The sequence below is a fragment of the Psychrobacter sp. NG27 genome (assembly GCF_016106655.1).
In the GTDB taxonomy this organism is placed as follows: domain Bacteria; phylum Pseudomonadota; class Gammaproteobacteria; order Pseudomonadales; family Moraxellaceae; genus Psychrobacter.
Map to the genome: position 1 here is coordinate 519,045 of NZ_JADGIN010000001.1, position 57,671 is coordinate 576,715.

Consider the following 57,671-nt stretch of genomic DNA (forward strand, 5'->3'; position numbering starts at 1 on the left):
ATCATAAGCTGGTGCGTTTTCGTAATAGATCCTGTTAGGATTGGCAAAATTCAGCAAATTAGCTGTCGCTATATAAAATTGCTTGCTACTACCAGTATGATTACTCATAGATCACCTATTACCTTTAGTATTATAATACATAATATTCATTTATATGTATACAAAGTAAATATTATAACCCAAAAAACCTCCAAGGTTTTACCTTGAAGGTTCTGAGATAATGTAAGTATTTTGCATTGAAGCAACCCGCTAACAGCGTTCACTTGATGATAATAAACAATGATAAAGCGTTACGATATACGGTTCCATGCATCGCGTGATGCTTGGCGCGCTTCGTTCCATTCCATGCGTGACTCGCCTTTTACTTCGTGCCATGAACGCTCTAAATCTGCTTCATGATCTTCAAAGCGGGCATCTGCTGGATAACGAGCGCGGTTGGCATACCCTACTGCATAGGCTGGATGTAGATCACGCTCAAAGTCATGAGCCTCTGTATAATAATCAGCGTTTGCATGCTCTGCACGCCAATAGGCTTCCTCGTGTGTCGGATCAATCGCTTCAGCTGCGGCATGCCCTGCACCGCCACCAACGATAGCACCAATAGCGCCACCAATTAACGTTCCTAATGGGCCTGCCATCGTACCGATAGCTGCACCTGCTGCTGCACCGCCTACGCCACCTATACCTGTACCAACTGGATGCGAGCCTGGCTCACCGGTGATGATGTCTGCGTTCAGATCTTCTTTTGCCTCTTTTGACATATGTTTTACTGCACTGCGATCGATAGCGTCATGATCCTCTATAATATTGTCTTCTTCATGTCTAATGACTCTATTATCTACCGTATGATCGCTACCAGTTAATCTACGTTCATTATCGTCAATGATTCGCTCTCTATCACCTACTTCAAGATAATCTTCATCAACTACACGATTATTAGGATCTGTAATGCGGCCGTCGTTGTTCATAGTATTATCCTTAATTATTTATTATTTATTGAATTATTTTATGACTAAAAATTTATATCGTTGAATCCAAATAGAGTATAAGAATTTATGAGCAGATACAGATAGTCTACTAATGTAAACTCTGTCCATATTGCGATTATTTTGCGTTACAGCCTGTATCTTTATTCGTTACTTGTATAAGGGTGTTATACATTGGGTAACCATTGGTGTACAGCGTTATTTCTCTAGACATAACAGTGAATACATATACTGTTTCTAGATGGGCATCAACGATCTTGCGATAGCACGTTGCCATTTATCAAGATGCTGCTCACGGACATCGGCCGACATACTTGGCTCAAAAACACGATCTACTTGCCATGAGGACTGCATTGTTGAGTCATCGTACAGTCCCGTTTTTAAACCAGCGAGCAATGCTGCACCCTTAGCAGTGATTTCTGTGTCTTTTGGACGCAGCACAGGAACGTCCAATAAATCCGCTTGAAACTGCATAAGCAAATCATTATTTGCAGCACCACCATCTACTCTGAGTTCCGTCAAAGGATGAGGGCTGTCTTTTTGCATGGCAATGAGCACATCATACGTCTGATAAGCAACGGCCTCCAACGCGGCACGGGCAATATGGGCTTTAGTAGTGCCGCGGCTCATTCCCGTGATGCTCGCACTGATGTCAGAGCGCCAATAAGGTGCGCCAAGTCCCGTAAACGCAGGGAGCAGCACCACATCTTCACTACTGTCCACTTGCCGTGCTAAGTCCTCGACCTCACCGCTTTGTTGAATCATGCCTAGATTATCCCGCAGCCATTGGACGATAGCACCTGCCATAAACACACTGCCTTCTAAAGCATAAGTCACTTCTTTTTTGGGTGGTTGCAGCATTCGTTTGCCTGACTGCACAATTTGATCAAACGATAAATTGTCTGGACGCGTTGGCGAGGTTTTCCGTTGCCATGCGATGGTGGTTAGCAGCTTATGCTCACTCAGTTTTGGCTGCTGACCGATATTCATGAGCATAAAACAGCCTGTACCATAGGTATTTTTGGCCATGCCAGCTTTTAGACAACCTTGTCCGAACAGCGCTGCTTGCTGGTCCCCCAATACGGCCTGAATGGGTATTTGTTTTGCAAACAAGCCTTTTTTGGTTTTGCCAAAATCTCCGTCAGATGGTAGTACTTTGGGCAATATATTCATGGGTATAGTAAAGCGGTCACATAGGGTCTCTGACCATGCCAGCTTATGAATATCGAACAGCAATGTACGAGAGGCATTGGTCACATCAATGACGTGTTCCCCGCCCGTGAGCTTATATATCAGCCAACTGTCAATCGTACCAACGGCTATCTCACCCTTACTGGCACGCACTCTAAGTGTGGGATTGTTTTCGAGCAACCACGCAATCTTGCTGGCACTAAAATAGGGATCCAATCGTAACCCTGTGATGCGCTGAACGTCTTGTGCCATATTGGTTTGATTATCCTCTACGCTCGCGCTGTTACGAGGATGTTCGCTGAAATCTTTACCATTTCCTTTGACGTGTTGATTGGCCATTGTTTTACAATAACTGGCCGTTCGCCTATCCTGCCAAATAATGGCTGGTGCCAACGGCTTACCGGTGTTCCTATCCCACATCACGATAGATTCGCGCTGATTAGTAATCGCAATACTACTGACATCGGTAGCGAGCAAACCTGCCCGATTGATCACATCGTGAGCACAGCTGATCTGTGTTTGCCATATCTGCTGCGCGTCTTGCTCCACAAACCCTGCACTTGGGGTTTGCAGCGTCGTTGGCTGCTGCACCATTTTTATCGGGCGCGCATGGTCATCGTATAATATTGCTCGACTCGATGTGGTTCCTTGGTCCAACGCCAAAATATATCCTGCCATGACACGCATCCTTTACTAAAATTGTTTATTCTATTTGATGACAAACCAGTGATGATTTATTATTTGCTTACGCACTATAAGCTTATAAATAATGATTGATGGACAAAGTGCCGCAATTTGCGATAAAAATATTTGAACAAAAACAGCTTTATCTAAACCCATAAGACATGATAATCAATATCTTAAGGCATGATAAATAGTCACTATCATATTACTTATAAACAAGTATTTATAAAACTAATCGAATCTCTATCATAGCGTGGCTAAAGACACAATAGAAAACGTGAGAATACTAAGCATTGACCCGTCACCATTGTGGCTCTACAGTGTACCCTTTATTATCCATGAACTGCTCTTAGCGCGTAAATGACAATGAAACCTGTCAGCTAGCGACTATGAAATGACCTATAATTATTAAACAGCTTGTAATAGCAAAAATTTCGCTATAGTGGATTCAGTTTAAAAGAGAGTCAAGGCAACCGAGTGCAGATGTATATGTGATACTTCAAGCGAGGTTAACGCTGTAGCTCTTTTATAAAGGATTGACTATATTATGAGCGCTGACATTGATTGATGTTATACCTTATTTCATCATACCTGATATTCTAATTAACGGCTTATACGACTTATGAAATTCACTTTATCCGTGCTGCCTACTGCTATGATGACCGCTGCGCTTATCAGTGTGCCTCTAGCGACTTATGCCAATACTGAGGCTAGTACTGATGCAGACCGCCCTGGGTTGCAGGATAAAGTGACACCAATGGCTGTCACACAGATTGTGGATGTGGACAATCAAGTCAATGATGGCGCAATGGTGGCAGCCAATCAAGCAGCCAACGGCTACGAGACGACCGAAAAACAAACCTTAGATACTCTGATCGACCCTATCACCCACAAAGCGGTCGATAATAGCTATCCATTAGAGGTTTCGAGCTTTCTAAGCTTAGAACAAGCGCAAAAGATTTTAGTCCAAGTCTCACCCAAAATGGCAGCCAATCAAGCAGCCATCGCTGCCAGCGAATATCAAACGGATGCACTCAGAACCATCGATAACCCGCTCGTCTTCGCTCGTGTATCAGCCAGCGCCTACCATTTAGACGAAGATATAGATCTATCTTCTCTTAGAAATGGGGTTGTTAATGGGGTCAATAATACCGTCGACAGTATTACCCCTGCTATTCCAGACTTACCAAATTTTGGTGAGCTGGTCGGTGAGCGGATACCTGATTCTTATAACATCAAACGTTCAGGGTCAACGACAGGTGCCGGTATTGGCGTGGCGTGGCCCATTTATACTGCTGGGCGGGCAGAGGCCTTGACTGGTGCCTCAGATGCACGTACCCAAGAAGCAGTGGCCGATAGCATACTCGATACAAACACGCTTTATAATACGTTAATCGAACGCTACTTTAAGGCGCAATTGGCCATTATTGCCGCTTATCTGCGCGAAGATGCTTATGACACCTTGCAGCAGACTGACCATATGGCAGAGCGCCTGTTTGAAGAAGGTTTTATCTCACGTGTTGATAGATTGGAGGCGCAATCTGCACTTGCTGATGCCAAAAGCGAATCGGTCAATGCCAATAATGACGCGCGTCTAGCGATGATTGCGCTACAACGACTGCTACGTACCGACTACCGTATTAAACCGACCACGCCTTTGTTTGTCTCTAGTCGCCCTCTACCAGATGTCAGCTACTTTCAAGACTTGGCACTCAATAATCATCCGGGTCTACAAAAGGTCGCCGCCAAACGCACCCAAGCTCAGCAGTTGCACGCGCTATCAGATACAGGTTATAAGCCGACGGTACTGCTATATGGTTATGGTCAGCTTGAAAAAGACCCGAGCTGGGTCGCTGGTATCTCTGCCAGTTGGAAGCTGTGGGGCGGGCTCGACAAAACCGCATCATTGGCATCAAGCAATGCTCAGATACGCCAAGCAGATCTGTCTGAGATAGAAGTCAGTGACAACTTGCTACTACTGGTAGAAAAAAACTGGCACGATGTCAATAATGCCCAGTCACGCTATCAAGCATTACAAAGCAATGTTGATTTGGCAGCAGAAGTACTACGCTTGCGCCGCTTAGGACTACAAGAAGGGATAAATACCACCGTCGATGTGGTACAAGCCCAGACGCAATCGCTTAAAGCACGGACTGAGCAAGCGCAAGCGGCCAATAGCTATGTACAGTCATTGGCCGCTCTGATGCAAAGCTGCGGTACACCGCTCGCTTTTAATGCGTACCTCAATGCCGCTGACATTCAGCTGCCAACTTTATATACTGAATAATAATTTGTTATAAATATCGTTACTCTTACCTATCCTATTGTGAATACCTGTGTTATGAAAAAACTGACCCCTACATCAATGCCTAAGTTAACACCGCAATTAATAGGCAGTTGGCTAAAGACTGTACTCGAGACGTGGCGTATCGCAAACAATTCTAACGTTTGGGCACATTGCGCAAGCGTCGGTTTTTTTGGTTTTTTATCCATTTTTCCAGTGATGGCGGTGTTTGTGCTGATTTATGGTCTCGTGTTTTCACCCGCTGAGATGCAAGCACAAATTGCTATTTTGCAGCCATTCATACCTGACACTGTCTATGACGTTCTCAATTCGCGCCTAACAGACTTGGTCTCTAGTACCGCATCTGCGCTTACTTTTAGTCTGATTTTATCGACTTTTCTTGCTCTTTATGCGGGCTCAAAAGGCATCAAATCGTTGATTATCCTTATCAATCTTGCCTTTCATATCACTCAAGAACGCAGCTTTATACAAGGTACTATTCGAGCAGTGAGTTTGACCTTTGGGGCAGTGGTAGTATTGATTATAGCGGTCTCCTCTATCGCCATCATTCCTCTGGGGGCAGCCTATTTTCCCTTCCCCCAAATAGCCAAGAGCATTGCGCTTTGGAGCAGATGGCCCATATTGGCGGCTATCATATTTTTCAGCTTTTTGAGCCTTTATCGCCTAGCGCCAAACCGTGACGGCGTGGCACTAAAACAACTGGCGCCAGGTGCTGCTCTGGCGACTGTTTTTTGGACTGTCTTGTCCATACTATTTTCGTTTTATGTACAGAACTTCAATAATTATAGTGCTGAGTTTGGTGCGCTTTCAGCAGCGGTTGTCATTATGCTGTGGCTATACTATTCAGCATTTATCGTCGCTTTTGGGGCAATTTTGAATTCTGAAGCCCTAGAAAACACCAAACCTCATGCTGTTCGAGTGTACTAGGGCGTGTCTTCAATTCAAAAATGGTGATAAAAATGAGATAAATTGCCGTAAAACAAGGAAAATAGCTGGTTAATATCGGGATATTAACCAGCTATTTGACGATGTTTGGCAAGACTTAGCCATTTTTAGCCCATTGAGATGACTATCGAGTGAATTGAAGACACACCCTAGTCACCAACCCCTTATTCTCAACTTTGCTGCTTTAGGAATATCACTGTCATGACTGAATTTCCACATGAATCAGACGACTTAAAAAAACCTGCTGATTCAACCGAGTCAGTGACCTCTCAAGAGGCTCAGGCCTCAGTCGATCCTGTAGAGGACGCGTCTGCTGCTGAACCAGAGCAGCCTACGCCTACTTATAATCGCGGCAATTCTAAAGCTGATAAGTCTGCCCGTATAAAAAAGGCGTTACTTGCCCTATTTATATTGATGGTCCTTGGAGCAATTGCGTATGGCCTATACAAAAGCAGTCAGCACAACGAGACAGAAGTCATTACGCTTCAAGGGCAGATGCAAATGCAGCAAACATCCATCGCAGCAAAAGTGCCCGGACGTATTGCTCAGATCATGGTAACAGAAGGTGATACTGTAACGGCAGGTCAACAATTGATTGAGATGGACTCGCCTGAGATCAACGCTAAGATCAATCAGGCACAGGCTGGTAAGCAAATAGCGCAAAGTCAATTGGACAAAGCAGAAAACGGGGCGCGCCCGCAAGAAATAGCTCAAGCGAAAGCCGCTTGGCAAGCTAATAAGGCCGCATCCGACTTGGCAGAAAACACTTATCAACGCGTCAATCGTCTGTATGAAGAAGGCTTGATGGCTCGGCAAAAGCGTGATGAAGCTTATGCCCAATACCTGGCGACGCAAGATCAAACAGAAGCGGCACGCTTACAGTATGATTTGGCATTAGAAGGCGCACGCAGTGAAGACAAGTCAGCGGCCACCGCACAAGTGGCACAAGTGGATGCCCAGCTAGATGAAGCAATGGCTGCCAAAAAAGAGGCCAATCTAAAAAGCCCTATCGCTGGTGTTGTTGATAATGTTATTGTCAGCGCTGGAGAAGTCATTGGTCAAGGGGTGCCACTTTTAACGTTGGTGGATACCAATGACCAATGGGTGGTGCTCAACGTCACTGAGTCTTATCTAAATCAGTTCGCGATTGGTCAAACGTTTACGGGCACTATCCCTGCATTATCGTCAGCAGACAAGCCTTATAGCAAACTGTTCACTGTCTATGCGACCTCGACCTTATCTGACTTTGCTACTTGGCGCCCAACCAATAACGACGATGGTTTTGATGTACGTACGTTTGAGGTAAAAGCGCGACCGACCATGCCTGATGCCCGTATTCGCTCAGGAATGAGTGTGGTGGTACGCATCAATGCCACGCCTATCAATCAGAACCAAGAGTAAGCCATGCATTTAGGTCAATTGGGTCAGGCTTTTGTACGCAGTGCAGCCTACGAGCGGCGCTTTCTGACCAAAAATCATTGGGACTTTAGCATGGTGGTATGGATACCACTAGCAACGGTGCTTCTGGTTTGGTGGATATTTTCACAGACTCAGATTACTGATCTGCCTATTGGAGTCATTGATCAGGACAACAGCGCGGTGGCCAATACGGCTGTACGCTATCTCGAAGCCAGCCCTACACTGACAGTTAGGCAGCTTTACTATTCGCAAGCGGAAGCAGAGGCGGCCATCTTGCAACGTGATATTTATGCAGTTGTGATTATTCCTGAGGATTTTTCGCGTAATATTTTATCCAATAAGCCTGCCCCCTTAATATTGCAAGTAAACGCGCAATACGGTACGCACTCTGGCATTATTCAAGCGGGTGTCCAAGCGGTCGCCAGCACAATATCGGCAGGGGTTGAGATAAAACGATTGGTCAAGCAAGGGGTTGCCCCATCGCAAGCCATGACTGCTTACGCGCCCATCAGTATTCAACGTATCAGTCTGTTCAATGCGGCCACCAATTATCAGCAGTTTCTAGCATCCACCGTGATACCTGCCCTGCTACATATATTGGCAATGGTCGTGGGAGCAACCACCATCGGTCGCGAGCTACGTGATAAGAATATTGGTCGCTGGTATCACTTTATCAGTACAGCCACTCCTGACTTGACCTCGTCTAATCCTGCTGCGACAACCTCGTCTAGGACAACATCAGTGCTGAAAATCAAGCAAGGTGGTGAAGGCCTTACTGCCTTATCAGCACGCTCCGCAGCGCCTGATTCTGTCAGCATCTCGGTGCTACTATTTGGTCTGTTGGGAAAATACTGTTGGCCCATATTGGCTTATAGCTTGTGGTCAGCGCTGATACTATGGCTTGCAAACCCGAATCAAACCACGAGCATTATGTCGCTCATCGCAGTCTATATCGGCCTGTTATGTCTAATAACCCTGTCGTTCTGGCTGGGTGCTATTTTTACTCTGAACTCTTTTTCACTGCGTATGGGTCTATCGACTACCGGTTTTATTTCAGCGCCTTCTTATGCCTTTGCTGGCGTGACTTTTCCTTATATTGCGATCAGTGACAGCGCACAATACTGGTCAAACGTCCTGCCACTAACGCATTATCTTAAGCTCCACATTGCACAGTTGCAGATGCAAGCGCCTATTGCCGTATCATTACCCATCGTCTACGGACTAGGATTTGCCACCATAACGGCGCTACTGCTTGCCACATTATTGACCAAACGCGCATTGACACATCCTGAACGCTGGGGGGCACGCTAATGTCTGAACCATCAAACACTCAGCATCGAACAACCAAGCCGACCATTCCGCCAGCATCACAATCGTTTTGGACAAGCTTTATCCAAACGTTTAAAGATGTTTTTGGGGACAAAGGTGTACTCTTGATGTTGATTATTGCCCCTATTATTTACGGTTTTTTCTACCCTTGGCCTTACTCGAGTGAAATAGTCAACCATGTGCCAGTAGGCATCATTGACCAAGACAACAGTAACCTATCACGCACTATTATTCGGTATGCAAGCGCCAGTCCCTATCTAGATACTAAGCAGCTGATTAACGAGCAAGCTGCCAAAGAAGCCCTATGGTCCGATCAAATCGCAGGCTATATGATTATCCCAGCGGGCTTAGAGCAGCAAGTACTGTCAGGAGAACAGGCGCATGTCAGCGTGCTTGGCAATGGCGGCTATTTTATCTTAAACAAGAACCTACAGTTGGGATTCTCTAAAGCAGTTGGCACCGTTTCGGCAGGCATTAAAGTCAAGAAAAGTATCGCTAAGGGGGCTTATGCACCCACCGCAGCACAGAACACTCAAGCTGTGCCATTACAGATTATGCCACTGTATAATCAAACCGAAGGTTATGGCGCTTATGTGGTGCCAGCTGTCTCGGTTATTATTTTACAACAGACACTTTTGATGGCAACAGCAATGCTGATTGGCACATGGTATGAGCAGCGCCGTCATGCTGCGAGTATACGTGGTTGGCTCGGACGTATCGGAGCGCTGAGCTCCTTGAGCTTTATCGTTGGTTGCTTTTATTATGGCTGGGCATTTGAGCTACACCATTATCCCCGTGGACAAAACCTACTCGGTACACTGCTGTTTTTAGCCCTTTTTTGTCCGACGGTGGCAACCCTTGGCTGCGTGCTGGGGCTATGGTTCAGACAGCGTGAGCGCAGCATGCAGATCTTAATATTTGTCTCACTGCCGATATTTTTCTTGAGTGGCTACCCGTGGCCAGCTGAGCAATTGCCTCAAGTGCTGCAAGTGGTCCGCTGGATCTTTCCAACCACACCTGCGATCAACACCTCGGTACAGCTCAATCAAATGGGTGCCAGTATCTCTCAAGTCACCATTGGATTTTATGCACTCGCTGGTTTATGGCTATTTTACTTTATTCTCCTATTGTTTTTACGCGAGCGGATACCGCAAAAAAGAGCGGTTTTTAGCGCTCAAAAAAATTCCGCTTAGTAGCCCCACAAAAAAGCGCCTACTAATAATAGCAGGCGCTTTTTTATTGAGATGATCGTATAAGTCTAAATGTTCAATCATCTTTACGGTTTAAAACACTCGATTCAAACCATTGAGGGCCGCCACACGATAGGCTTCTGCCATCGTTGGATAGTTAAAGGTCGTATTGACGAAATACTCAAGCGTGTTGTTACACTTCATGACCGCCTGTCCAATATGGATAATCTCTGAGGCGTGATTACCATAGCAGTGAATCCCTAGAATCTCTAGCGTCTCACGATGGAATAGGATTTTGAGTACGCCCGTACGCTCACCAATGATTTGTGCGCGTGCCAAATGCTTAAAGAATGCTTGTCCGACTTCATAAGGGACTTTTTCGTCCGTCAGCTCTTGCTCGGTTTTGCCGATACAAGAGATTTCAGGAATCGTATAGATACCAGTCGGTACGCTAGATACGGGTTCAGCATCGCTATCACCAACCATAAAGGCAGCTGCACAGCGTCCTTGGTCATAAGCCGCTGATGCTAATGATGGCCAACCGATCACATCCCCTGCTGCATAGATGTTATCGACGTCCGTACGATAAGTGTCATCAACTTTTAGCTGACCACGGCTGTTCGCTTTGAGCCCAATGGCTTCTAGGTTTAGACCTTCGGTATTACCTGAGCGTCCGTTTGACCACAGAATTGCATCTGATTTGATTTTTTTACCACTTTTGAGATGCAGGATGACACAGTCGTCATGCGTTTCAAGATGATCAATCTCTTCATTACTGCGGATAAGCACACCAAATTGTCTAAAATCGTGTGCAATCGCATCACTAATCTCACTATCAAGATAGTTGAGCAGCTGATCTTGGTTGTTAATTAAATCAACCTTATAACCAAGACCCGTAAAGATAGAAGCATACTCACAGCCAATCACGCCAGCACCATAAATGATGATTTTTTTAACGATATAATCCATTTGTAGAATTTTATCAGAATCAAAAACGCGTGGATGGTTGAAGTCTAAAATGTCTGGGCGATACGGACGACTACCCACTGTTACGATAGCTTTGTTAAAGGTGATGGTCTCAAACACATTGTCGTCGGTTTCAATACGCAGGGTGTGTTTATCGACAAAACTGCCCCAACCTTGGATCACTTCAATACGGTTACGCTCATAAAACCCCGTGTGAGTGTTGACTTGCCGACGTATCACTTGACGCGCATTGGCAAGCACTCTATTAAGCGGCACTTGTTTATATTCCATCGCCTTAGTGAACATTGGATCACGGCGAAAGTTAATCAAGTTAAAGACCGATTGGCGCAGCGCTTTACTAGGAATAGTTCCTACGTGCGTCGAGTTTCCGCCCACCTGATCACGCGGATCAACGACGACGACTCGCTTGCCAGACTTGGTGAGTTTCATAGCAGCCGCTTCACCAGCAGGCCCTGCTCCCAATATCACTACATCATACTCATACTTATGATCATCGCTCTTTAGACGACGAGAGTCTTTGGCAAAACCAGATTTGATATCAATGCGGGTGTCATCAAGCGGATTGATAAGGTCAGGATGGTGCATGACGTCATCTGTGACTTGCTCATGAGTTTGTTCAATTCTTTGTTTTTTGTCTTTGCCTTCGGTATGCTCAGGGTTAGGCGTGCGGCCGTTTTCTTTATTGGATACTTCGGTATGAACGTCTTTACCCGTATCATTGGTCGCGTCGCTTGCACTTTTACTTACCATGATGCCCTCTTTGTATTTATTAGATAGATATTGAGACAAATAAATGAATCTATGTAGATGTGAATCAGACTCACTATACTAAATCGTGCCTACCATACGTTGTGACAGTATGTTTTGCAATGTCCAATGGCCAGTAGCGCTTTGCTGTCCTTCATCGATTTGCGGGCGGGCGCTGATCACATATTCTGTACCAAGGCTGGGGGCAAAGTCATCAATCCAGTCATAAGGGATTTGGAACACGCTGCCATCTCTCGATTTGGCAAGCAGGCACTGCATCGGTAATGCGGATTCGCACGCCACACGGTTTGGCATGATGGTCAACGTCTGCGCCTCTCCCAACACCACACTTGGTATATAACGCGGCTCAGGTACTGGATCCTTTGCAAATGGTGACGTTTGACAAGCACTCAATAAAGCGGTCGCACTCAACAAGCCTGCCAATAATAACGGTGCCTTGCTAGACTGATAAAATGAAATCATAAGATTCTCTGCATAATGATGTTGTGTTAAGTAGCATATCTTCGTTACTGTTTTTATTGATACTCAATTAACCAATACGGCGTTTGAGACCGGTTTTCTGTAAGATACGTGTGGCGATCTCTTCAACAGACATCTCAGACACATCCAAGCTTGGAATACCGTGCGTAATATAGATGCCCTGTATCGCGCGCTGCTCTTGTTGGCACTGCTGATAGCTAGAGTAACGGCTGCCTGCACGGCGCTCTTGACGGATTTTTACTAAGCGATCGGTATCGATCAGTAAGCCAAACAGTTTGTCTTTGTGCTCACGCAAGGCTTTTGGTAGCTGGTTGTCATACAGATCATCTTCGGTCAAAGGATAGTTGGCCGCTCGAATACCGAACTGTAATGCTAAATATAGTGATGTTGGCGTTTTGCCAGAGCGTGATACCCCAACCAAAATAATATCTGCAGCATTATAATGACGCGTACGCGCACCATCATCATTGTCCAAAGCGAAATGAACCGCATCGATACGCTCTTTATAGGTCTCAGAATCGACATTGTCGTGGGCATGGCCTGAATGTCCATCTGGCTCTACACCTGTCTCTTCTGCGACGCGGCCAATCAAACCTTCATACATATCCAAATTACAGCTTTGTGCCGCATTAATCTTTTCACGGATATCAGGGTTCACAATCGTATCAAATACTAAGGGCAAAAATCCGTCCCGTTGATAGGCCATATTGATTTGCTCAACGGCATCTTCTGCACGCTCAATACTGTCTACATAAGGCAATACGCGTGTCTCAAAAGGTATTGAAGCAAACTGACTCAAAATGGCACGGCCAAGTGTCTCAGCCGTAATGGCTGTTCCATCTGAGATAAAAAAGGCTGTTCTAACCGTTTGAGAGCTGTCCAAATTCAGTGCATGACGATTTTGGATAGTGGACTTGACTTGTTCAGACGGATTGCTTGAGTACATAACGTTGACACCTCGGTTGAAAACTCAATAATAATCTTCATTTCACTGGAATATTTCTGACTGCATATTAATCAGTCTTATTTTTCGGTGGGCATATTCGGAATTAGCACGCTTTCACATACTACAGGTATAGTCATTTATACTGCCTAGCCATGCGCTATATTATACGCATATTAGCACCCTAATAGAAATCAATGTTACCCCTGTACAATTGAGAACCAACACAGATTTTAGTTTCATTACCTTATCTTATTTGCTCTTTACCAAACGATTGACTAACTATATAAGCTAAATAACGATAAGACAGATCAAAGTGTCAATGCTAATGATATATCAAAAATGCTCGACCAGTTTTACGACTGTTTGTTACACAATTTTAATGGGTAATATAACGTTAGATAATAGTTCAATGATCAATTAAAAGCTTATCTCATTAGTATCATGATTGGTATTCTGCTCATACTCAGACAACCAAATATTAAGATAGCTGCTACAAATTATGTAGCGAATCCCATAATTTGTATATTTTTAACAAGTTTTTTGGTCAAACCCCTCGAAATTCTCTAAATATGGCGGTATAATCCACCGTTATAATCCTTACTAAATAACCTTATTTTCTGGAGTTATCATGGCAGCGCAATCTACAGCACTTGTAATCAATCTTGATCAGCTAGGAAAAGACGACATTGAGATGGTCGGCGGTAAGAACGCCTCATTAGGTGAAATGATCAGCCATTTGTCTGATTTGGGTGTTAGTGTTCCAGGCGGATTTGCCACCACTTCAAATGCATTTAACCGTTTTTTGAACGAAACTGGCTTGCTTGACAAAATCAACAGCGAACTAAAAACATTAGATGTTGATGATGTCAAAAAACTTGCAGAAACGGGTAAAAAGATTCGTACTTGGATTATTGAACAAGAGCTGCCAAAAGATCTTGAGCAAGAAGTGCGTCAGTCATTTGAAACCATGAGTGGCGGCGAAGACATCGCTGTTGCCGTGCGTTCTTCTGCCACTGCCGAAGATTTGCCAGATGCCTCATTTGCTGGTCAGCAAGAGACATTCCTAAACATTCGCGGTATTGATAACGTTCTGATTGCGATTAAAGAAGTATTTGCGTCACTATATAATGACCGTGCTATCTCTTATCGTGTACACAAAGGGTTTGAGCACGAAGGCGTTGCATTGTCTGCTGCCGTACAGCGTATGGTACGTTCAGAGACTGGCGCTGCTGGTGTGATGTTCACACTTGATACCGAAAGTGGTTTTGATCAAGTGGTATTTATCACGTCAAGCTACGGCCTAGGCGAAATGGTCGTACAGGGTGCGGTTAACCCAGATGAATTCTATATCTCAAAACAATTGCTAGCCAACGGTAAGCCATCAGTTATCCGCCGTAACCTAGGCAGCAAGCATAAGAAAATGGTTTATGGCGATGAAGGCAGCACTGCCAAATCAGTTAAAACTATCGATGTTGAAAAACAAGATCGTATGCAGTTCTCGTTATCTACTGAAGAGCTGACCTCACTTGCCAAACAAGCCGTAACGATCGAAAAGCATTATGGCCAAGCGATGGATATCGAATGGGCAAAAGACGGCGATACTAACGAAATCTTTATCGTTCAAGCACGTCCTGAGACCGTTAAGAGTCGCCAAGACAGCAATGTCATGGAGCGTTATATCATTGACACCACCAATGCAAAAGTATTGTGTGAAGGTCGTTCAATCGGTCAACGTATCGGTTCAGGTAAAGTGCGTATCGTTAGCAATCTAAACGAGATGGACAAAGTACAAGAAGGCGACGTACTCGTATCAGATATGACTGATCCGGATTGGGAACCAGTCATGAAGCGCGCTTCTGCTATCATCACTAACCGTGGTGGCCGTACTTGTCACGCAGCTATCATCGCGCGTGAGCTAGGCGTACCAGCCATCGTTGGTTGTGGTAACGCAACAGAGCTATTGGTTGATGGTCAAGACGTGACCGCTTCTTGTGCTGAAGGTGACACTGGTTTCATTTATGAGAGCCAAATCGACTTTGAAGTACAGACCAACTCTGTTGAGTCTATGCCAGATCTTGCGTTCAAAGTCATGATGAACGTTGGTAACCCAGATCGTGCATTCTCATTCACGCAAATGCCAAACGAAGGTATTGGTCTTGCGCGTCTAGAATTCATCATCAACCGTATGATTGGTGTGCATCCAAAAGCCTTGCTAAACATGAACAGCTTGCCACGTGAAATTGCACAAGCCATCCAAGAGCGTATCGCTGGTTATGCCTCACCTGTTGACTTCTATGTTGATAAATTGGTTGAAGGTATCTCAACCCTAGCCGTTGCGTTTATGGATCAGCCAGTCATCGTTCGTATGTCAGATTTTAAATCTAACGAATACGCAAACTTGTTAGGTGGTAAGTTATACGAGCCATCAGAAGAAAACCCAATGCTTGGTTTCCGCGGTGCCAGTCGTTATGTGTCTGACAACTTCCGTGACTGCTTTGAGCTTGAGTGTAAAGCACTAAAACGCGTACGTGACGAGATGGGCTTGACCAACGTCGAGATTATGATTCCTTTCGTACGTACCGTTGGCGAAGCAGCACAGGTCATCGAGCTACTTGAGAAAAATGGTCTGAAACGTGGTGAAAACGGTCTGCGCATCATCATGATGTGTGAACTACCGACCAATGCCCTATTGGCAGAAGAATTCCTAGAATACTTCGATGGTTTTTCAATCGGCTCTAACGACTTGACTCAGTTAACGCTTGGTCTAGATCGTGATTCAGGTATCGTCTCTCACCTATTTGATGAGCGTGATCCTGCGGTTAAGAAGCTGTTATCTATGGCTATCGATGCTTGCCGTAAGCAAAACAAATATGTCGGTATCTGTGGTCAAGGTCCATCAGACCATCCAGATCTAGCGTTCTGGCTCATGGAACAAGGTATCAGCTCAGTTTCATTGAACCCTGATTCTGTACTAGATACTTGGTTCTTCTTAGCTGGTGAAGAAGCAAAGTAAACCATTAGATTGAGTTCTAACGGTCATTCACACAGTCACTAAAGATACCACCATTAGGGTCTATTTGATTTTTTCAAATAGACCCTAATATAATGTATCAAGACATGACTAACTATGCAGGCAATTATGCAGATTTTCCTTGCTCGAAATAACGTACAAGCTGGCCCATATGATTTGGCTCAGCTCAATATCATGCTGGCATCTGGTGAAGTGTTTCTGGATGATTTGATGTGGCATGATGGTTTGGGTCAGTGGCAACGCGTCGGTGACTTAACCAATAATCAAACGGTTTATAGACCGACCAGTGCTAACACTCCTGAAGTAAATGACTCTATCATTAATAATGTGACCGTCTTCCCTGAAGATACCAACAAAGCAAAAGATGATAAGTCTGTATCGTTAGATAGACTATATGGCAAGCCTGAACGTCCTAAAAACGTGAAAGCTGATATGACGACCAATCGTCATCAAACGCCGCATAACAATGTATCGTTGAGCAAAACTACTGCCAAAAAAACTGCTGCAGACAAAGTCGTTGGCAATGTGGTACTTGCGCCTATCATGTCACGCATATTGGCAACCGCGCTTAATGGTTTATTGTACATATTGGCCATACTACCACTAGTAATGGCATTGACCAAAATGGATGTGGATTATACCAAGTTCCAAAACATTCAAGATATGGACGCCGCTTATCAGTACTCAATGACACTCATGGAAAGCCTTCCTAGTAGCACATTGATGATGTCACAGGTAATGGTTTTTGGTCTCTTTGCACTGCAGCTGGTATTTATTACCATGCGTGGTCAATCACTAGGTAAAGTCATCACTGGTATTCGGGTCGTCGATCAAACCACGCACCGTCTGCCTTCGTTTATTAAGCTGATTGGTACGCGTACGCTACTGCTATTTATTATCTATAACTTACTATTTTCATTTACCAGCTTTCTAGGCTTTGTGATTATTGCTATTCACTATTACATGGCATCGAAAAGCCCTGAAAATATCGGCTGGCACGACAAACTTGCCAAAACTTTGGTGGTAAAAGCAGACAGCAGTCAGTTGGTAAAAAAATCAAAATCTGAATAACCGTTTTTTGATTAGGTTATCGATGATATAGCTCATTATATTTATAGAAAAGCAGCGTACGATCGTTGCTTTTTTTGTTGGTAAAGATATATTCACCATTTTTATATTTTATTGACAGTGCCTCAGTGATTAACCTTTGTGTTAGTTGCCGAGTACTGTTATAATACGGCGCTTTATAAACTAAGCTTATTCCTCATTATTTTTTGTAGGATTTGGGCTTACCTTATAAATCTCCTTGCTATTAACATAGGGTTAATAGCTACTAATCCGTAAGGAGTCATAATGCGACATTACGAACTGGTGTTACTTGTACACCCAGACCAAAGCGACCAAGTGGTCGGCATGGTTGAGCGCTACATCAAGTTAGTTCAAGACAACAACGGTGTTATCCATCGTTTAGAAGATTGGGGCCGTCGTCAACTGGCTTACCCAATCAACAAGATTCACAAAGCTCATTACGTTCTTTTCAACATTGAAACTGACGGTGAAACTTTAGCTGAACTTGAAGAATTATTCCGTTATAACGACGCGATCATTCGTAGTCTAGTTATGCGCCGTGACGACGCTGTCACTGAAGAGTCGCAGTTAGCCAAGAATGCCGATGAAAAACGCGCACGCAAAGCAACTACTCGTCGTCCAGACAGTCGTGAAAACGATAATGACGACAACGACAACAGTGAAGACTAATTAAAGGAGAATACTCATGGCACGTTTCTATCGCCGTCGCAAATTCTGCCGTTTCACTGCTGAAGGCATCACTCACATCGATTATAAAGATGTTGAATTGCTAAAACAGTATATCAGTGATAATGGTAAAATCGTACCAAGCCGCATTACCGGTACATCTACTAAATATCAGCGTCAACTAGCTACTGCTATCAAGCAAGCTCGTTATTTATCGCTACTTCCATACACTGATAACCATCAGGGTTAACCGTTAATTAACTAGGAATGACTCATGCAAATTATTTTGTTACAGCGTATCGTCAACCTTGGTAAACTCGGTGAAACTGTCGATGTGAAACCAGGTTACGGACGTAACTTTCTTATCCCTTTGGGTAAAGCACTACCTGCTACTAAAGCTAACATTGAAAAGTTCGAAGCACGTCGTGCTGAGCTTGAAGCTGAAGAAGCGAAAGAAGTAGCTGTTGCTCAAGAACGTGCTGATGCATTGACTGACGTTAATGTTATCATGCGCGCTAAATCAGGCGACGAAGGCAAGCTATTCGGCTCTATCGGTACTCGCGATATCGCTGAAGCATTGACTAACTCAGGTCTAGAAGTAGACCGTGCTGAAATCAAGCTTCCTGAAGGCACTTTACGTCAAGTTGGCGAATACAATGTTGATATTCAGCTACACCATGACGTTACTGCTAGCATCTTAGTGACTATTCTTTCTGAAGATAGCAACGAAGATTTAGCTGACGAAGAAGAAGCTGGCGAAGACTATTCTGAAGAATAATCTTCTCGATAGTTAGGTTCAGTTCTAAAAAAACCAGTGACTCAATGTCGCTGGTTTTTTTATGCGTGCCATTTTTTGGTTTAGAGTTATATATAAGCCACTCATATTATTAATCCATACAGCTCTATCACGCTAAATTAAGATTTTATATATCACCAAACAGCTTAGGATTATCAAAAAACCTATTGCTTGGATAGCGATGTTATTCATGCAATATTGTAGTAACTAAATGCAACAACTCACTTAAAAATGCTATACCAGACAACAAGATACTGCTTATATAATCATCTTTATTATCATTAGCAGAATTGATAACCTACTGCTATCTTATGGACTGATAGGGCGCAAGAATATGAAAGAAAATAATGATATCCATACTGATGATAAACTCATCTGTACCCAAGGTAATGAATACTATGCCGAAGGCGAAGTTTATACGGTCGGTAGAATCGTCAACGACAAGTACTTTCAGCTGCTGACCAGTGGCAATGATGACCATTGGTACGCCACATTAGATGATCAGGGCATTTATGTTAGTTTTGGTACTTTGATAGCCGGAGATAATAAAGCATTTTTTGACAAGATTGCTTAAAAATAGACCTCACTAAAAATACTATCTTGATAACAATAATAATTTAGATATTAGTACTCATAGCTCAGTTAAAACTGGTCATTATAAATGGCCAGTTTTTTTGGTTTAAGAATGATAGAAATAATGATACAGCATATAGAATGGTCTCACAAAGAACCTCAGATACGCTTGGAAAATGACCGATAACAGCTTCTCTTCCTTAAATTTATTTCCTAGTCGCGTCTATTTACTATAAAATATGCCCCTTTAAAATTTCGTATCGTTATTGATGCCTGTTCGCATGAATAATTCATTAAGATATAAACCATATTGAGACAGTGATGATTGTATTTTGGCTTGTGCTGACCATTCTTTTTATTATTTTCGCTACCGCAAAATTAAAGTGGCATCCTTTTTTAGTGTTGATATTGTCAGCATTTTTGGTAGCACTATTCTACCAAGTACCGCTTAATACTGTCGCTAAGACGATCTCTGATGGTTTCGGCGGTATCTTAGGTTATATCGGTCTAGTAATTGTATTCGGTACCATTATCGGCTTAATCCTTGAAAAAACTGGTGCTGCTATCGTGATGGCAGAAACCGTTATCAAAGTGTTGGGGCCACGCTTCCCTACTCTGACCATGTCTATCGTCGGTGCAGTCGTGTCAGTACCGGTATTTTGTGACTCAGGCTACATCATCTTAAACTCTTTAAAAGAGACCTTAGCTGAGCGTTTAAAAGTCTCTAGTGTGGCGATGAGTATTGCCTTAGCCACTGGTCTATATGCCACTCATACCTTTGTACCACCAACCCCAGGTCCGATTGCAGCGGCAGGTAATCTAGGACTAGAGTCTAATTTAGGTTTGGTCATCATGGTCGGTGTGGTCGTGACAGCCGTTGCTGTATTGGCTGGCTGGTGGTGGTCTAATCGCTTTCTGAATGTGACGCCTGATAATATAGATGCGCTGGATGCACCAGCAGCGACGTTACCTGAAAACATGAAAACGCGTGATGACTATAGCAATATGCCGTCAGCGACGATGGCGTTTTTACCTATTATCGTTCCTATCCTATTGATCTGCTTATCATCTGTTGCCAACTTTCCAAGCGCACCGTTTGGTAGTGGTACGTTGACAGATATCTTGGTATTTATTGGTAATCCTCTAACGGCACTGCTCATTGGTCTGTTTTTGTCATTCTTACTTATCAATACCGAGCAAAAGACACAGCAAATCAGTGATAGTATTTCACAAGGTTTGGTCGTTGCCGCACCTATCTTATTGATTACTGGTGCTGGTGGTGCATTTGGTGCCATGCTAAAAGTGACACCAATTGGTGACTATTTAGGTACGACATTGTCTGCATTAGGACTTGGTATCTTTATGCCATTCATCGTCTCTGCTGCGTTAAAGACTGCGCAAGGCTCGACCACAGTTGCCCTGGTCACCACCTCTGCAATGGTTGCACCGTTATTGGATCAAATTGGTCTAGACAGTGAGCTAGGTCGTGTATTTTGTGTGATGGCAATTGGTGCAGGCGCCATGACTATCTCACATGCCAATGACAGCTTCTTTTGGATTGTCAGTCAGTTTAGCCGCATGAGTGTGTCACAGGCATACAAAGCCCATTCAATGGCGACTGGTATTCAAGGTGTGACCAGTATTGTGTTTATCTGGCTGTTGACCTTAGTATTTATTTAACAGTGTTCATTTAACACATTCGCTGAAATATCCAGAAAGACGTTCAAAAATACCCAGAGAGACATTCATGAAGATTTTAATCGCCCCCGACTCGTTCAAAGAAAGCTTAGAAGCACTGGATGTTTGCCGTGCTATCCAATCTGGTTTTAGTCAGGTATTTCCTGATGCTGACTATACGCTATTGCCAATGGCCGATGGCGGCGAAGGCACTTCTGCGGTATTGTCTTATGTATTGGGCGGACGCTGGAAAGACGTTAGAGTACATGATCCTTTAATGCGACCGATCACGGCTAAATACTTGCTATTACCGGATAATACTGCCGTCATCGAGATTGCTCAAGCTTGCGGATTACATTTGTTAAAGGCGACAGAACGCAATCCTGTTACTACCAGTAGTTATGGTGTCGGTGAGCTGATTACTGATGCTTTAGACGAAGGTGCCAAGCGTATTATTATCGGTCTGGGTGGTAGCGGAACCAATGACGCAGGGCTTGGCATGCTCATGGCGCTAGGTATGACATTTCATGATGTTAATGACAGCTTGCTCACTCATGGTGGTGGCGCACTTGCCCAGCTGCACAGAATTGATAATCGTCATCTTAATGCAAGGGTTCTCGATACGGTGTTTGAAGTCGCTTGTGATGTAACCAACCCATTATGCGGACTATTGGGCGCGAGTGCCGTGTTCGGGCCTCAAAAAGGCGCTTATCCAGAGCAAGTCAACGAACTGGATAAGGCACTCAGTCACTTTGCGGCTGTGTGCGACCAGCAAGGCTATGATGATTGCCAAAATGTCGAAGGCGCAGGAGCCGCTGGTGGTCTTGGCTATGCGATGATGACGTTTTTTAACGCGCAGTTAAAATCAGGGTTTAACACCGTCGCCGAAGTGGCTCATTTGTCAGAGCATATCGCTGAGGCTGATCTGGTCATCACAGGTGAAGGCAAACTAGACGTACAGACTGCCATGGGTAAAGTGGCAGGCGGTATCAGTCATATCGCTAAAGCCAATAATACGCCTGTCATCGCTATCTGCGGCAGTGTAGACGGTCTAAAACCTGCGCAAACCAGCCAATTCGATGTCATCATGCCAAGTATTCAAAAGATAGATACTCTCGATAATGTGCTGAGTCAGGCTTATGACAATATCGAAACGACAGCAGCCAATATTGCGGCAGCCATCAAATTAGGTCAATCAATGGCATAATGCAGATTTATAATTTATAGTCAGCGTATGTATCCATTGATACTATATTGACCTTGCTCTATTTCTATAACCATTTTTTTACTTCATTAATGACAGTATGCATTCTATTAGAGAGTGTCTGCTGTCGTCTTATGGCAAGATATAGCGTCTCGCTAACGGCAACGGGTAGATAGTGACTGTGAATAAGCTCAGGCTTTGGATAAGCAGCCACTGCGTGTGTAGGTAGCACGGTAAAGCCTATTCCTCTACTGACGGGCTCTAAAATCAGACCTATCTGATTAGAAAAGCCTTTTTTCTTAAAGTCATTGATATGCTGGAATTGCTCGTAATTGGCGGTCAGTAGCATACCTGCATGATGTGCACCATCTGGATGATCAATAAATCCAAGCTTAATGAGCTGCTCCCAACTTGGCTCTACTGTAGCCGCAGGTGTTACTAGTATTAATGCTTCTTGAGCCACTGGCTTACAACTCACTGTCTCATCACCTGAGATATCCGTCATAAAACCAATATCAATCTCCTGATTTCCCAGTGCTCGTTCAATATCAGCATTGGGTGCAAAGCGATAATCAATCACTAGGTTAGGATGCTGCTGCTGTAGTGTCAACAGCTGCGGATACAGCTTAAGCCCCACGCTACCCGGTGACATCAGTCGCACCAATCCTTCATAAGGTGGATCTTCACCGATTTGTTGCTCTAGGTTTGATAACCGCTGCAATATATCGCCTGCTTCTTTATAGAGTTGCTCACCTGCATTGGTCAATGAGAACTGCTTTCCTTTTCGAATCAACAAGTCTGTATCTAGCTGCTCCTCTAGTTTATGTATGTGCTGGCTCACACCAGACTGCGTCATATATAGACGTTCAGCTGTGCGGGTAAAGTGCCCAACTTCAGCAAGCGTGCAAAAGGTACGTAGCCATGTAATATTTATCATTACGTTTCATACTTATTTATATAATTTTTGATAATTTTACATAATGATGGTGCATTTGTATACTGGCCTCACGTTAAAGAAAACGCACATCAAACAGGAGCACAAGCTATGAACAACGTTTATCCACGAAGCTTTTCGCACATCGGTCTGTCAGTACCTGACTTAGATGCCGCCGTGAAATTCTATACTGAAGTGATGGGTTGGTACACCATCATGGAACCTACTGAGATTGTCGAAGATGACAGCCCTATTGGTGAGATGTGTACTGAAGTATTCGGCTCAGGTTGGGGCAGCTTCCGTATCGCTCATCTATCTACTGGTGACCGCATCGGTGTTGAGATTTTTGAATTTAAAAACCAAGAAAATCCTGAAAATAATTTTGAATACTGGAAAACGGGTATCTTTCACTTCTGTGTTCAAGATCCAAATGTTGAAGAGCTGGCTGAGCGTATGGTTGCAGCAGGCGGCAAAAAGCGTATGGAAAAACCACGTTACTACTACCCTGGCGAAAAACCTTACCGCATGATTTATATGGAAGACCCGTTCGGTAACATCGTTGAAATATACAGCCACAGCTACGAGCTTATCTATAGCGAAGGTGCATACTAAGCTCATTATAAATACAGCTTATATCTGACTGAAAAACCAATAGCGTACTCATCACCTGAGTGCGCTATTTTTGTTTTTGAGCACTCTATATTAATAAACTATTGTATAGACTATAAGCCATGCTACTATTTAGATAGCTGTATATATCACTTACCAAACCCAACTACCCATTATCAAGGATGATAAATGACACAATCTGACATTACTCTAGATATAGATGATCTTGTTGTTATTAGAGAAGACAATAAAGAGAGTGGCGTGGTCACACTCACACTGAATCGCCCAAAACAATTTAATGCATTATCCGTTGAAGTACTGTCTGCCATGCAAACAGAGCTAGACAACATCGCTCAAGACGCTACAGTCAGAGTTGTGGTTATTCAAGCGACAGGCAAGGCATTCTGCGCTGGTCATAATCTAAAGCAAATGCGTGCGCACTCAGATGAAGCATTTCATCGTGCCTTATTCCAGCAATGTAGTCATATGATGCTAACCATTAATCAGATGCCGCAAGTCGTCATCGCAAAAGTGCAAGGCATTGCCACCGCTGCAGGGTGTCAGCTAGTCGCAGCTTGTGATTTGGCAGTAGCCGCTGATGATGCAAAGTTTGCCACCTCTGGGATAAACGTTGGACTTTTCTGCTCCACACCTGCTGTTGCAGTCAGCCGTAACTTACCTCGTAAGCAAGCATTTGAGATGCTGATTACTGGTGAGTTTATCGATGCGCACACTGCCTTACAATATGGCTTGATCAATCGAGTAGCGCCAGCAGAACAATTAGAGCAAGTCTTGCAGTCCTTAGTAACGGCGATCACTGCAAAGTCTCCGGTAGCGGTAAGAACTGGTAAAGACATGTTTTATAAGCAACTGGATATGAGACTAGAAGATGCTTATGACTATGCCAGTGACGTGATGACGGGCAATATGATGGCGAACGATGTGAGCGAAGGTATTGATGCTTTTATTGAGAAGCGCCAAGCCGTGTGGAAAGGATACTAACTCTCAAATAAAAAGGCCATGATATCGCTATCATGGCCTTTTTATTTAACACAGGTGCTACGAACAAATTACTATTCAGCAGCGATGGCGATCATCTCAACCAATAGCTCATGACGTGCCAATGCTGATTCGCCACAAGCACGTGCTGGTGGTTGAATGCCTTCAAAAAATTTGTCATAGACTTCATTCATAGCAGCAAAATCTGCCATATCTTTGATCCAAACCGTTACTGATAGTAGTTTTGATTTATCGCTACCCACTTCTTCTAGCAAGGTTTGGATTTTTTCTAAGCAAGTTAATGTCTGTGCTTTGATATCGTCTTCAGCATTACCTACCTGACCACATAAATAGATAGTCTGGTTATGAATTACGGTTTTACTCATACGTTGAGTGCTGTGTAGCTTCTTTATCATATTATATACCTTCAATTTATTAATTTAAGTCTGTGCTAAATCTAGCAGATATGCGCTTATTTTGAAAAACGCTGAGCACTAAATGGTGCAAGGTTTACTAGTGATGGCTTTTCATGAACCATTTCTTCCACCAGACGCCCTGTCATAGGCCCTAAGGTGAAACCCTGATGACTGTGACCAAATGCAAACCATAATTTGTCATGCTTGTCTGCAGGACCAATAACTGGCTTCATATCAGGCATACAAGGACGTGAGCCTGCCCAAGCTTCAGACTCTACCGCATCTTCTAATGGTAAGATTTTGCGAGCCAGCTTCAGAACCGTTTTTAATTGACCAAAGTTCTTTGGCGCATCCATGGTGGTCATCTCAGCACCAGTCGTAATACGGATACCTTGCTGCATTGGACCCATCACAAAGCCTTTGTCCATATCAAACATACTGTGATTGATGGTGTTTTTTTCCGTCACTTTGAAATGCTGATGATAACCACGCATTGGGAACAATGGCAGATTATAACCAAGTGGTCTGATCAAGTCGTTCGACCATGGACCCGCTGCAATGACCAACTTGTCACTATAGTAAGTGTCATTATCAGTGATGATTTTCCAGCCTTCACCGTCTTGTACGATTTCTTTTACATCGCTCTCTTTGATCGTACCGCCCATCTCTTGGAAGTTTTTCGCATAGGCTTTCACTAGCGAGCTTGGGTTCGATACTTGCCAAGAGTTTTTCCAATGAATCGCACCAACGAAACCTTCAAAATTGGCACTAGGCTCCATGGCTTTTAGTTCTGTAAGGTTCAACACATTATGCTCAACCCCTTGATTGCGTGCATCAATGGCTGCTACTTGCGCTTCTTTAAACGTCTCTTCAGAACGATGCAGTTGTAACCAGCCGTCACGCGTGATTAGCTCATCAGCACCAGATGCTTCAATCATCGTTTGATGCTCACTGGTGCAATGTTCAATCAGTGTCTGCCACTCTGATTCGATTTGCTTAACAGTCGCAGGTACAGAGTATTTCCAGTACTGTAGCAGCGCTTGATGGTAACGCAAAATCGCTGGGATACGATAGCGAATATCAGTACCTTGGTTCGGTAATACTCTGATCATCTCAGTCAATTGACGAGGAAAAGGATGGGTATGAATGGCTTCGCGCTGAATCAATCCAGCATTACCATACGAGGTCTCTGACCCTGGCAGCTTCTTGTCTAGCATCAGTACTTGTGAACTGTTTTTTTGTAAATGCCACGCAACTGACGTGCCAACCATACCTGCACCGATAACGATCACTTCATAGCGCATAACCTATCCTTTTCTTAGGGTGTTAATACAGAGTATCAAATACGAGGGTCTAACGGAATAAGGTGGTAATAGTAACGCATTGAGCTAAATATGAAACCCCAATCTCATAAATATTTTTGCTATTAAATACTTTTGGTTATCCCTTTAGTAGTAACGTATTTTCAAAAGGAATAGCTAAAGCATTTAGCAATGGCTTGACAGCAAAAATGAGGAAAAAAGGCTGAAATCCTGCACGAGTTTCTCTTCTTATAATGACGTACTAATTACAACGCTAAGTGATGTCGTAGAAAACCTGACTCAGCCATGTCATCGATGAACAAAGAAAATTACCACCACACTGGATCATCATTCTCCTCTCTCACCTGTTTAGAAGCTTCGACGGTGACCTCATTCGCAGACAGCTCCGCGATGAAGCGTGATGGCTTGTCAAAATACCCTGAATAACTGGCAAAGTAATCAGGCGCCGTTAGATATAGTCTGGTCTTAGCGCGGCTACAAGCAACATAGAATAATTTCCGTTCCTCTTCTAGCTCCTCAAAGTCATCCAACGAGCGATGATGCGGCGTGATACCATCGACCAATGCATTGACAAACACCACTGGCCACTCTAGTCCTTTAGCACTATGGATAGTCGAGATAGTCACTTTATCACTGTCATTATCATCAGGTTGACTGGTTGTCGCTACCGAGTCATTAGGTGGATCGAGTGCCAAATTTTCTAAGAAGTTATCAAGGCTGCTGTGTTCTGTTGCCAAGTTTTTGAGCACACGGAAATCCTCATTACGCTCACGCCAATTCTCTTCAATCGTTTTTAAGACAGGGATATAAAACTCTAAAATATGCTCAATGACCGTCTCTACTGATTCGGCCTGACTTGCCTTAGTAAGCGTATGATATAAAGGCTCAAGCTGTTCGCTTTTTTTAGAAAACTTCGCTGTGAGTAGTGGCTCAAAGGAATTGTTATCGGCATTAATCGCTTGGGTCAAACGCGTCGCGGTGACTGTCCCAACGCCTTGGAACAAGGTCAAAATTCGATGCCATGCAATCGTATCATTGGGGTTATAAAGAATTTTGACAAAAGCCAATACGTCTTTGATATGTCGCCTTTCAACGAACTTAATACCACCCACCACGATGAATGGAATATGACGCTCCATAAACTCTAGCTGTACATAGTTGGACTGAAAAGACGTGCGGCACAGTACCGCAAAACCGTTGTAGTCATGATCCGACTTTAGCTCGATTATTTTATCAGCGATATATTTGGCTTCTTTTGTCTCATTGGTTAGGCGGCTAAATACTGGCTTGTACCCACTTATCGATGCGCCAGAGTACAGTTGCTTTTGATAGCCTAGCGTGATTTGCGCTGACAAGGCATTGATATAATCTAAAACAGCGGGCGTACTACGATAATTTTGTTCGAGCTTAATCAGCTTGGCATCAGGATAGGTCTCACCGAATAACAGAATATTTTCGTAATTGGCACCGCGGAAAGCATAAATACTTTGATTGTCATCACCGACCACCATCAACGATACTGACTCAGGCTCACATATTAAGTCGATTAACTGCTTTTGCGGAATATTGGTGTCTTGATATTCATCAACCATAACGTAGCGATATTGGTTTTGTAGCATTTGGCGAAAGGTATCATTGGTCTTTAAGTGGCGCACGACTTGGCTAATAATATCGTCAAAGTCGTAGAGATGATTGGCACGCTTATATTCATGAAAATCGACTGCCAATTGCTCGATAATCGGAATATGTACGGCGATATCAGGATAACTGCTTTCGATTAAGTCGCGGATATGAATGCGTCTATTCCGAGAGCTAGAAATGATATTTTGTAGCGTCTTTTTACGTGGAAAGGCTTGGCTTTTGGTTTGCGCAGGATACTTTTTTTCTTTATGAATTAAGTCGATGGCATCTTCGCTGTCGCCAGTATCTAAAATCGTAAATCGCGGATTGATACCGAGTAGCCCTGAATACTGACGCAGCAGCATATTGCAGAATGAGTGAAAAGTACCGCTAGTGATATCGTTGAGCCGCTTATCAGTTGGCAGTTTATCCTTAGCCAAATCCTCATCAGATAAACTATTAGTCAATAAAGTCTTTGCACGATTCTTGATTTCATTGGCAGCTTTACGCGTAAAAGTCAGTAGCAAGATGCTTTTGGGCGTGACCCCATTCTCTAACAAATAACTGGTGCGATACGTAAGCGTTTTGGTCTTGCCAGAGCCTGCACCAGCTATAACCAATACTTTGCCTTCGATAGTTATGGCTGCTAATAATTGGTCAGGATTTAACTCCCGGGCATAGTCTACTTTTAATCCTAACTCACTATTGAGCCTTTGATTTAACAGCTCAATATTGGCATCGTTATTAGCATCGATTAAATTTGCCTCTAGCTTTTTAATCGCCTTTTCTAGACGTGCCAACTTGGGCTTAATCTCCATAAAATTCTGCGGATAATTATAGTGGCGCGTGTCAAAAATCGTGGTAGTCATTATAGGATTTTGCCTTTCATTTTATTTTGGCGATATTATCAGCTTACACCTGACTGTTTATAGCTTTAGAATAAGTATGATTTGCTAAACTTAGCAGAATATATGTGCTGAATTTTCGTGAAATTTAAGCCGTTATCTATACGTGACAGTTTACCATATTAAAAAATAGGGTTTATTAGCTCACATAAACTATGTGTCACTCGTATTGATTAACCTTGTTCATTTTCAAGCCTCAAATATAGCCTGCTTTTATCATCAACCTGCTTATCATTATCAGGTAAAAACCTGAGCATATACCGTAACAACCTCACCCCTATTCCGGTAAATTTGCTACAATGTGCCCAATTTTGATTTATCATTTAACCAAACTTTATACCAACTGATTTTATTAATACATTGAGAGAATGTTATGGGTTTTAATTGCGGCATCGTCGGCCTACCAAACGTGGGTAAATCCACCTTGTTTAATGCGTTGACCAAAGCGGGTATCGCCGCTGAAAACTTTCCATTTTGTACCAAAGATCCCAACACCGGTATCGTACCAGTACCAGACCCACGCCTAAAGAAATTGGCTGATATCGTTAATCCTGAACGCGTGCTACCAACGACCATGGAGTTTGTTGATATTGCAGGTCTAGTTGCAGGCGCGTCAAAAGGCGAAGGCATGGGCAACCAGTTTCTAGCCAACATCCGTGAGACTGATGCAATTGCTCACGTTGTACGCTGTTTTGATGATGACAACGTCGTCCACGTCGATGGCCGCGTTAGCCCGATTGATGACATCGAAACCATCAATACTGAGCTCGCATTGGCAGATTTAGAGGCCGTTGAGCGCGCTATACTCAATTTGACCAAAAAAGCCAAAGGCGGTGACAAAGACGCTGGTGCTATGCTTGATATCTTCAAAAAAATTGAGCCATTATTAGCAGATGGTCAGGCAGCACGTGCCGCCAATCTCGATGCGGATGAGAAAAAACTCATCAGAAGCTATGGTTTAATCACGCTAAAGCCGACTATGTATATCGCCAACGTCAGTGAGGATGGCTTTGAGAATAACCCATACTTAGATGCGGTGCGCAACTATGCGACTGGTGAAGACTCTATCGTTATCGCTCTGTGCAACCAAATCGAATCTGAAATCGCTCAGCTTGATGAAGACGACAAAAAAGACTTCTTAGCTGAGATGGATATGGAAGAAGCCGGTCTTGACCAAGTCATTCGCGGTGGTTATGACTTACTTGATATGCAGACGTACTTTACCGCTGGTGTTAAAGAAGTGCGTGCTTGGACCGTCGCTGTTGGTGCAACTGCCCCGCAAGCTGCTGGCGTGATTCATACTGACTTTGAGCGTGGTTTCATTCGTGCCGAAGTCATCGCTTATGACGATTTTATCGAACACAACGGTGAAAAAGGCGCAGGCGCTGCTGGTAAATCGCGTTTGGAAGGCAAAACATACATCGTGCAAGATGGTGATGTGATGCATTTCCGCTTTAACGTGTAGCGTTAAGCGGTAGATAGCACTTAAAACTAATGAGCCGATGATGGAGATTCTCCATCATCGGCTTTATTTTGTGTATTAATTGTTATATTATAACATATCTTTATTTTTGCTTATCTGAGGACTTATACTATGGCGGCTTATTTTTGTTTTTCTAAACTCGCAAATGCTGCGCTCATAGGCAGTGTGGTGACAGGTTCACTATTGGGCTGTCAGCCTAATAAAGAGACACCAGAACCTGAAAATGTAGTACAAATCGATGAGCATGAAACACATGAGCACGCAGAACATGAGGAAGAAGAATACGAAGGGCACGATCACGAAGAACATGACGAGCACGAAGGTCATGACCATGCCAGTGCAGGCACGCCATTCTCTTGTGAGCCTACGGCTACTATTGGGGTTTCTTATGGTAACGACAGTACGCCACAGACAGCGACCCTACTCATCGATGGTCTAGAGTACGATTTAACAGCTGCTGCTGATAGTGACGCTGATATGGACATCTATATGAGTGATATTGGCTTAGATGATACTCATGGCATCATCTGGCAAGTAAATGGTGACAAAGCAACCTTACTCAATAAAACATTGGACGGCAATGTGGCTATCGAAAAGGAAGAAGTGCTTTTTAACTGCCAGAAATCTTAATGTAGTTCTCTGACTATATATCTTTACCAAGGGCGCTATTTTGCTATGCTATAGGCTCCTTTGGTTTCGGATGTTTAATATGCTAAGTACACCAACCTCTTTGCCGTCTCTTACCACACAATGGTCTCACCTTCTCAACTCGCAGCGTCTTGGCGCTGCCAAAAAATTTAATGCCAATACGAGCACTCGTTCTCAATTTCATAAAGACTATGACAGACTGGTATTTTCGCACTCCTTTAGACAGCTCAATCAAAAAACTCAAGTCCATCCGTTGACCAATCAGCTCGGCATTCATACTCGCCTAACACATTCGCTTGAGGTCTCATGTATTGGACGCTCTTTAGCAATGATGGCAGCAGAGAAGCTCCATGATAAATTAGGCAATGGTCTACCAGCAGGTATCTCGCCCGCGGATGTTGGCGTCATTGTACAAGCCGCCTGCCTCGCTCATGATATTGGCAACCCGCCTTTTGGTCATGCAGGAGAATATGCCATTCGGGACTGGTTCAGGCTGCCTGAGCCGCAGACGATTTTGCAAACCTTAAGCGCCCATGAACAGCTAGATCTACTGGCATACGAAGGTAACGCGCAAGGGTTCAGATTGCTCGTCAATAATGAGCACCATCCGGACAAAGGTGGCATGCGCCTCACTTGTGCGACCTTGGGTGCCTTTATGAAATACCCTTGGTTAGCGACGCATAGCAACGATACTTCTCAAAGCACAAATTTAGGCGGCCTCGCAACCAACGTGCAAAAATTTGGCTGTTTTTATAGTGAGGCGGCTCAGCTAGAAGAGCTGGCAGTGTGCTTAAATCTGCCGCGCTCTGAGCAACATGATGGTTTTGCCAGACATCCACTGGCGTATTTGCTAGAAGCGGCCGATGATATTTGCTATGCGCTCATAGATTTAGAGGATGGCATCAATCTAAACATGCTCACTTATCAGGAGGTCGCCACGATATTTTATGAGCTGATTGGTGAGCGCCCTAGTAATATTAGCTTGCTAACACACCTATCTGTCAGACAAAGCCTAGCGTCATTACGTGCACGTGCTATGATGCGGCTGGTCAACACAGTGACCGATGCTTTTGTGGTCAATAATAAAGAGCTACTAGCAGGCACGTTGCAGGGCAGTCTATTTGACCACTGTGATATCAGTGTACAAAGTGGCATCAACCAAGCCAAACAGCTAGCACGCGAAAAGATATTCAATCACCCAAGCAAAGTAAGAATGGAGCTGATGGCCAATCAATGCTTACATCGTTTATTGGACGCCTTTATGCCACTGGCTTGGGCTGGCACACAAGCGATAGCCAGCGCATCGATGTCTTTTGAACAGCAGCGGCTGCTCAGCTTGCTACAGCCACATCTGAATGAGCATCGCCGCGACTTATCGGATAACATCTATCACAATATATTAAATATCCTAGATTTTATTACTGGCATGAATGACCATGAAGCCTATCGATTGGCGCAGGAATTGCAAGGTCACTGGGGCACAATGGTTTAAAAAAACAGTGTAAGTTTGAGAAATTAACACAAGTTGCGTATTTCAGTCGTATTTATGCGTTGAAATGAGTATGATAAACACCTATCGGACAATTTTGAAATATTATGAGCAGTCGCGAACAAAAGAAACTTCAAACTCGGCACGCCTTTTTTAACGCCGTGCTCGATTTATGTATGACAGGGCAATCTTTTAGCTCCATTAGCCTCCGGCAAGTCACGCGCGAGGTTGGCGTAGTACCGACTGCGTTTTATCGACATTTCGATGACATGGAATCGCTTGGTCGCGCTCTGGTCATTGAGGAATTGGGCGGTACGCTAGCGGCGCTAAGTGACAGCCTGCAGATTGGACGCAAGCGTAGCTTTGATCGCCAAATTGCCAAGAGCATTCAATTGTTTTTACATATGGTCAGCGACCAGCCTTACTACTGGCAGTTTTTGGTCAGTGAACGCTATGGTGGCTCAGAAGCGGTGCGAAAAGCCATCAACGAATTGGTTAAGAAGCACGCTCAGAGTTTGGCTGACGATTTGGCATTACAACCAGCCTTTACGCATATCAATGCCTATGATCGTCGTCTATTGGCCGAGGCTGGCGTCAACATGTTCTTTTCTTGGATTATTGATTGGTTGGAGCTGACCTATACAGAAGACCATGATGATGAGATCGATCTAGAAGAGATCGAAGAGAACAAACAGCTGATGCTACACAACTGTACACGCCAAGCACAGATGTTGTTCTATGGTGCTTATAACTGGAAATCTACCGAAGAAACACGCCTGAGAGACTGATATAGTCAAATACATATAAATCCGCTATAGTTGATTCAATTTAAAAGAGAGTCAAGGCAACCGAGTGCAGATGTATAGGTGATACTTCAAGCGAGGTTAACGCTGTATCTCTTTTACAGAGGATTGACTCTACATCAATTATTTGAGCTTAACTATAAACCGCTGACAATTATTGATTAAAAACTGGGTCGAAATGCCCAGAGTCGCTGCGTGACTATCTTCACCTCTTTCTTCACCTCTTCAGACACTTTGCCGTCAATAGCACTATTGACGGCATTATTATTGGTGCTGCCATTAGTTGCGCTATTACTGGCCTGACCATCATTAGCTGCCATCTTACTAATCAATACAGTGGCAAATCGCTGTCTGGTCTGACCAGTATTATTGGCATTATCAGACGCGGTGACCAGTGCCAAAAAGGCTGAGCTATCGACTGCTAATAGTGGTGCAAGCGCTGTACGCTGCGCTTCATCCAGAGCACTCAAACTTGGTAGCTGCCATAACTCATCGATAGCCGTCAGTGCTCGGGTTTCACGCATATCGACCAACCCTTGCATCTGCTGACTGCTACCACCGTCAATCAATGCTGCTAGCAATACCGGACTGGCCGTATTCACATTGATAGGCACGTAGTAAGGCACTGCCGTAACGTAAGGCCGCAATGCTGCTAGCACCTCCGCACTCCCCCCTCGAACTTCCTGCAGTTGATCAACACTAACGAGAGGCTGATTTGGTAGCTTTTGCTGTGCTGTGCCATTGGACGACGATGCATATACCGCACTCTCATCACCACCATCTTGATAGACATCACTGTCTGTATCTTGATAATCCAATACTGCAACTGCGATATCTGCCTCTAGATTTAATTGTGTCAGCAGCCGCTGAAATATAGCCAAAGCAACAGGGTCAGCGGCACCATTTTGATATAAATTATTAAGGTTAAAACGACCAGATTCATCGCGCAATTCAATACTGATGCTATGGTTTGCCAATGCATAAGGAGGTATCGGCTGCGCCCAAATATCTTGCTCGCTATCCGTACCATTGAGCTCGCTATCAGCACGAATCATCGTCACTGCTAATTGCTGACCTGCATTGATGTCTTGTAGCAATTGATTTTGATCAAACAATAAGCCACTACGCCTGATAGCCACCTTTTGGCTGGCAAGCATCGATCCTGCCACCACAGTAATACTCACCACCAATAATAAGATAGTGAGCAGTGCGACGCCACGCTGAGAGTGACCTGTCATGGACGTGTATGGCTTTTATTATGAGACACCTGATGCAGGCTAGAGACGACTTTTCTATCAGATACTGTCTTATTAGTTAGCATTTTCGACACTGCCATTGCTTGTGTCGCTGTTGTTATTAGCATCATTGCTATTACCACTATTATTGCCCTCATTGGTATTCGTGCTATTTGGGTGACCATTCGTATTTGGCAGACGCTGTGATATCGGTTGTGGCGCAAGTGCCCATTGCCAAGTGATCGGCATATCTTGGTAGGTAAAGCTCACAGCTATACCCTTCGGTAGCATAACTGCATCTGGCGCGGTGCTCGCGCCGTTTACCATCTGCGCCAATGCAATATTTGCACTGCTGCTAACATTACTACCCACACTATCATTAGTGGGAAACTCAGTACTCGGCTCTGGCATATAAGCTTGCCAGCGCCCAGCAGTCACACCTTCTAATAGCACACTGTCCAAACTGACACTATCACCTTCAAGGCTTGTATATTGCCGACGAATCAGTCGTTCATCAGTGAATATATATTCGATACGTTGGACACTGGTACTGCTTTGATAGCGTGGATCAGGATCAGCAAAACGTACAAAGCTGACGTGTTCACCATCTAAGCTCATAAATGGCTCAGGTGCTATCTCCTTTGCTTGGGTATTGCTATTAGTGCTGTCACTAGCATTTGTATTGTTATTTGTCGCACTGATGTTTTGGCTACTAGGTGTCTGATAGGGTATCACTTGTGCCATGTCTTGCTGTAATTGTAAATAGGCGTATTGCAGTACTGCCAAATGATCAGCGTGAACCTGTGCGCGCTCACGTGCGCGATTGACGCCATCAAATACTTGCCAGCCTGCAACGGCTAGCATGGCAAATATCGCCATAGAAACCATCAGCTCAAGTAGTGTAAATCCTCGCTGATACTTCATAGGCCAGACCCCAATTGTCCAGCACTGCCCTGAGCCATACCACTCAAATCTAAGCTACCCATGTCTTGCTCAGTATTACTTAGCATCACACTAATATCGGTGACGGAATTGCCTGTCTGTCCATCTACAATAGGTGCCACGGCAATATTGACTTCTTTTAATGCGGGTGTAATAGCATCACCAACGGTCATGGTTACTTGCCAATCACGACCTTGAGCATTGAGCGTTTGAGTACGATTGGCTGTCAGCCAGGTATCTTGAATGCGCAGGTCGGCCGCTGCATTTTGTGCGACAAAGTGTGCAAGTGTGCGGGTGCGCAAGATATCAACCGAGCGCAGATAAGCGCTACTGGCACGACTGGCAGCGACTGCCACCACTGCCAAAATAGCTAGAGCGACCATCACCTCAATCAAGGTAAAGCCGCTCTCACGCTTAGATTTCAAAGACATAGGCTTATTCTTCAGCGTAGCGTTTTTAGAAAACTTATCCACTATAACCCCTGTCCCATCATCATACTACCATCAGGCATTATCGTAATGACGTCCCCTACCAGTCGCGAGTTATGAAGCACCTCAATAGTCACAGGCGTTGCTTGGCCCGTACCAAACCACAATATCTGCGGTACGGTTTGATTGCTGAACCAAGGCTGCAGCGTCTGTCCTGTGCTTGATGGATTGCTAGCATCCAAACTCTGAACTCTGATACTGACGCCGTCAGGCAGTTCAGGCAAGCTCACCTCTGGCTCAATCTCCCAGCTCGGTGTTGGCTTCGGCTCTCCAGTAGAGCCTGACATACCGCTCAAATCTGCAGACAGCTCCATTGAGTTTTTGGGTTGACTGTCCATGCTACCTGATGCGATATCAGCAGTTTGATAAGCAATATAAGGATTTGATAAGGTGACAATAACAGGCGACACTTGACCCTGTTTGTCTGCTTGCAAACTCAAGCCCATCGGCTGCATACGTTCAGCAGATAGCAAACGCACATAATTCAACGAGTCGGTCAGGTGCTCATAAAATGCGCGGTTTTTCCGGGACTCACTACTCCCGACAGACAAACTCATCATACCTGCAAAGATAGACAAAATCACCACCACTACCACGAGCTCGACCAAGGTAAAACCTAATTGCGACTGTGTGTGGTTTGGTAGCCTAGATGAGCGACTGCAAGTGTTATTTGGCATGAAAGATAAGTCACCATCATGGCATGGTGATAGGGTCTTTAAAGTATGAATACGTGAGAACTGATTGATTAAAGGTACAGAGCGATTGGTCACTGAGCTGGACTGATTTTTGACAGTGACCGGCATATTGCACCTATAAGCCTACGCTGAGGCGGTGGTATATAAAATGATTAACTGAGAGTGGCTACGACAGTCATGATACTAATAGACATGATACTAATAGACATGATACTAATAGGCATGATACTAATAGGCATGTGCCGATTGTGAGCAAGTAGCATTGAACGTACTGCCACAATAGATATGACAGCACGGACACTTAAAAATTTTATTGTATTATCTGCCATGTGATAAGCATATTAATAATTGGTATTGCGATGCTCTTCTGATTCTGTATCGATCTGCTCGACCAACTCCTGCATATCCTCATCCATCACTTCATCATCAGCAGCAGGGTAATGACTTGGCAACTCAAGCATCTGTTGGACGAACGCATAACGCAAGGTATCACGGCGACCCAGATAACGCTGATAAAAACTTGAATTCAACAGCCCTGCACCGCCCTGACCCATCGCCCAGATAGACGATAAATAATCGCGCGTGCTAAGGCTACTGTGCTCATCTTTTAGGTAGGTACTGATGATATCAATCAAACGCTTCATACGCTGACGGCGGATATCATACAGCTCGCCAAACAGACGGTTCAGTCCAGTGACCGATGCTGCCAAACGCTCTTCGATTTGATTGAGCAGCATGGCTTTTTGCGGATTAAATAATTGTTGAAAAATCATACGAGCAACGCCTGCCGATGGGCAGTCATCAATACGGTTGATATCAAACAATTGCTCTTCATAACGAATGATAATACGCAGGTATAGCTCATCTTTACTGGAGAAATGCTTGTATAGTGTGCCTTTAGCCAAATCAAGCTGGTCTGCCAAACTGTCTAAAGTAATATCACCATCACCTGACTCAAGTAGCAATTGCTCTGCCATCGCTAAAATGTTCTCTTCTCGTGCCTTAAACTGATGCTGACGACTCATAATCTCTCCTAAAACATGACAAGATTAAGCATACGACCATCGTTTATGTCAGTATATTGGCAATAAGAGTATGATTTTATACAAAGACTGCTCAAGGACCACAATAGGAAATATGCTTATGTTTTCTAAATAATCATATGGTTGCATTCAGTATTATGCATACTAAAAAGAATGAAACCATGAGATTATCAGTTAAATGACTGGTTGGTCATAGCATAACCATTTTAATGATACTGTGCCAGTAAATTCTCAAAGTTTTTTGCGGTGAGTGCACCGACCTCTTGGCTGCTGCACCCATACATGTCTGCGATACAACTTGCCACGTAAGGTACATAGGCTGGCTCATTGGGTCGACCGCGCTTCGGTACAGGTGCTAGATAAGGGCTATCGGTTTCGATAAGCAATCGATCTCTAGGCATGTTTTTTGCGGCATCTTTGATTTGTTGTGCACTTTTAAAACTGACGATTCCCGAAAATGAGATATAAAAGCCCAAATCTAAAGCATGCTTCGCCGTTTCCCAGTCTTCTGTAAAGCAGTGAATGATGCCATGCTCAGCACCTTCACTTTTTAAGATATCGATTGTGTCTTCTTTGGCATCGCGCATGTGAATGACGAGTGGTTTTTTTAAGTGTTGGCTAGCATGAATATGACGGGCAAGACTGTCCTGCTGCTCTTTTTTGTTTTCTGTTGACCAGTAATAATCAAGCCCCGTCTCGCCTATCGCCCATACATAATCAGCCTTGGCAGTCTCTATCAGACGCTCTACTGTCGCTGACTGCAAGACACTCATGTCCTCACAAGGATGAATGCCCACGCTCATGCCTAAATTTAAGGTGTCATCACTATAAGTGCTAACAATATTGACGATATCATCATATTCGGCAAAATCACACATGATGGCCATGGCACGGGTGACATTAGCAGCTTTCATCGCGTCAATTGCACCGGACAGCTGACCATCATATTTGGTTAAATCTAAACGATTAAGATGGCAATGAGTATCTGTAAACATAAATAATCTCGTTATTGGAACATTATCTGTAAAAAATTAAGAGTCGCTAGGCTGTGTTGATTGCTCTAAAGGGTGCTGTTTTCAAGGACGGTTTGACGGTACACTACTAGGACTGCTTTACTAACAAATACCTTGAGTATTTTTACTGATTCCCATAAGCCCTCTATTATGAACCATAAAAAAATCCTTAGCCTGCCACCGATTATAAAAGCTATCTTGCCCAAGCAACTGTATTGATATTGCTAAAGAGGCACAGATTATCGGCAATTCAACCATTACTATTCGTAAAGGTCATGACAATCAAATTACCATCGGTGAGCATGGTAAATTCAACAAGCTAAAAATTGACATCAATGGCAGCCACAATCACATCACTATCGGAGAACGGGTCAAATTCTCTGGGCAACTATTAATCGTTGGTAATTATCTGCACATTCATATCGGTGAACGCACTACCGCGATTGACTGCTATATTTTGGCACGTGACAAAAGCGTGAGCATTGGTAAAGCTTGCATGATATCTCGTGGTATCGAAATTCGCGCCACTGACGTGCATAAAGTATACGATATAGCATCCGATGTACGAATAAACAAAGCACATTCAGACGTTATATTGGGAGATCATATTTGGATTGCCGCCAATGTGACCATTTCCAAAAACGTCTCTATTGCTAGTGGCTGTATCATCGCCGCTGGCTCATTTGTCAATAAACCAGTCACAACGCCGAACTGCATGATTGCAGGCACGCCAGCAAAAATTATTCGCCAAAACGTACGCTGGGAGCGTTAAGCAAATATGAAATTGGCAACTGCGTTTTCTCGCTTTATCTTTTAGTGTAAAGGCACCACGCGCATCACCTCTTCGATTGTCGTTAGCCCTTCGCTAATACGCTTTGCACCTGATAGACGTAGTGGCTGTACCCCTTCGCGATACGCTTGCTGCTTGAGCACATCTAAATTTGCATCTGCTGCCACGAGTTTTTTTAGCTCATTGGATAACGGCATGATCTCGTAGAGACCGATGCGACCCTGATAGCCCGTATGTCGACAGTGCTCACAGCCCTGCGCCGTATAAATCTGCGCGGGTACTGGCGCACGCCAAGGTTGTACCAGCTCTTGCCACTGAATGGCTATCTCGCTGTCTGGTATCACGTCCATGGCTTTTTTGCAATGCGGACATAGCGTACGTAGCAAACGCTGGGCCATCACACCTAGTATGGTCGCTGACGTCAAAAACGGCTGAATACCCAAATCGTGCAAACGAGTGAGTGAGCTTGGGGCATCGTTGGTATGCAATGTCGAGAGTACCAGATGCCCTGTCAGTGAGGCTTGTACCGCCATGTTCGCCGTTTCTGCATCTCGAATTTCCCCAACCATAATAATGTCCGGATCTTGACGCATCAACGAGCGAATACCATCAGCGAAGTGCAAATCGACGCCTGGATTGACCTGCATTTGGTTGAAAGCCGGCTCGATCATTTCAATCGGATCTTCAATCGTACAAACATTCACCTGCTCGGTTGCTAGCTGCTTTAGGGTGCTATATAACGTCGTGGTTTTACCTGACCCTGTAGGCCCTGTGACTAAGATGATACCGTTAGGATGTGCGGTCATCTCATGCCACGTTTCAAGTTGCTTACCCGATAGACCAAGCTGAGCAAACGAGCGCACCAGCACTTCAGGATCAAAGACGCGCATGACCAATTTTTCACCAAAAGCGGTGGGCATGGTAGAGAGACGCAGCTCGGTCTCTAATCCCTTTGGCGTTCGCGTCTTTAGGCGACCATCCTGTGGTCTGCGTTTTTCTGCAACATTTAACCGCCCCAAAATTTTGATACGTGCGGTCACCGCTACTATGATAGCAAGCGGCATCTCATACACGGTATGTAGTACACCATCGATACGAAAACGCACCTTACCCGTCTCGCGGCGAGGCTCTAAATGAATATCACTGGCACGCTGCTCAAACGCATATTGCAACAGCCAATCAACGACTCTCACGATGTGCTGATCGTTCGCGTCTGGGTTGGTATTGTCGCCCAGTTGTAGCAATGCCTCGACATTGGTGACATCAGCTGCGGCACGCTTATGTACGCTGTTTGCCCCTGCTATCGCTTGCGTGACTTGATAAAACTCTTGACGATAGCGATTGATTTGCTCAGGATTGATGTAGACCGTACGATAGGTTTTCGATTTAATCAACTTTTCGATACTTGAGTGCCAGTCGGTATAAAAAGGCTGATCTGTCCCGATAATGACTTCAGCTAAGCCAACTTCGATTGGTAAGATATGCTGTGAACGCGCGTATTCAAACGACATGAGCTGAGTCACTGCAGGAACATCAATCTTTAATGGATCAATCCGAACGAGTGGCATGTCTGCTTTGGCCGCGAGCCACTGATTTAGCCATGCCAGCGTCAGTTTATTGTCACTATTGCTATCGCTAGCATGACCATTAGGCAAGCCAAACTCACTAATCGTCAGCAGTGGATGCTGTGCTTGATTACGGCGGCTAGTAATCACTAAGTTATAGCCGCGCTGATCAATCACCTTGTCCGCCAGTAATTCGTCTAAGCACCAGCGCAAATCAATCACAATCGAATATTTTTGGGCAGACATACATCTCTTCTTCTATTAAGTGAAAACCTATGGTTATTGCAAACTTATCATCGAGGATAGTATCACTTATACTGCCACTACAGTCGTTATCTGTAGTTGCCCTGAGTCTATCAATTGAAAGCTCACATCAATCGATTTATAACGCATCACAAAAGACTTGTCGATCTCATTACGGCGATAGGCAGGCCTTGGGTCTTGCGCGATGAGTGCTTGAATGATTATCATATCAGAGACAAGCAATTGACTCTGTACTTTATAGATACTCGATACAATCGTCGCGTTTTTTAACGCTTGGCTAGCATCTTGATTATTTATAGCATCGCGATTATTGACGTTATCGCAGTTATTACTATCAATCTCACCAGTCTGACTTGCATTTACTACTGTCATAAACTGCTCATAGGCTGGTGTAGTCATCGTCACCTCTAGCAGCGCTGGCGCAGTTGGCGCAAAGCCACTTTCTCCATCCATGATCGCATCACTGTAGGCCACATAGGGCTTTATATCGATAATGGGTGTGCCATCTATCATATCAGCGCCCTTGATGATCAGTAATACGCGGCCTTCTACTATTTCAATCCGATCAAGCGTCACCACAGACAACCCCAATCCTGAAGGTCGATACATACTGCGACTGGCGAATACCCCTATCTTTTGATTGCCACCTAACCTTGGTGGCCGCACTTGTGCGCGAAAGCTGCTGTCTGTCTGATGCGTGTCTTTTTTTCGATAATTATGATGAAATTGCCAACTAACCCATATATGACTGAAAGTTTCTAGTCCTTCGAAGGCCGCAGATGTATCGTAAGGCGGTAACATCTCAATGACACTAGTCAGAGCGACTAGGCTTGGCTGGCGCGGCACACCGAATTTTTGTGAAAGCGGGGCACGGTGATAGCCGATAAAAGGAGCTTGATGGTAGTTATCTAACAGTGGATTCTCATCAAGCATAGACCAACTCCAGTAATACAAAACTGCCCTGATAAAGCAGTTTTGCCAAATGATACAAAATTACTCACTAACGATATTCCATTTTATCATGCTAGACAATCACTGCTAGACGGATTTTTATTTTAAAGTTTGGTATTATGAGCAAGAAATTTGATGAGAGTCATTTACATTTGGGCAATATGACTAATAATACTGTCATTGTTGACACCAGTCTACTATGTCTAATGAGGTAATAGTTGGCTGTATATAGGCTGATAAAATATCTCTACTTCGCTTATTCATCATTTACTAGTTCATAAAAATAGCAGTTTCGACAACGATTAAAAGACTGATACGTTTTTATAATGTTCAATCTAACATTGAAAATTCTGATTTAATACTTATTCAAACTTAACACACAAATAACAACTTATTAACGAGGACTTTATGTCAAAACTTCGCACCGAAACGGTCACAGAGGTTCATCACTGGAATGACTCTCTATTTAGTATCAAAACCACTCGTGACGATGGCTTACGCTTTCGTAATGGCGAATTTGCGATGATTGGACTCGTCGTCGATGGCAAACCTCTATTGCGTGCTTACTCGATTGCTAGTCCGAACTATGAAGACCAGTTAGAGTTCTTTTCTATTAAGGTTCAAGACGGTCCATTGACCTCACGCTTGCAGCACATCAAAGTGGGTGACGAGTTATTGGTCAGCAAAAAACCGACTGGTACTTTGGTACTAGACGATCTATTACCAGGTAAGCACCTATATATGCTCTCGACAGGTACAGGACTTGCGCCTTTCTTATCATTGGCACGAGATCCTGAAGTATATGAGCGCTTTGATAAAATCATCCTAGTTCATGGCGTACGTCATGCCCATGATTTGGCCTATCGCGACATGTTCGAAAATGAATTGCCTAACGATGAGATCTTTGGTGAATGGTATCGCGAAAAATTCATCTACTACCCAACCGTTACACGTGAAGAATTCAAAAACCAAGGCCGTGTCACCGACTTGATGAAATCAGGTAAGCTGTTTGAAGATATCGGTCTACCGCCAATCAATAAAGAAGATGACCGTGTCATGATTTGTGGCAGCATGCCATTCAATGCTGAAGTATCAGCCATTCTAGATGATTTTGGATTGACGGTATCTCCACGTATGGGTGTTCAAGCTGATTATGCTGTCGAACGTGCTTTCGTAGGATAGATAAGCATAAAAAAGGATTATTTTCGATTTTATAGAAAATAATCCTTGACGCTAAAATATATGCTGATATAATACGCAGCCTATACAGAGTTAACCCTGTAACCCAATTCGATAATATTTATTTAATAAACATTATCTTGTAACATGCCAGTGTGATGGAATTGGTAGACATGACGGATTCAAAATCCGTTGCCTAATAAGCGTGTCGGTTCGAGTCCGACCACTGGTACCAATATTTAGTACAAACAAGCCTCCTCTTCGGAGGTTTTTTTGTGCCTATTTTTTATGGCCTATTATGGCAATGTGTTTTCTGCCACTCATATTACTATTACATATATGTCTATACTGCTACTTCACATTGCATAACAGCACTTATCTTTATTGGTACAGCGTACTTCCAGGGCATACCGCCCGTACAATAAAAGTACCCATCATGAAATGAGACAATATAAGCGGTAAAGTCATTACCACAAAGCTCTGTCATGGCACGCTCATCACTCTCATCACAAACTGCACACCATATTTCTTGAGCATCATGTTCGAGCATTGCTCGGGTCAAGTCACTTCCTTCTAACTTACTCATCATCAGCTCCTTAATTATCCTTTGTTCTCTATGAATGACGTCAGAGAAACAATATACCCGTCTCTGACTTATCGTTTTGGTATGAGCTATCAGTATTATCCTTTTAGCTAATAGCGCATGACAAAAGTCAGCGTTCACTCTTCATAGCAATTTGTTACTATCGATAATTTATTGTAAAGTAATAGAATCATCACTGTAACAATCAATTTATTTTTTATGACAAGTGGTAAGACTTTTAAGACAAACGGTATGGAAAAGTGATGCGTCTTATTATACATCTACATAAAAACATATACAGAACAGTAATTTACCTTTTATTCCACCCAATCAGTATATATAAGCCTCCTTATTCCTAGATAACTAACTTTATACTATATTTATTTTTTGATATATATAAATATTTTTATACTATTGTTAGCTAATAGTAATGTATACAAAAATGTATTTTAGAGTCTAATAATCGATATCAAAGCATGGTCGTTATATGGGGTAAAATGATAGCTATGATGACCTCTATACATACCAGCCCTCGCAAGATTATTCACATAGACATGGATGCTTTTTATGCCAGTGTGGAACAGCGTGACTTCCCTGAATTACGTGGCAAGCCCTTAGTAGTCGGTGGCGATCCAAATGGTCGCGGTGTCGTTGCAGCAGCCAGTTATGAGGTGCGGGCGTTTGGTGTACGTTCGGCAATGTCATGTTATGAGGCGCGTAAGCGATGCCCAGATGTGATATTTGTCAGGCCTCGTTTTGAGGTATATCGGTCTGTGAGTGACGACATAAGACGTATTATGTATAGCTTGACGCCTCATGTTGAACCATTATCGTTGGATGAAGCCTATCTTGATGTCACAGGCTTATTGGTGCACAAAGGCTCAGCGACATTAATGGCAAACTGGCTAAGAGCGCAAATCTTAGAGCAAACAGGACTGACAGCATCTGCTGGGGTCTCATTCAATAAAATGCTGGCCAAAATTGCCTCTGATATTAATAAGCCCAATGGCACTGCCATTATTACTCCAAAAGAGGCTGAGGCTTTTATCAGTACACTACCTATTGAACGCTTTCATGGTATCGGTAAAGCAACGGCAAAGCGCTTGTATGCAATGGGTGTCAGTAATGGCGCAGATCTTCGAGGTGTGCCAGCTAAGACACTGGTTCAGGAATTTGGCAAACGCGGTCAGTTCTATCATGATATCGCTCATGGCCGCGATGAGCGTCCTGTCAAATCTGAACGTACTCATAAATCCGTTGGTTCAGAGACCACGTTTATAGACAATTTAGGCAATGACGATGAATTGCGTGTACAGATCTATGAGCAAAATAGCGATGCCTTTAATCAGATGCACAAAAAACAGCTTGTCGCTCATACTATTACCTTGAAAATAAAGTACTCCGACTTCACTCAAATCACACGTTCGCATACGCTCTCAACATCCTTTGACACTGCTGAATCTGCACATTACTGGCTAGACAAGCTTTTTTCGAGCGTTCCGCGTCATCTTCCTATTCGTCTGGTCGGTGTGACTTTCTCTTCCTTAACGCCTGCCAGCCAGTTATTACCTCAACTGACTTTATTTGAATAAATGTTAGACCAGTTCTTATTCCTTACCTTTATCTTTAATTGACCGTATTAGAGTGTGTTGAATCCTTAACCATGATATTGATAGAGATTAATTGCTTTTATGCTTAGGCTATTTATCTTCTTTAATCATATTTTATGTATGATAGTTCTAAAGTAAAAGACCCTCCTATATAGCCATTTCTGCTACAATCATGCCAAAATCCTTATCTACCGAAAGACTGATTATGACTGACTCTACTACCCCAATCGATACTGATAAAACCCCTGATGTCTTAGATTACCTAAGCGTGGAAGATTATGATTATGAGCTACCGGATATCTTAATTGCGCGTTATCCATTGGCGCAGCGTTCTGCCTCAAAGCTTCTCTATTTACCTACTCATACACAAACAGAGGCAGCACAGGCACAAGACCGCTTATTTTCTGAGTTGCCAGATTTATTGAGTAAGGGTGACTTGATTGTGTTCAACGACACTAAGGTAATGAAAGCGCGATTATTTGGGCAAAAGGATACTGGCGGTAAACTTGAGGTGCTGATTGAACGCTTGGTGGGTATGTCTGATCTAGAGAGTATCACATTGCATTTAGAAGATAATAATGGCAAGTCAATCAACCAAAAGCATATTGCCCTGTGTCATGTAAAGGCGAGTAAAGCACTTAAGCTCGGCCAACGCTTGCAACTGGCGGATGGCAATATGAATGCTGCGATGATTGGACGTCAAGATAACTTATTTATTTTGGCATTTGATGCGCCTATCCTGCCACATTTAGAGCTATATGGTGAATTGCCTATTCCGCCCTATTTTGAACGTCATGCTGATGATACTGACAATACTCGTTATCAAACGGTATTTCATGACCCTGCCAAACTTGCCAGCGTGGCTGCGCCTACCGCAAGTTTACACTTTGATGAGTCAGTGCTCAGCAAACTTGCTGAAAAAGGCATTAATACAGCGTTTGTGACGTTGCATGTTGGCGCAGGCACCTTTGCACCAGTAAAAACAGATAACTTACTCAACCATACCATGCATAGTGAATATGCGCACTTGCCACAAACTACTGCTGATATGATCAATCAAACCCATGCAAATGGCCATCAAGTCATTGCTATTGGGACGACAGTAACGCGAGTCCTTGAAACGGCCTATCAAAAAACGGCAATCGATGGACAAGTACTGTCTAGTTGGTCGGGCGATACCGATATATTTATTTATCCAGGGTTTAAATTCGGTGTGATAGATAGACTGTTAACCAACTTTCATTTGCCAAAATCAACCTTACTTATGCTCGTGTCGGCGTTCTCCGGCAAAGCCGCTATTGAGCATGCCTATCAACATGCTATTGAACAACAATATCGCTTCTTTAGTTATGGCGATGCGATGCTACTCGATAAAAAAACACAGTAAACAATAAATAGACACTTTTTCATTAGTCACAACAGTTCTGAAATAAACTGGTAAACTAACTAGTATTTTGTTATAAAAGCATAGACAACTTATACTCTAAAGGACTGCTCATGTCTTGTCATCTTTCTCGTCGCTTGACTACTATACATCGCGCGGTATCGATGGCATTGCTATGTTCTGTGAGCTATGTATCCCTCATATCAAGTGTACAAGCTGCAACCATTGGTAAAACGGTGGTTACTTCAGCACAGCACGAGCCTTTAGTCGCCAGTATCAGCATTAGTAATATCCGAGCTGCTGACTTTTCTGCAAGTCTGGCCAATCCTATCATCTATCAACAGATGGGCTTGACACCGACTGACTCTATATCGGTGCGCTTTCAACCGACTTCAGCCACCAGTGGAGAGGTATTCATCACCACCTCACAGCCGGTATCCAAGCCTTTTGCTGATGTGGTCTTGGCGATCAATGACAACGGCCAGCGCAATATGGTGCCAAAAACATTGCTGATGCCGCTGAGTAATAGCCTGCCTATTAATACGGCCAAGAATATCGTCACTGGTGTAAAAAAACCAAATTTGCCAAGCGTTTCTCCCACTATATCAAAACCATTGATGCTACGAAAGGGCGCGCCGCCGCCACTCGGTTCAATGTCGGCTCTGTCATCATCCACGCTGACACAACCGAAAACCTCACTAGTAACAGCGCCAACAACTGACCTAGACATGTCTAGATTACCAGTGCCTAACCTACCAGTATCTCGTATCCAAGCACCCTTACTAACCGCTACCACACAGAGTAGTGCACCTACCTATATGCCCTCTCGCCCAAATCAAACGCCTTTAGGCGCTAGCGCCGCTGTTAATAACTTGGGTACTACTGATGACAAACGTATTTCTGCACTGAGTTTAAGCAATCAGCCTTTAAGTGGCAAAAATAGTGACAAGCCTACTGTCATAAATAGCAGTAGTAACGAGGTCAATGCGAGCAAAAAGGCAAAGACAGCTGATCCGTTACTTACGAATAAGTCGCTTGATACATTGAGCATTCAGGTCACACGCCAAATACAGCCAAGTAGTAAAATAAACGATACTCTAAATGCTGCAACCTTGGTCACAGAAAACGCTGCGCCAACGCCAAACAACAATGTGCAAAGTTTACCAACAGACAGTGTCGATACTAGCACCACATCTAATACCGTCGCACTTAATAATCGCGTAACTCCTTCTGATAGCAGTGTGACCTCTAATACCACTCATCAGTATCAAGTACAGAATAACGACAGCTTATGGATGATTGCGCAGCAGATTGCACAAGAAAACAATCTAGACGTGCAAACGGTGATGAAACAAATCCAATCACAGAATCCTGATGCCTTTATCAATAAAGATGCCGATCAATTAAAAGCTGATGCCAAGCTCAGTCTACCCAGTTACGATGTCATACCCTCACAGCAAAACCTAGAAGCGGCCATTAATGCTCAAAGACAATATCGCCGCAGAGTGAATACCCCTACTGCAATGACGCCTGTGCCAAAATCATCCAAGCCGACTTCTGAGATAGCTACTGCAGCCAAACGCCCTGAAAAGCCTGTAACCACCAAAACACGAACGCTACCCAAAGCACAGTTTTCTGTACTCGCTCCTGGACGCGATGGGAATGCAGATGGCACACAGGCAAAAGCCGCAGCTAATACTGGTAACGGCATCAGTACCGACATATTGGCCACACTCAAAGCATCAAGACAAAACACTGCCTCACAAGCACAGCAGTTAACGAAGACCAGCAGTGCCCTCAGTGACTATACAAGAAAGATTCAATTACAAAATCAAAAACTGGCTGAGCTACAAGCTCGTCTTAAAAAATTACGCAATCAATAACCGCCTACTGAATCAATACGATAGGCTGTGATCACAGGTGTGGAGTAACTCATGGACAATATGCTATATATCATCGCTGGGCTAGTACTTATATTGTTAGGGGCTGTTTTGGTATTGCGCAAAAATAAAGCGCAAAAATCTGCCATAAGGCCGCCTGCAAATTCAGCAAGAAATGCTTTTACTGCGACGACAAAAACGGATTATGGCACACCAACGCAAAGCACTGAAACCAATAGGTTCGATCATATTATGATTGCGCAGCGCTTCATGGATCAGCAGCGTTATGATAAAGCAATGGAAACGGTCAATCGCGGTCTAAGTGAGAAACCCAATGACGGGCCATTGTCTCTCAAGCTACTCAGTATATACGCGACGATGGATCAACCAGAGAACTTCAACACCCTTTATGATCGCATCAAAATGCAGCAGGATGCACACACCATTTCCCTCGCTGATGAGCTAAAAGCTTCATATGTTGGAGAGTCAACAGCTCCAGTAGCCACACAGTCTATGTCTACAGTAACAGCGGATACCAACGATAGTTTTGGCGGTTTAGATTTCGACCTACCTACCAGCAAAGCCAATACAACAAATGTGATAGCTGATGCTCCAGTCATTGAGAGTGATTCTGCGATTACTCTCAATGACACCACCAATCCTTTGGCATTTTCAGATGAATTTGATAATACTAATTCTACTGCTGAAAATGTAGACGATAGCTTTGATCTAACACTTAGCGATTTGGAAAATGGGTTTGATACGCCAGCCGCTACTAGCGAGACGCCTGTCGCGCCGATATCAACGGCAGATGACAACGCCCTCGACACAGTGACTAACGATAGCTCTAACGCTAACGAAGATGGTGATTTCAGTGACTTTGAATTCGATTTCGATTCACCTATTGAAGAGACGACGCCTACCACTTCAAACTCAGAGACACAAGACCACGAAGCCTCATTAGAGAATGAAGATTTTGTCTTAGATTTCGATGATTTAGCAGCTGATACGGATAAAGATACTGTCGTCGCGACTGATGCCGCTAACGATATAGACGAAACCTCCATTGCTCATCTCCAAAACGACGAGGATGATTTTGCACTGTCTTTGGACCGTCTCGATACCTCAGATGATTTTGAGACTGCACTCAACAGTGAGTCTTTTGTCATCGAAGCAGATGACGATATGGGTACCGTTACTCTTGAGGATACTCCTTTTGAAAATAACACGGCTGCAGCGTCAACTACAGCAGTCGATAGTTTCGCTGATTTCAACTTTGAAGAGCAATTTTTAAATGATGATGTTGATGTCAGTCGTTTAGACACCTCTAATGCCGAATCAAACACGCCCCTAAGGTTCGATGACAACACGTTGATAGACGATGATGGCTTTGATACTGACGATAGTACGGCTCTATCATCAACTGCTGATGCGCCTGTTGAAGACGACACGTATGCTGATGGTGTTAAATCAGCAGCAGATTTTTCATCGCGTTTCGCAGCAGACTTTGATTTCGTTAAATCACTTGATAGTAATCAAGTGACTCTAGAGTTGGCTGATCAGTACCTAAAGTTGGGCGAGTACGATAGCGCCAAACGTTTGCTGAATGAAGTGATTACTCAAGGCAATAGTGAGCAAAAGAGCAAAGCTAAAATGCTACTTGGACGCACTGCATAATCGCTTTGCTATGCATGGTCGTTTTACGATGTGTAATCGATTCAATGCTCCGCCAATTGAAGTCAGCATATCAATTCAACATAAATTTCTAGATACTTATCAGCAATTATTCTATACGCTTAGAATAATTGCTGATTTTTTGCATTTGGCGCTAATACTGTCTATTATTGATACCTCTTATCATCGTTCTAAAACTGTTTAACACATTGCAAGACCATTTAACGCCGCCTCTCATTTAAACTTATTTACTATGTTGATACTATGCCTTCTTCAGCTCTGACTAAAACATTCTCTGACCCTATCCAACTGATTTATGCGGGTGGCACCTTTGGTAGCTACGGGCGTCCTCTAGCGCCACTATCGGCAGAGGTGTTTTTACCTACTTTAAAAGACCTACTTATCGCTCAAGATACAGCAGCAACTCTGCCAAAAATATCTTGGTTAGAGAACACGCTGATTAAAGACAGTAGCCAGCTGACCCCAAATGACTTCGTGCATTTTTATCAATTATTGCTCAATGCCTATTCGCAAGGTGACAGACGTTTTTTGCTCATCACTGGTACGGATACATTGAGCTATCTAGGGGCGTTTTTGGCAGAGGCGTTTGCAGGTAGCGATATTTGTGTGGTATTGACTGCCAGTATGCGTCCTCTGTTAGACAGTGACATGCTGCATTCTTATAATATAGATGCCCATAGTGATGCATGGAGCAACTTAAGTGGCTCATTAAAACTGGCCGCCGCAGGCGAATCGGGTGTCAAGATCAGTTTTGGCGGCGAATCATGGCCTGCCCAAACTGTACAAAAAATTCACAGTCACGACCTGATGGCCTTTACAGGTCATTCTCGAGCAGCCTATCCTGCCAACAGCTATATCAAACATCTACCTGACACTCGCAGACAACATTGGCTTGACGATCAGCAAGAGGCCATCGCTACTGTCAAAATGCGTGCTGAACATGCCAGTATTCATGCTCTTTACTGTCTGCCCAATGATGTCTCAGTGATAAATAATCAGCTACTGGCTCTCTTATCAGAGCCACCATGCGGCATTATCCTATTGGGATTTGGTGCTGGCAATGTCCCTTATTCAGAAGCACTAGCAGAAACATTAGAGCTGATTCATAAAAAAGGACATATCGTTATATGCGCCAGTCAGTGTCCTTTCGGCGGGGTTAGTGATAGCTATGCGGCAGGCAGTTGGCAGTATGACCATCAGGTTATTGCAGGTGGTCGCTTAACCATACCTGCTATTTATGCACGGTTATTATGGCTCCTATTACGTTACGACAGTCCTGCCAGACGCAAACAGCGTTGGATAAACACTGTCAGTAAAACCGGCACAACCATCAAAAAACGCTAAGTCACTCTTAACTATCTCTATTTTTATAAGCTCAAAAACACCATGTCTGAAACTGTCTCTATCGAATCCAAATCTTTACCGACGTATACCTTAGCAATTGCCATTGAGTTTTTGGGTACCCATTATCATGGCTGGCAGCGTCAACGCGAAGTGCTTGGCGTCCAAGAAGCTTTGGAGAAGGCTATTGGAAAAGTGGCCAATGAACCTGTTGAGGTCATCGCAGCAGGCCGTACTGATGCGAGTGTGCATGCCAGCAATATGATTGCTCACTTCACTACGCACTCCTACCGGCCTGCTAATAACTGGTTACGCGGGGTCAACAGCCTATTACCTGATGACATTGCTTTGCGCTGGATTCAACCGATGCCAGATGATTTTCATGCGCGCTTTGGAGCAATTGCTCGTCGTTATCGTTATGTCACGCTCAATCAACCGCAGCGGCCTGCGATACTCAATCATCAGGTGACCCATATTTACGAGCCTCTTGACCTAGCAGCCATGCAGCAAGCAGCTGCCGATATCGTTGGCACGCATGATTTTAGTAGCTACCGCGCTGCTGCCTGTCAGTCCAATCAGCCAGTGCGTACTATCAGCCATGCTAGGCTTTTTGAACATGGGCAGTTTATTGTGTTTGATATTCAAGCAGATGGGTTTTTGCACCACATGGTACGTAACCTAATGGGTACGCTATACGCGATTGGTAAGCATGAGCTAGAGCCAGCAGATTTTTTAACGATCCTTAATAAAAAAGACAGGACAATTGCACCGCCTACCGCTTCAGGAGATGGCTTATACTTTATTAATGCCTATTATCCTGAACGTCTCCAACGTCTGTTGCCGGATGCACCATTAACACCTATTTGGTTGAACTTACCTGACTAAATTCATGTAAATTAGCATACATATCACTTACATGCTGTCAAGTGAAAACCGGGTTTCGTATTGCTTTAATCCATTAACTTACGTATAATATCGGCTTATTTTTAATTGATTGATATAAATTATGGCAAAAGACGATATTATCGAATTTGAAGGCGAAGTCATTGACACCCTTCCTAACACTTTGTTCAAAGTTCGTTTAGAAAACGGACACGAAATCATTGCGCACATCTCTGGTAAGATGCGTAAGCATTATATTCGTATCTTGACAGGTGATAAAGTTAAGGTCGAGATGACCCCTTATGATCTATCTAAAGGTCGTATCACTTACCGTGGTAAAAACTAAATCATAGTTAAATCAGAATCATTGCTAACTAAGATGGTTATCAACGTATTTGTAAAAATACAGCCAATAACCGAATAGCTACTTTATCGCTGATAGCTGATATAGACGCTTGGGTGGTTTAACTGATAATAATAATGAAAATGCTATTCTGCTCATTATTGCCTATCAATGTTTTAGTTATTTAGTATTCGCTGTTTGTTTTACAAAAAAATACCGCTAAATATCAGCGGTATTTTTTTGTCTATTGGTTATGGTTATCATAGCCAGCCATTAACTGTTACGAGTTAGCTAAACTCTACGGTTGCACCATTTTGTATAACCCCTAACAGACCGAGCGCATCCCAATTGGTCAGACGAATACAACCTGCCGACGCTTGACGGCTTATGCGTGCAGGATCTGGTGAGCCATGAATGCCATACGTGGGCTTACTGAGTCCAATCCATACCGATCCCACTGGGTTATTGGGTCCTGGCGGAATGATTAACTTGCTACCATCTTCAGCAGTATAGGTATAGTTGGGCTCATGCACTTTCACTTTTACCGTATGCGTACCTGTTGGCGACGGCGTTGCCGTACTACCTACCGTCGTTGGATAGCTGGCTATCAGGTTGTCATTCTCGTCATAAGCATAAAGCGTTTCTGTAGTTTTATCAGCAACAACGCGGCTGACAGGCTTAGTATTAGGGTTACCCGGATTATAGACAGTAATAGTCTCACCAACAGTAAACTGAGCATTAGGGTTGAGCGATTTTAGATATTTTTCACTGATGTGAAATTTTTCGGCGAGCGCTTCTGTTAGGCTTTCGTAGTACATCCCTTCCAACTTGGCCTTTGCTGCTGTCTCAGTAGGTATGGTGGTGGTTTTGACATTGATATCGGCCTCACTTAGCTGATAGCTGATCAAAACTGGCTGCGTCATAAGCTTTTCATTTTTGGTGAGCGCCTGCCATGTTTCGTCGTTTAAGGTCTCAGTCACTGTTAGATCATTTGCTTGTTGAAACGCTTGCATGGCTTTACGGGTATTTTTCCCCCAATAGCCATCGACAGCGCCCACACCATTATGATGCCAATTCAATAACGCTTGCAGCTTTGTACCCGTATTGCGATCTATACTGGCACCCTCTGTCCAGTTTGCTTCATTGACCTTTTTGGCTGTCGTCGATAAATCCTCAGTCGTATATTTTATGGTAGGCAAAAACTTGTTACGTGACACAGTAGTTTTAGTATCGCCTGTGAGTTTTTGGCTCACGCCAGAGCCACTGGTTACTGGACTGACCTCCTCATTGACAGAACTTGCCTCACTATCACTACTTACATCACTATCACTTCCATTGTCCATACTCATGCTATCAGTCGTCGCTGCGATACTTTGACCCATAAACACTGCTGTAGATAGACCGATGACAGCCATTGCTTTACTTATTTTCGTTAATTGGTACATGAAACACTCCTCAGTTTTTAATTATTAAGTGATTGGTACAGTTTTTATTATGATGAATAAGTCATTTTAGTTTTTCAATAATGCTTCAATATGCTATTAATCCTTTGCCATTCATTCGGTTATTTATCATTCGCTTGATATTATCTAAATCACATGGCTCACCCTATCTTTGTGATATTCCCTATCCATAACCAGCATTTTTAGTGATTAACAAATAGATTATTAGTAAGTAATAGATATTGCCATATTCCCTTGTGATCATATAACAGCTTTATGTTAAATAGGCTCTAGTTGTGCAGTCTCTCTGTTAAAGCCATGCTGTTTGGTAAGTTTTATTAAAACATTAACCAAAAAAACCCATAAATCGCTAAGCAATTTATGGGTATCTAACGTGTGAAATAAGACTGTTAAACAGGCTATATTAGCGTAATTATAAAGATATAGTCTTAATCAAACACTCAATCGAGGCTTATACCAACTTAGCCAATACCGCTTGACCCATCTCTATACAGCCTACTGTTTTCAGACCTTCTTCACTAGTATCCAAGATATCAAGCGTACGTAAGCCATCATCAAGTACATCACTGACTGCTTGCTCGATCGCCTGTGCGGCTGCTTCTTGCTTGAAGGTATAACGCAGCATCATGGCAACAGATAAAATGGTAGCTAATGGATTGGCTTTATCTTGGCCTGCGATATCAGGTGCTGAGCCGTGACATGGCTCATACATACCTTTGCCATCCTTATCTAGGCTAGCAGATGGCAGCATACCAATAGAACCTGTCAGCATCGCCGCTTCATCGGATAAGATATCACCGAACATATTGCCCGTTACCATGACATCGAACTGCTTAGGGTCTTTGATCAATTGCATGCAGGCATTGTCAGCATACATGTGTGACAATGCCACATCGGTATACTCTGCTTGCTGCAGCTCGATCATCGTCTGTTTCCACAGTTCAGTAACTTCTAAGACATTGGCTTTGTCTACCGAGCATACTTTTGGCGCAGTGCCTGCCGCCTCAGCACGCGTCTTTGCCAACTCAAAAGCCACTTTACCAATGCGCTGAATCTCGCTGGTGCTATACACCATCGTGTTATAGCCTTGCAGCTCACCATTCTCTAATGTGCGAATGCCGCGTGGTTCACCAAAATAAATACCACCAGTCAGCTCACGGACGATGAGCAAATCTAAACCAGATATAATCTCAGGTTTGATGCTTGAGGCGTTTGCGAGCTGCGGATAGAGCTTGGCCACACGCAAGTTAGCAAACAAACCTAACTCACCGCGAATTTTAAGCAGACCACGTTCAGGACGTTTGCTACGCTCAATAGCGTCCCATTTAGGTCCACCAACAGCACCTAGTAATACGGCATCTGCAGCACGCGCGCGTGCTAGTGTCTCATCAGGCAAAGGCTCGCCCGTTGCATCAATAGCCACGCCGCCAATCAATCCCGACTCAAGTGTCAAACCTAGTGCAAACTTCTCATTGACTGCGTTCAGCACATCAATGGCTTGGGTCATAATCTCAGGACCGATACCATCGCCTGCTAATGTTAAAATCGTCGCCATACTAATCCTTTTGGATATATTTTTATTGGTGAATTAATTTTCTTATTACGCTGTGGTTTTCTTAGCTTTAGGGGCTGGTGATACTGCTTTAATCATGCCCGTCTCCACAAACTCTCCCTGACGTTCTGCATCCATCTGCTTACAGAATCGGCGCTGCACGCTGTTGTCCTGCAACAGCTCAATACACAAGGGCGCAGGCGATGCCGTCTCCAGCAAGCTGCCTGAATTTTGGCTAGATTTTTTTTGATAAGCACGCAACTGATAAGTGCCCGCTTCCACAAAATCATGAATCATCGCAAAACGCTCAACATAGCCCATATTATTTTCTGGATAAAAATTAACATGTACTTCACGCTTTGCAGGCAGCACCCTTGCATAATAGTTGGTCAGCCCTGCCATACCAGATGCAGACAGCGGCACTATTTTTATGGCATTTTTATTGGTGAGCGGCGTCATATCCATGCTGAGTTGGGCTTTTGATGGATACTTGACACTTTTATCACGTGGCAAAGTCGCCACCATTTGAGCATGAATTGGCTCATGCTTATCAGGTGCAATAATCAGCGTTTTGTCTATTTGCATGATTTCACAGTGATAGGTACCTAGACAGGCAATATTCACCTCACCAGCAATCGGTTGTATTTTACCTACCACTGCCGCTGCGTTTTCTGCCTCATCTATTTTTTGGTAGCCCGTCAGTAACTGACAGCCTGACAATAATAAACTTGCAGCGACAATTGTGCTTGTCGCTAGAGCATAACGGTGTTTATTCATAAGGGCAGCTACTCATAAGAAAAAGAAGAATATAATAAGATTATTCTTTATTTTAGCCAGTTCCCCGCCATAACTCAACGCTGCTTTACGACTGTTCAGCAGTTTAATGAGCAGTCGCTTATAGCGTGGTTATTTATGCACGCACATCGTTAAATATCCACGGTGTTTTTTGCATCATGTTAAGCTCATAGTCTTTAATAGCATCGCTCTGTTGCAGGGTTAAGCCAATATCATCAAGGCCGTTCAATAAGCAATGCTTGCGAAAAGCATCCACTTCAAAAGGATACTCTTCGCCAGTTGTTGTTATGACTACTTGACGCTCAAGATCAGCCGTTAGCTCATAGCCTTCATTAGCAAGCGTGGCTTTCATCAATGTGTCAACAATTGCCTCATCCAAAACAATCGGTAGCATGCCGTTTTTGAAGCAGTTATTATAAAAAATATCCGCAAAGCTCGGAGCGATAACAGTACGAAAACCATATTCAGATAAGGCCCAAGGCGC

At 43.7% G+C, this 57,671-nt stretch carries 51 protein-coding genes and 1 tRNA gene (2 of these 52 cut by a window edge); 29 read left to right on the forward strand and 23 right to left on the reverse strand.

All coding sequences use genetic code 11. From position 1 onward, the window contains the following. The 3 genes from IP485_RS02045 to glpK all read right to left on the reverse strand — a co-directional run. Positions 1 to 108, reverse strand: partial view of an endonuclease/exonuclease/phosphatase family protein gene (locus IP485_RS02045; protein ID WP_198325786.1) — the start only. The gene continues 915 nt to the left of window position 1, outside the view; only the first 108 of its 1,023 coding nucleotides appear in the window; its start codon is at positions 106 to 108; its stop codon lies beyond the left edge, outside the window. Between the two features lie 182 nt (positions 109 to 290). After that, complete coding sequence (locus tag IP485_RS02050) at positions 291 to 761, reverse strand: hypothetical protein (protein WP_227686400.1); 471 nt, start codon at positions 759 to 761, stop codon at positions 291 to 293. A 462-nt stretch (positions 762 to 1,223) separates the two neighbouring features. Next, positions 1,224 to 2,855, reverse strand: a complete 1,632-nt coding sequence (glpK, locus tag IP485_RS02055) for a glycerol kinase GlpK (RefSeq protein WP_198325788.1) — start codon at positions 2,853 to 2,855, stop codon at positions 1,224 to 1,226. A gap of 628 nt (positions 2,856 to 3,483) precedes the next feature. On the opposite strand from glpK, the gene IP485_RS02060 reads away from it, so the two are divergent. From IP485_RS02060 to IP485_RS02080, 5 genes are all read left to right on the forward strand, one after another. Beyond that, positions 3,484 to 5,148, forward strand: coding sequence for a TolC family protein (locus IP485_RS02060; RefSeq protein WP_198325789.1), 1,665 nt, complete (start codon positions 3,484 to 3,486; stop codon positions 5,146 to 5,148). Between the two features lie 54 nt (positions 5,149 to 5,202). Next, a complete protein-coding gene (locus IP485_RS02065) occupies positions 5,203 to 6,093 on the forward strand; it encodes a YihY/virulence factor BrkB family protein (RefSeq protein WP_198325790.1) in 891 nt (296 codons plus the stop codon). Between the two features lie 219 nt (positions 6,094 to 6,312). Further along, complete coding sequence (locus tag IP485_RS02070; protein WP_198325791.1) at positions 6,313 to 7,512, forward strand: HlyD family secretion protein; 1,200 nt, start codon at positions 6,313 to 6,315, stop codon at positions 7,510 to 7,512. Positions 7,513 to 7,515: 3 nt separating this feature from the next. Beyond that, a complete protein-coding gene (locus IP485_RS02075; RefSeq protein WP_198325792.1) occupies positions 7,516 to 8,841 on the forward strand; it encodes an ABC transporter permease in 1,326 nt (441 codons plus the stop codon). Further along, positions 8,841 to 10,052 (forward strand): ABC transporter permease, encoded by a 1,212-nt coding sequence (locus IP485_RS02080; RefSeq protein WP_198325793.1) that lies wholly within the window; start codon positions 8,841 to 8,843, stop codon positions 10,050 to 10,052. The genes IP485_RS02075 and IP485_RS02080 overlap by 1 nt, the downstream gene beginning before the upstream one ends. A 90-nt stretch (positions 10,053 to 10,142) precedes the next feature. On the opposite strand, the gene sthA is transcribed toward IP485_RS02080, so the two are convergent. From sthA to IP485_RS02095, 3 genes are all read right to left on the reverse strand, one after another. Next, entirely contained in the window at positions 10,143 to 11,786 is a 1,644-nt protein-coding gene (sthA, locus tag IP485_RS02085; RefSeq protein WP_194363019.1) for a Si-specific NAD(P)(+) transhydrogenase, read from the reverse strand. 78 nt (positions 11,787 to 11,864) lie between these two features. Next, positions 11,865 to 12,266, reverse strand: coding sequence for a DUF4377 domain-containing protein (locus IP485_RS02090; protein ID WP_194363018.1), 402 nt, complete (start codon positions 12,264 to 12,266; stop codon positions 11,865 to 11,867). A gap of 67 nt (positions 12,267 to 12,333) precedes the next feature. Beyond that, positions 12,334 to 13,230: a pyruvate, water dikinase regulatory protein gene (locus tag IP485_RS02095; RefSeq protein WP_227669409.1), complete on the reverse strand. Its 897-nt coding sequence runs from the start codon at positions 13,228 to 13,230 to the stop codon at positions 12,334 to 12,336. Between the two features lie 628 nt (positions 13,231 to 13,858). Here IP485_RS02095 and ppsA point away from each other — a divergent pair. The 8 genes from ppsA (at position 13,859) to IP485_RS02135 (ending at position 22,269) form a co-directional block, all read left to right on the forward strand. Beyond that, positions 13,859 to 16,243: a phosphoenolpyruvate synthase gene (ppsA, locus tag IP485_RS02100; RefSeq protein ID WP_198325794.1), complete on the forward strand. Its 2,385-nt coding sequence runs from the start codon at positions 13,859 to 13,861 to the stop codon at positions 16,241 to 16,243. Between the two features lie 114 nt (positions 16,244 to 16,357). Further along, positions 16,358 to 17,332, forward strand: coding sequence for an RDD family protein (locus tag IP485_RS02105; RefSeq protein ID WP_198325795.1), 975 nt, complete (start codon positions 16,358 to 16,360; stop codon positions 17,330 to 17,332). A 282-nt stretch (positions 17,333 to 17,614) separates the two neighbouring features. Then, positions 17,615 to 18,019, forward strand: a complete 405-nt coding sequence (gene rpsF / locus IP485_RS02110; protein ID WP_045446907.1) for a 30S ribosomal protein S6 — start codon at positions 17,615 to 17,617, stop codon at positions 18,017 to 18,019. 16 nt (positions 18,020 to 18,035) lie between these two features. After that, positions 18,036 to 18,266 (forward strand): 30S ribosomal protein S18, encoded by a 231-nt coding sequence (gene rpsR / locus IP485_RS02115; protein WP_010198808.1) that lies wholly within the window; start codon positions 18,036 to 18,038, stop codon positions 18,264 to 18,266. 24 nt (positions 18,267 to 18,290) lie between these two features. Continuing rightward, complete coding sequence (rplI, locus tag IP485_RS02120) at positions 18,291 to 18,794, forward strand: 50S ribosomal protein L9 (RefSeq protein ID WP_197175574.1); 504 nt, start codon at positions 18,291 to 18,293, stop codon at positions 18,792 to 18,794. Between the two features lie 352 nt (positions 18,795 to 19,146). Continuing rightward, complete coding sequence (locus IP485_RS02125) at positions 19,147 to 19,386, forward strand: hypothetical protein (protein WP_198325796.1); 240 nt, start codon at positions 19,147 to 19,149, stop codon at positions 19,384 to 19,386. A 320-nt stretch (positions 19,387 to 19,706) separates the two neighbouring features. Further along, complete coding sequence (locus tag IP485_RS02130) at positions 19,707 to 21,065, forward strand: GntP family permease (RefSeq protein ID WP_197133876.1); 1,359 nt, start codon at positions 19,707 to 19,709, stop codon at positions 21,063 to 21,065. A gap of 67 nt (positions 21,066 to 21,132) precedes the next feature. Then, the gene (locus IP485_RS02135; protein ID WP_198325797.1) at positions 21,133 to 22,269 is read left to right on the forward strand and encodes a glycerate kinase; all 1,137 of its coding nucleotides are present in this window, start codon (positions 21,133 to 21,135) and stop codon (positions 22,267 to 22,269) included. A gap of 64 nt (positions 22,270 to 22,333) precedes the next feature. Here the strand turns inward: IP485_RS02135 and IP485_RS02140 are convergent, their stop codons facing one another. Next, on the reverse strand, positions 22,334 to 23,203 hold the full coding sequence (locus IP485_RS02140) for a LysR family transcriptional regulator (protein ID WP_198325798.1): 870 nt from the start codon (positions 23,201 to 23,203) through the stop codon (positions 22,334 to 22,336). Positions 23,204 to 23,311: 108 nt separating this feature from the next. On the opposite strand from IP485_RS02140, the gene IP485_RS02145 reads away from it, so the two are divergent. Then, a complete protein-coding gene (locus IP485_RS02145) occupies positions 23,312 to 23,812 on the forward strand; it encodes a lactoylglutathione lyase family protein (RefSeq protein ID WP_194197411.1) in 501 nt (166 codons plus the stop codon). A 186-nt stretch (positions 23,813 to 23,998) separates the two neighbouring features. Beyond that, the gene (locus tag IP485_RS02150; protein ID WP_198325799.1) at positions 23,999 to 24,811 is read left to right on the forward strand and encodes an enoyl-CoA hydratase; all 813 of its coding nucleotides are present in this window, start codon (positions 23,999 to 24,001) and stop codon (positions 24,809 to 24,811) included. 71 nt (positions 24,812 to 24,882) lie between these two features. Here IP485_RS02150 and IP485_RS02155 read toward each other — a convergent pair whose 3' ends face one another. The 3 genes from IP485_RS02155 to IP485_RS02165 form a co-directional block, all read right to left on the reverse strand. Then, on the reverse strand, positions 24,883 to 25,221 hold the full coding sequence (locus IP485_RS02155) for a RidA family protein (RefSeq protein ID WP_198326002.1): 339 nt from the start codon (positions 25,219 to 25,221) through the stop codon (positions 24,883 to 24,885). Between the two features lie 59 nt (positions 25,222 to 25,280). Then, positions 25,281 to 26,528, reverse strand: coding sequence for an NAD(P)/FAD-dependent oxidoreductase (locus tag IP485_RS02160; protein ID WP_198325800.1), 1,248 nt, complete (start codon positions 26,526 to 26,528; stop codon positions 25,281 to 25,283). Positions 26,529 to 26,854: 326 nt separating this feature from the next. Then, positions 26,855 to 29,035, reverse strand: coding sequence for an ATP-dependent helicase (locus IP485_RS02165; protein WP_198325801.1), 2,181 nt, complete (start codon positions 29,033 to 29,035; stop codon positions 26,855 to 26,857). A gap of 409 nt (positions 29,036 to 29,444) precedes the next feature. On the opposite strand from IP485_RS02165, the gene ychF reads away from it, so the two are divergent. The 4 genes from ychF to IP485_RS02185 all read left to right on the forward strand — a co-directional run bounded on the left by ychF (position 29,445) and on the right by IP485_RS02185 (position 33,479). Then, entirely contained in the window at positions 29,445 to 30,536 is a 1,092-nt protein-coding gene (ychF, locus tag IP485_RS02170; protein WP_198325802.1) for a redox-regulated ATPase YchF, read from the forward strand. A 129-nt stretch (positions 30,537 to 30,665) separates the two neighbouring features. Then, a complete protein-coding gene (locus tag IP485_RS02175; protein WP_198325803.1) occupies positions 30,666 to 31,184 on the forward strand; it encodes a hypothetical protein in 519 nt (172 codons plus the stop codon). A 79-nt stretch (positions 31,185 to 31,263) separates the two neighbouring features. Then, positions 31,264 to 32,694 carry a deoxyguanosinetriphosphate triphosphohydrolase gene (locus tag IP485_RS02180; RefSeq protein WP_198325804.1) on the forward strand — a complete coding sequence of 477 codons (1,431 nt, stop codon included), beginning with the start codon at positions 31,264 to 31,266 and terminating at the stop codon, positions 32,692 to 32,694. A 104-nt stretch (positions 32,695 to 32,798) separates the two neighbouring features. Next, positions 32,799 to 33,479 (forward strand): TetR family transcriptional regulator, encoded by a 681-nt coding sequence (locus IP485_RS02185; protein WP_194363005.1) that lies wholly within the window; start codon positions 32,799 to 32,801, stop codon positions 33,477 to 33,479. A 176-nt stretch (positions 33,480 to 33,655) separates the two neighbouring features. Here the strand turns inward: IP485_RS02185 and gspK are convergent, their stop codons facing one another. The 6 genes from gspK to IP485_RS02215 form a co-directional block, all read right to left on the reverse strand. After that, a complete protein-coding gene (gene gspK / locus IP485_RS02190; protein ID WP_198325805.1) occupies positions 33,656 to 34,732 on the reverse strand; it encodes a type II secretion system minor pseudopilin GspK in 1,077 nt (358 codons plus the stop codon). Between the two features lie 72 nt (positions 34,733 to 34,804). Continuing rightward, positions 34,805 to 35,653 carry a type II secretion system minor pseudopilin GspJ gene (gene gspJ / locus IP485_RS02195; protein WP_198325806.1) on the reverse strand — a complete coding sequence of 283 codons (849 nt, stop codon included), beginning with the start codon at positions 35,651 to 35,653 and terminating at the stop codon, positions 34,805 to 34,807. Next, on the reverse strand, positions 35,650 to 36,102 hold the full coding sequence (gspI, locus tag IP485_RS02200) for a type II secretion system minor pseudopilin GspI (RefSeq protein ID WP_198325807.1): 453 nt from the start codon (positions 36,100 to 36,102) through the stop codon (positions 35,650 to 35,652). Before gspI ends, gspJ begins: the two co-directional genes overlap by 4 nt. Positions 36,103 to 36,143: 41 nt before the next feature. Beyond that, a complete protein-coding gene (locus tag IP485_RS02205) occupies positions 36,144 to 36,962 on the reverse strand; it encodes a prepilin-type N-terminal cleavage/methylation domain-containing protein (RefSeq protein ID WP_198325808.1) in 819 nt (272 codons plus the stop codon). Between the two features lie 233 nt (positions 36,963 to 37,195). Next, the gene (locus tag IP485_RS02210) at positions 37,196 to 37,879 is read right to left on the reverse strand and encodes a TetR/AcrR family transcriptional regulator (protein ID WP_198325809.1); all 684 of its coding nucleotides are present in this window, start codon (positions 37,877 to 37,879) and stop codon (positions 37,196 to 37,198) included. A gap of 224 nt (positions 37,880 to 38,103) precedes the next feature. Next, positions 38,104 to 38,892 carry a TatD family hydrolase gene (locus IP485_RS02215; protein ID WP_194362999.1) on the reverse strand — a complete coding sequence of 263 codons (789 nt, stop codon included), beginning with the start codon at positions 38,890 to 38,892 and terminating at the stop codon, positions 38,104 to 38,106. 475 nt (positions 38,893 to 39,367) lie between these two features. Between IP485_RS02215 and IP485_RS13730 the strand changes: the two genes are divergently transcribed. Beyond that, positions 39,368 to 39,682, forward strand: coding sequence for an acyltransferase (locus IP485_RS13730; RefSeq protein WP_227686368.1), 315 nt, complete (start codon positions 39,368 to 39,370; stop codon positions 39,680 to 39,682). A 41-nt stretch (positions 39,683 to 39,723) separates the two neighbouring features. Here the strand turns inward: IP485_RS13730 and IP485_RS02225 are convergent, their stop codons facing one another. Then, complete coding sequence (locus IP485_RS02225; RefSeq protein WP_198325810.1) at positions 39,724 to 41,511, reverse strand: GspE/PulE family protein; 1,788 nt, start codon at positions 41,509 to 41,511, stop codon at positions 39,724 to 39,726. Between the two features lie 66 nt (positions 41,512 to 41,577). Beyond that, entirely contained in the window at positions 41,578 to 42,462 is an 885-nt protein-coding gene (gene tsaA / locus IP485_RS02230) for a tRNA (N6-threonylcarbamoyladenosine(37)-N6)-methyltransferase TrmO (RefSeq protein WP_198325811.1), read from the reverse strand. A gap of 426 nt (positions 42,463 to 42,888) precedes the next feature. Here tsaA and IP485_RS02235 point away from each other — a divergent pair, with 426 nt between their 5' ends. Both IP485_RS02235 and IP485_RS02240 read left to right on the forward strand, forming a co-directional pair. Continuing rightward, on the forward strand, positions 42,889 to 43,662 hold the full coding sequence (locus IP485_RS02235; RefSeq protein ID WP_194362995.1) for a ferredoxin--NADP reductase: 774 nt from the start codon (positions 42,889 to 42,891) through the stop codon (positions 43,660 to 43,662). Positions 43,663 to 43,808: 146 nt separating this feature from the next. After that, a tRNA-Leu gene (locus IP485_RS02240) sits at positions 43,809 to 43,894 on the forward strand. A gap of 108 nt (positions 43,895 to 44,002) precedes the next feature. Here IP485_RS02240 and IP485_RS02245 read toward each other — a convergent pair. Next, positions 44,003 to 44,245, reverse strand: coding sequence for a hypothetical protein (locus tag IP485_RS02245; RefSeq protein WP_227669407.1), 243 nt, complete (start codon positions 44,243 to 44,245; stop codon positions 44,003 to 44,005). A 503-nt stretch (positions 44,246 to 44,748) separates the two neighbouring features. Between IP485_RS02245 and dinB the strand changes: the two genes are divergently transcribed. The 7 genes from dinB (at position 44,749) to infA (ending at position 53,380) form a co-directional block, all read left to right on the forward strand. Beyond that, entirely contained in the window at positions 44,749 to 45,834 is a 1,086-nt protein-coding gene (gene dinB, locus IP485_RS02250) for a DNA polymerase IV (protein WP_198325812.1), read from the forward strand. 223 nt (positions 45,835 to 46,057) lie between these two features. After that, positions 46,058 to 47,239, forward strand: a complete 1,182-nt coding sequence (queA, locus tag IP485_RS02255; RefSeq protein WP_227686369.1) for a tRNA preQ1(34) S-adenosylmethionine ribosyltransferase-isomerase QueA — start codon at positions 46,058 to 46,060, stop codon at positions 47,237 to 47,239. Positions 47,240 to 47,349: 110 nt separating this feature from the next. Then, positions 47,350 to 49,119: a FimV family protein gene (locus tag IP485_RS02260; RefSeq protein ID WP_198325814.1), complete on the forward strand. Its 1,770-nt coding sequence runs from the start codon at positions 47,350 to 47,352 to the stop codon at positions 49,117 to 49,119. 51 nt (positions 49,120 to 49,170) lie between these two features. Continuing rightward, entirely contained in the window at positions 49,171 to 50,793 is a 1,623-nt protein-coding gene (locus tag IP485_RS02265; RefSeq protein ID WP_198325815.1) for a FimV/HubP family polar landmark protein, read from the forward strand. Positions 50,794 to 51,054: 261 nt separating this feature from the next. Next, complete coding sequence (locus IP485_RS02270; RefSeq protein WP_198325816.1) at positions 51,055 to 52,155, forward strand: asparaginase; 1,101 nt, start codon at positions 51,055 to 51,057, stop codon at positions 52,153 to 52,155. A gap of 42 nt (positions 52,156 to 52,197) precedes the next feature. Next, positions 52,198 to 53,037, forward strand: a complete 840-nt coding sequence (truA, locus tag IP485_RS02275; protein ID WP_198325817.1) for a tRNA pseudouridine(38-40) synthase TruA — start codon at positions 52,198 to 52,200, stop codon at positions 53,035 to 53,037. Between the two features lie 121 nt (positions 53,038 to 53,158). After that, positions 53,159 to 53,380 carry a translation initiation factor IF-1 gene (gene infA / locus IP485_RS02280; protein WP_021814850.1) on the forward strand — a complete coding sequence of 74 codons (222 nt, stop codon included), beginning with the start codon at positions 53,159 to 53,161 and terminating at the stop codon, positions 53,378 to 53,380. 284 nt (positions 53,381 to 53,664) lie between these two features. On the opposite strand, the gene IP485_RS02285 is transcribed toward infA, so the two are convergent. From IP485_RS02285 to leuD, 4 genes are all read right to left on the reverse strand, one after another. Then, the gene (locus IP485_RS02285; protein WP_198325818.1) at positions 53,665 to 54,822 is read right to left on the reverse strand and encodes a L,D-transpeptidase family protein; all 1,158 of its coding nucleotides are present in this window, start codon (positions 54,820 to 54,822) and stop codon (positions 53,665 to 53,667) included. Between the two features lie 469 nt (positions 54,823 to 55,291). Beyond that, entirely contained in the window at positions 55,292 to 56,395 is a 1,104-nt protein-coding gene (leuB, locus tag IP485_RS02290; RefSeq protein ID WP_198325819.1) for a 3-isopropylmalate dehydrogenase, read from the reverse strand. 45 nt (positions 56,396 to 56,440) lie between these two features. After that, positions 56,441 to 57,169 (reverse strand): hypothetical protein, encoded by a 729-nt coding sequence (locus tag IP485_RS02295; RefSeq protein ID WP_198325820.1) that lies wholly within the window; start codon positions 57,167 to 57,169, stop codon positions 56,441 to 56,443. A 133-nt stretch (positions 57,170 to 57,302) separates the two neighbouring features. Continuing rightward, positions 57,303 to 57,671 carry the 3' portion of a 3-isopropylmalate dehydratase small subunit gene (leuD, locus tag IP485_RS02300; protein WP_198325821.1) on the reverse strand. Its footprint extends 282 nt past the window's final position, so only the last 369 of its 651 coding nucleotides appear in the window; its start codon lies off the right edge, out of view — the gene reads right to left on this strand; its stop codon occupies positions 57,303 to 57,305.

Coding starts and splice junctions, on each gene's coding strand:
- IP485_RS02145 (WP_194197411.1), top strand. CDS start 23,312: ATGAACAACGTTTATCCACGAAGCTTTTCGCACATCGGTCTGTCAGTA.
- IP485_RS02215 (WP_194362999.1), bottom strand. CDS start 38,892: ATGTTTACAGATACTCATTGCCATCTTAATCGTTTAGATTTAACCAAA.
- IP485_RS02235 (WP_194362995.1), top strand. CDS start 42,889: ATGTCAAAACTTCGCACCGAAACGGTCACAGAGGTTCATCACTGGAAT.
- IP485_RS02160 (WP_198325800.1), bottom strand. CDS start 26,528: ATGCGCTATGAAGTGATCGTTATCGGTGCAGGTATGGTTGGCACGTCA.
- IP485_RS02105 (WP_198325795.1), top strand. CDS start 16,358: ATGCAGGCAATTATGCAGATTTTCCTTGCTCGAAATAACGTACAAGCT.
- infA (WP_021814850.1), top strand. CDS start 53,159: ATGGCAAAAGACGATATTATCGAATTTGAAGGCGAAGTCATTGACACC.
- tsaA (WP_198325811.1), bottom strand. CDS start 42,462: ATGCTTGATGAGAATCCACTGTTAGATAACTACCATCAAGCTCCTTTT.
- gspI (WP_198325807.1), bottom strand. CDS start 36,102: ATGTCTTTGAAATCTAAGCGTGAGAGCGGCTTTACCTTGATTGAGGTG.
- IP485_RS02175 (WP_198325803.1), top strand. CDS start 30,666: ATGGCGGCTTATTTTTGTTTTTCTAAACTCGCAAATGCTGCGCTCATA.
- IP485_RS02095 (WP_227669409.1), bottom strand. CDS start 13,230: ATGTACTCAAGCAATCCGTCTGAACAAGTCAAGTCCACTATCCAAAAT.
- ppsA (WP_198325794.1), top strand. CDS start 13,859: ATGGCAGCGCAATCTACAGCACTTGTAATCAATCTTGATCAGCTAGGA.
- IP485_RS02150 (WP_198325799.1), top strand. CDS start 23,999: ATGACACAATCTGACATTACTCTAGATATAGATGATCTTGTTGTTATT.
- IP485_RS02245 (WP_227669407.1), bottom strand. CDS start 44,245: ATGAGTAAGTTAGAAGGAAGTGACTTGACCCGAGCAATGCTCGAACAT.
- IP485_RS02065 (WP_198325790.1), top strand. CDS start 5,203: ATGAAAAAACTGACCCCTACATCAATGCCTAAGTTAACACCGCAATTA.
- IP485_RS02205 (WP_198325808.1), bottom strand. CDS start 36,962: ATGCCGGTCACTGTCAAAAATCAGTCCAGCTCAGTGACCAATCGCTCT.
- queA (WP_227686369.1), top strand. CDS start 46,058: ATGACTGACTCTACTACCCCAATCGATACTGATAAAACCCCTGATGTC.
- IP485_RS02260 (WP_198325814.1), top strand. CDS start 47,350: ATGTCTTGTCATCTTTCTCGTCGCTTGACTACTATACATCGCGCGGTA.
- glpK (WP_198325788.1), bottom strand. CDS start 2,855: ATGGCAGGATATATTTTGGCGTTGGACCAAGGAACCACATCGAGTCGA.
- IP485_RS02130 (WP_197133876.1), top strand. CDS start 19,707: ATGATTGTATTTTGGCTTGTGCTGACCATTCTTTTTATTATTTTCGCT.
- IP485_RS02050 (WP_227686400.1), bottom strand. CDS start 761: ATGTCAAAAGAGGCAAAAGAAGATCTGAACGCAGACATCATCACCGGT.
- IP485_RS02060 (WP_198325789.1), top strand. CDS start 3,484: ATGAAATTCACTTTATCCGTGCTGCCTACTGCTATGATGACCGCTGCG.
- IP485_RS02165 (WP_198325801.1), bottom strand. CDS start 29,035: ATGACTACCACGATTTTTGACACGCGCCACTATAATTATCCGCAGAAT.
- IP485_RS02080 (WP_198325793.1), top strand. CDS start 8,841: ATGTCTGAACCATCAAACACTCAGCATCGAACAACCAAGCCGACCATT.
- IP485_RS02125 (WP_198325796.1), top strand. CDS start 19,147: ATGAAAGAAAATAATGATATCCATACTGATGATAAACTCATCTGTACC.
- gspK (WP_198325805.1), bottom strand. CDS start 34,732: ATGACAGGTCACTCTCAGCGTGGCGTCGCACTGCTCACTATCTTATTA.
- IP485_RS02185 (WP_194363005.1), top strand. CDS start 32,799: ATGAGCAGTCGCGAACAAAAGAAACTTCAAACTCGGCACGCCTTTTTT.
- sthA (WP_194363019.1), bottom strand. CDS start 11,786: ATGGTAAGTAAAAGTGCAAGCGACGCGACCAATGATACGGGTAAAGAC.
- IP485_RS02210 (WP_198325809.1), bottom strand. CDS start 37,879: ATGAGTCGTCAGCATCAGTTTAAGGCACGAGAAGAGAACATTTTAGCG.
- IP485_RS02070 (WP_198325791.1), top strand. CDS start 6,313: ATGACTGAATTTCCACATGAATCAGACGACTTAAAAAAACCTGCTGAT.
- leuB (WP_198325819.1), bottom strand. CDS start 56,395: ATGGCGACGATTTTAACATTAGCAGGCGATGGTATCGGTCCTGAGATT.
- IP485_RS02225 (WP_198325810.1), bottom strand. CDS start 41,511: ATGTCTGCCCAAAAATATTCGATTGTGATTGATTTGCGCTGGTGCTTA.
- truA (WP_198325817.1), top strand. CDS start 52,198: ATGTCTGAAACTGTCTCTATCGAATCCAAATCTTTACCGACGTATACC.
- ychF (WP_198325802.1), top strand. CDS start 29,445: ATGGGTTTTAATTGCGGCATCGTCGGCCTACCAAACGTGGGTAAATCC.
- IP485_RS02140 (WP_198325798.1), bottom strand. CDS start 23,203: ATGATAAATATTACATGGCTACGTACCTTTTGCACGCTTGCTGAAGTT.
- gspJ (WP_198325806.1), bottom strand. CDS start 35,653: ATGAAGTATCAGCGAGGATTTACACTACTTGAGCTGATGGTTTCTATG.
- IP485_RS02295 (WP_198325820.1), bottom strand. CDS start 57,169: ATGAATAAACACCGTTATGCTCTAGCGACAAGCACAATTGTCGCTGCA.
- IP485_RS02285 (WP_198325818.1), bottom strand. CDS start 54,822: ATGTACCAATTAACGAAAATAAGTAAAGCAATGGCTGTCATCGGTCTA.
- IP485_RS02075 (WP_198325792.1), top strand. CDS start 7,516: ATGCATTTAGGTCAATTGGGTCAGGCTTTTGTACGCAGTGCAGCCTAC.
- rplI (WP_197175574.1), top strand. CDS start 18,291: ATGCAAATTATTTTGTTACAGCGTATCGTCAACCTTGGTAAACTCGGT.
- IP485_RS02135 (WP_198325797.1), top strand. CDS start 21,133: ATGAAGATTTTAATCGCCCCCGACTCGTTCAAAGAAAGCTTAGAAGCA.
- rpsR (WP_010198808.1), top strand. CDS start 18,036: ATGGCACGTTTCTATCGCCGTCGCAAATTCTGCCGTTTCACTGCTGAA.
- IP485_RS02270 (WP_198325816.1), top strand. CDS start 51,055: ATGCCTTCTTCAGCTCTGACTAAAACATTCTCTGACCCTATCCAACTG.
- IP485_RS02265 (WP_198325815.1), top strand. CDS start 49,171: ATGGACAATATGCTATATATCATCGCTGGGCTAGTACTTATATTGTTA.
- IP485_RS02180 (WP_198325804.1), top strand. CDS start 31,264: ATGCTAAGTACACCAACCTCTTTGCCGTCTCTTACCACACAATGGTCT.
- dinB (WP_198325812.1), top strand. CDS start 44,749: ATGATGACCTCTATACATACCAGCCCTCGCAAGATTATTCACATAGAC.
- IP485_RS02090 (WP_194363018.1), bottom strand. CDS start 12,266: ATGATTTCATTTTATCAGTCTAGCAAGGCACCGTTATTATTGGCAGGC.
- rpsF (WP_045446907.1), top strand. CDS start 17,615: ATGCGACATTACGAACTGGTGTTACTTGTACACCCAGACCAAAGCGAC.